The organism is Blautia sp. MSK20_18 (assembly GCF_020553125.1).
GTDB classification, from domain to species: domain Bacteria; phylum Bacillota; class Clostridia; order Lachnospirales; family Lachnospiraceae; genus Blautia_A; species Blautia_A fusiformis.
In genome coordinates this window covers 1-43,796 of sequence record NZ_JAJCGR010000029.1, presented here as the reverse complement: position 1 = coordinate 43,796, position 43,796 = coordinate 1, and the positions used below count along the sequence as shown (strand labels likewise).

At 40.8% G+C, this 43,796-nt stretch carries 33 protein-coding genes, 1 pseudogene and 1 other annotated feature; all 34 genes and pseudogenes read right to left on the bottom strand.

All coding sequences use genetic code 11. The features are described 5' to 3' along the window. On the bottom strand, positions 1-752 hold a 752-nt coding region (locus tag LI091_RS14165), incomplete at its 3' end, for a GTP-binding protein (protein ID WP_265191285.1). Positions 753-962: 210 nt separating this feature from the next. Next, positions 963-1,196, bottom strand: coding sequence for a hypothetical protein (locus LI091_RS14160; RefSeq protein ID WP_044962326.1), 234 nt, complete (start codon positions 1,194-1,196; stop codon positions 963-965). Positions 1,197-1,332: 136 nt separating this feature from the next. Further along, positions 1,333-2,445 (bottom strand): DUF3878 family protein, encoded by a 1,113-nt coding sequence (locus LI091_RS14155; RefSeq protein WP_173759417.1) that lies wholly within the window; start codon positions 2,443-2,445, stop codon positions 1,333-1,335. Further along, positions 2,429-3,361: a GTP-binding protein gene (locus LI091_RS14150; protein ID WP_265191284.1), complete on the bottom strand. Its 933-nt coding sequence runs from the start codon at positions 3,359-3,361 to the stop codon at positions 2,429-2,431. The genes LI091_RS14155 and LI091_RS14150 overlap by 17 nt, the downstream gene beginning before the upstream one ends. Before the next feature lie 225 nt (positions 3,362-3,586). Beyond that, positions 3,587-6,919: a TRAP transporter large permease subunit gene (locus LI091_RS14145; RefSeq protein WP_161215657.1), complete on the bottom strand. Its 3,333-nt coding sequence runs from the start codon at positions 6,917-6,919 to the stop codon at positions 3,587-3,589. Further along, a complete protein-coding gene (locus tag LI091_RS14140; RefSeq protein ID WP_015525504.1) occupies positions 6,920-7,423 on the bottom strand; it encodes a TRAP transporter small permease in 504 nt (167 codons plus the stop codon). A gap of 85 nt (positions 7,424-7,508) precedes the next feature. Continuing rightward, positions 7,509-7,755 (bottom strand) — a binding site (T-box leader). A gap of 85 nt (positions 7,756-7,840) precedes the next feature. Next, positions 7,841-9,238, bottom strand: a complete 1,398-nt coding sequence (locus LI091_RS14135; RefSeq protein WP_015525503.1) for an alanine/glycine:cation symporter family protein — start codon at positions 9,236-9,238, stop codon at positions 7,841-7,843. Positions 9,239-9,439: 201 nt separating this feature from the next. Then, positions 9,440-10,468 carry an alpha/beta fold hydrolase gene (locus LI091_RS14130; RefSeq protein ID WP_265191283.1) on the bottom strand — a complete coding sequence of 343 codons (1,029 nt, stop codon included), beginning with the start codon at positions 10,466-10,468 and terminating at the stop codon, positions 9,440-9,442. 212 nt (positions 10,469-10,680) lie between these two features. Further along, positions 10,681-11,217 (bottom strand): nitroreductase family protein, encoded by a 537-nt coding sequence (locus LI091_RS14125; RefSeq protein ID WP_161209224.1) that lies wholly within the window; start codon positions 11,215-11,217, stop codon positions 10,681-10,683. A gap of 231 nt (positions 11,218-11,448) precedes the next feature. After that, a complete protein-coding gene (locus LI091_RS14120; RefSeq protein WP_265191282.1) occupies positions 11,449-12,381 on the bottom strand; it encodes a DMT family transporter in 933 nt (310 codons plus the stop codon). Positions 12,382-12,385: 4 nt separating this feature from the next. Next, positions 12,386-13,477, bottom strand: a complete 1,092-nt coding sequence (locus LI091_RS14115) for a hypothetical protein (protein ID WP_244094776.1) — start codon at positions 13,475-13,477, stop codon at positions 12,386-12,388. After that, on the bottom strand, positions 13,458-14,192 hold the full coding sequence (locus LI091_RS14110; RefSeq protein WP_195634971.1) for a class I SAM-dependent methyltransferase: 735 nt from the start codon (positions 14,190-14,192) through the stop codon (positions 13,458-13,460). Before LI091_RS14110 ends, LI091_RS14115 begins: the two co-directional genes overlap by 20 nt. 145 nt (positions 14,193-14,337) lie before the next feature. Beyond that, positions 14,338-16,311, bottom strand: coding sequence for a bifunctional metallophosphatase/5'-nucleotidase (locus tag LI091_RS14105; RefSeq protein ID WP_265191281.1), 1,974 nt, complete (start codon positions 16,309-16,311; stop codon positions 14,338-14,340). 37 nt (positions 16,312-16,348) lie between these two features. Further along, positions 16,349-16,762, bottom strand: a complete 414-nt coding sequence (locus tag LI091_RS14100) for an EamA family transporter (RefSeq protein ID WP_173739379.1) — start codon at positions 16,760-16,762, stop codon at positions 16,349-16,351. 59 nt (positions 16,763-16,821) lie between these two features. Beyond that, positions 16,822-18,036, bottom strand: a complete 1,215-nt coding sequence (locus LI091_RS14095; protein WP_265191280.1) for an AI-2E family transporter — start codon at positions 18,034-18,036, stop codon at positions 16,822-16,824. Positions 18,037-18,038: 2 nt separating this feature from the next. Continuing rightward, the gene (locus LI091_RS14090; RefSeq protein ID WP_265191279.1) at positions 18,039-20,657 is read right to left on the bottom strand and encodes a cation-translocating P-type ATPase; all 2,619 of its coding nucleotides are present in this window, start codon (positions 20,655-20,657) and stop codon (positions 18,039-18,041) included. Positions 20,658-21,030: 373 nt separating this feature from the next. Beyond that, entirely contained in the window at positions 21,031-22,566 is a 1,536-nt protein-coding gene (locus LI091_RS14085; RefSeq protein WP_265191278.1) for an APC family permease, read from the bottom strand. A 27-nt stretch (positions 22,567-22,593) separates the two neighbouring features. Then, positions 22,594-22,926: a P-II family nitrogen regulator gene (locus LI091_RS14080; RefSeq protein ID WP_059086245.1), complete on the bottom strand. Its 333-nt coding sequence runs from the start codon at positions 22,924-22,926 to the stop codon at positions 22,594-22,596. A gap of 113 nt (positions 22,927-23,039) precedes the next feature. Beyond that, positions 23,040-24,167, bottom strand: coding sequence for an iron-containing alcohol dehydrogenase family protein (locus LI091_RS14075; protein WP_118368511.1), 1,128 nt, complete (start codon positions 24,165-24,167; stop codon positions 23,040-23,042). Between the two features lie 18 nt (positions 24,168-24,185). Beyond that, complete coding sequence (locus LI091_RS14070; protein WP_015525486.1) at positions 24,186-25,523, bottom strand: aminotransferase class III-fold pyridoxal phosphate-dependent enzyme; 1,338 nt, start codon at positions 25,521-25,523, stop codon at positions 24,186-24,188. Positions 25,524-25,764: 241 nt separating this feature from the next. Beyond that, positions 25,765-26,958 carry a PucR family transcriptional regulator gene (locus LI091_RS14065; protein ID WP_265191277.1) on the bottom strand — a complete coding sequence of 398 codons (1,194 nt, stop codon included), beginning with the start codon at positions 26,956-26,958 and terminating at the stop codon, positions 25,765-25,767. 44 nt (positions 26,959-27,002) lie between these two features. Then, positions 27,003-27,713, bottom strand: coding sequence for a sulfite exporter TauE/SafE family protein (locus LI091_RS14060; protein WP_021652660.1), 711 nt, complete (start codon positions 27,711-27,713; stop codon positions 27,003-27,005). 208 nt (positions 27,714-27,921) lie between these two features. Next, positions 27,922-28,065 (bottom strand): annotated as a pseudogene (locus LI091_RS14055) (DNA-binding protein); the annotation flags it as partial. A gap of 182 nt (positions 28,066-28,247) precedes the next feature. Next, the gene (locus tag LI091_RS14050; protein WP_021652662.1) at positions 28,248-29,084 is read right to left on the bottom strand and encodes a DUF5677 domain-containing protein; all 837 of its coding nucleotides are present in this window, start codon (positions 29,082-29,084) and stop codon (positions 28,248-28,250) included. 37 nt (positions 29,085-29,121) lie between these two features. Then, positions 29,122-30,150 (bottom strand): hypothetical protein, encoded by a 1,029-nt coding sequence (locus LI091_RS14045; protein ID WP_021652663.1) that lies wholly within the window; start codon positions 30,148-30,150, stop codon positions 29,122-29,124. A 78-nt stretch (positions 30,151-30,228) separates the two neighbouring features. After that, on the bottom strand, positions 30,229-31,752 hold the full coding sequence (locus LI091_RS14040) for an RNA-binding domain-containing protein (protein WP_243148599.1): 1,524 nt from the start codon (positions 31,750-31,752) through the stop codon (positions 30,229-30,231). A 284-nt stretch (positions 31,753-32,036) separates the two neighbouring features. Beyond that, on the bottom strand, positions 32,037-32,729 hold the full coding sequence (locus LI091_RS14035; protein ID WP_021652665.1) for a hypothetical protein: 693 nt from the start codon (positions 32,727-32,729) through the stop codon (positions 32,037-32,039). 69 nt (positions 32,730-32,798) lie between these two features. Further along, complete coding sequence (locus tag LI091_RS14030; protein WP_044962198.1) at positions 32,799-33,080, bottom strand: hypothetical protein; 282 nt, start codon at positions 33,078-33,080, stop codon at positions 32,799-32,801. Between the two features lie 37 nt (positions 33,081-33,117). Beyond that, on the bottom strand, positions 33,118-33,810 hold the full coding sequence (locus LI091_RS14025; protein ID WP_021652667.1) for a phospholipase D-like domain-containing protein: 693 nt from the start codon (positions 33,808-33,810) through the stop codon (positions 33,118-33,120). Next, positions 33,792-35,558: a DUF1998 domain-containing protein gene (gene drmB, locus LI091_RS14020; protein ID WP_021652668.1), complete on the bottom strand. Its 1,767-nt coding sequence runs from the start codon at positions 35,556-35,558 to the stop codon at positions 33,792-33,794. The genes LI091_RS14025 and drmB overlap by 19 nt, the downstream gene beginning before the upstream one ends. After that, a complete protein-coding gene (gene drmA, locus LI091_RS14015) occupies positions 35,558-39,025 on the bottom strand; it encodes a DISARM system helicase DrmA (protein WP_161209230.1) in 3,468 nt (1,155 codons plus the stop codon). Before drmA ends, drmB begins: the two co-directional genes overlap by 1 nt. A gap of 13 nt (positions 39,026-39,038) precedes the next feature. After that, on the bottom strand, positions 39,039-41,771 hold the full coding sequence (locus tag LI091_RS14010; protein ID WP_173758075.1) for a DEAD/DEAH box helicase: 2,733 nt from the start codon (positions 41,769-41,771) through the stop codon (positions 39,039-39,041). Then, positions 41,771-43,468, bottom strand: coding sequence for a site-specific DNA-methyltransferase (locus LI091_RS14005; RefSeq protein WP_161209234.1), 1,698 nt, complete (start codon positions 43,466-43,468; stop codon positions 41,771-41,773). The genes LI091_RS14010 and LI091_RS14005 overlap by 1 nt, the downstream gene beginning before the upstream one ends. A gap of 9 nt (positions 43,469-43,477) precedes the next feature. Then, on the bottom strand, positions 43,478-43,729 hold the full coding sequence (locus LI091_RS14000) for a hypothetical protein (protein ID WP_265191276.1): 252 nt from the start codon (positions 43,727-43,729) through the stop codon (positions 43,478-43,480). Positions 43,730-43,796: the final 67 nt, after the last annotated feature.

The following is a 43,796-nucleotide window of genomic DNA, read 5'->3' as shown; positions in this document are numbered from 1 at the left end:
TGATGCTCATGCTCTTCATGATCATGGCCACAGCCGCACTCTCCGTCGTGGTGATGGTGATGCTCATGCTCTTCATGATCATGGCCACAGCCACACTCTCCGTCGTGGTGATGATGATGCTCATGCTCCTCCTCAAGCATCTCCTGCTCCAGGGATACCGGATGCTCCATAACCTCTACCAGCTTCTTACCGTCAAGATTCTCGATCGGAGTTGTAATGATAGCAGCATCCTTATTCAGGCTGCGGAGAAGCTCCAGGGACTCCTGAACCTTTTTCTCACTTGCAATATCGGTACGGCTCATGATGATAGCACCTGCATACTGGATCTGATTATCAAAGAACTCACCGAAGTTCTTCATATACATTTTGCATTTTTTTGCATCAACAACAGTTGTATAGCTGTTCAGTTTAATGTCAACCTCGTCCTGAACACCCTGTACAGCCTTGATAACGTCAGAAAGCTTACCAACTCCTGACGGCTCGATCAGGATCCTGTCCGGATCATATTTGGTAACAACCTCTTTCAGAGAGGTTCCGAAATCTCCTACCAGAGAGCAGCAGATACATCCGGAGTTCATCTCACGGATCTGGATCCCTGCCTCTTTCAGGAAGCCGCCGTCAATACCGATCTCACCGAACTCGTTCTCGATCAGCACTACCTGCTCACCCTGAAATCCATCCTTCAGAAGTTTTTTGATCAGAGTTGTTTTTCCGGCGCCAAGGAAACCGGAGATAATATCAATTTTAACCATTTTGTATACACTCCTTTTAACGTAGTTTGACCAGGAAGTATTATACCCCCTGGTTGTATCCTGTTATGCTCATGATGACAGAGAAAAATACCTGTTTCTGTATCTGCTGTCATTATATCCATTTTACAAAACAGACATTCCTATTCTGCTTTATATTCAGATTAATAGAGGGATGTGAAAAGCTCACATCCCTGAAAATCGTTCTTCCTATCAGCCGTTGATCATAAAGCTCATAAGCTTGTCGATATCCTCTTTCTCTGCTGCAACGATCTCAAGCTCCGGGATCTCACCAGCGGAAAAGATGTTTGCAAGAGATACATACTGGGAAAGCTTGGATTTCAGGTTCAGTCTGTCTCCCTCTCCTGTTACAAGCTCTACTCTACCCTTGCAGCTGTCAATTACCTCAAAAAATTTATCAATATCTGTAATATGTGTTACTTTCATTTTAAAAATCTCCTTTCTTATTAAAGGGCTGTTCTTAACTCTTTCCGTTAGATTATACCCCAGTGTTTTTAAAAAAGCAATCCCTGCCGGGCAAAAACACTTCACAGATATTCTCTACGGATCTATATATATTTCGTCATATTTCTTCAATTTCAACGGTACAGTCTTTTCTTCCTTTGTTCCATTTCATGAGATAAACCTTAAATCCCAGAGAATCTCTGGCAATGGTAAACGGTTCTTCCCTGAGTACTTCGGATCCCATACCCTGCTCATTCAGCTCTGCCTGCTTTGTCCTGGCTTTTTCTGTAAGAACTCTAAGTTCTTCATCGGCTTCTTTTCCAAAAGAACGATTCCCATATCCGGATGAAGCTTCCCGCAGCTTTTCAGAAAGGCACATCGTTACCTGGATGTGTTTTGTGCGGTGAAGCATTCCTGCCAGTTTCCGTGCTACCCATTTAAACCGAAGTTTCCGGTAAATTTCAAGCCACCTGACAAAGGTACGGTCTCCTGCCTGCCTTGCGATCTCTCCCATTACCTCAAATGCCTTTTCCGAGGGAATCCACGGATTTTCCCTGGGAACAATATACTTTTCCGGAACAGCCGGATAACAGCAGTAATTCAATGGCGGAAATTCCACCAGTGCAGAAAGCTTCTCCTCCAGAGCGTTGCAGCTGTCCCCGCCTATATAATCATATTTGTCGCGGAGGATCGCCAACCGATATTCCAGCTGCCGTAAGTATTCATACCCTTCTACCCAGAAATGACCGATCCGGCTGTAATCGTAGAGATGTTTTTCCAGAGACAGGGTTTCAAAAAACAAAGTCACCACCGAATCATCCTGGTGAACCACAAGGATGTATTCTCTGCCCTGCCGGCTTAAATCTGCCAGGATCTCGCCCTCGTAATCCGGTTTGTATACACCTGTCATACGGGCATTTTCAAAAACAAGAAAGCTTTCTACCGCATCATTCATAAGATACACTAGACGGATTTCGCCGTTTTTTACATAAGAATCCACTCTGTACATATTGTCATCGGACTTTTCCGCAATTGCTTCCGAAAAAGCACTTTCTGAAGCTGCTTTCTGATCCTGCGGATCTTTCTCATCATTCACTGCCACCAGTTCAAACTGATCTTCTCCAAGCAGCTCTGCTAGCTTCTGAAAGGTATCTGGCAGCTCTTCAAAGGCCTTCTCTGAGACATATCTCTCCGGTGCTGTTTTTCCTGCAGTATTATTTCCAGTATCCATCAATTACCTCTTTATTCAGTTTCTCCCCAATAACGATCATGATCTCCTGTCCCAGCTTCGTTGGCCGGATGCAGATCTCATGGCGGGTAGCATTCAGCTCCAGCCACTGTCCATCTTCTTTTCTAAGAAAACCTTTTACGCGAAAAACATCTCCGCAGGATGGATCATTCAGGATCCTTTCTGCAGTTTCATGAAGTTCCTCCTCGCTTTTATGAACGTTCATAAAAAACAGAGAATCAAATCCGCCGCCTTCCGCATAAGATTCCTTCACATAAGCTTCTGACACATACCCACAATTCAGGATCTTTTCCAGGTCTGTGTCTGTGAGCTCATCCCAGTTTCCGGTGAGAATCTCACTGTCCAGACGGCGCCTGCACTGGATCTGGCCAAGTGCACGGTTGAGATGCTCTTTTGTGCTGCTGATCTCTTCCACCGTGGCTTCCTGGCTCCTGCTCAGTAATACATAGCCTGCATCTGCCACCTCGGAAGCCAGCAGATAATCCGCTTCCGCAGAAAGATCCTCTGCCAGCTTCGCATCCACAATGGCGATCACATTTCCGATCTCATACCATTTATCCAACGGTTCCTCATGGAGGGCGTCAAAGAACTCATCCACATCAAAGATTCCGGATGGTTCTACGATGACACGGTCGTAACCGCACATTCCCATGGCGATCAGCTTTGTCTTAAATCGCCGTCTGTGACAGTCCGCATCACAGCCCCCGGAAACCATCTCCAGCTCACAGTTGTCTCCCATCAGATCCTGAAGCAGCATCATATCCACATTCACTGCCCCGAAATCATTTTCCAGGATCCCGATGTTCATGCCTTTTTTCAGAAGATAGGAGGCATATTTTTTTATAAATGTTGTCTTTCCGGATCCGAGAAATCCGGTTATCAGATCGATCTTTATCATATTTCTTCCTTTACTTTATCAACTCTCCGGAGCATACAGTAAAATAAATGCGAATATATGCTTTACTTATGTTCCGGTCATATTTCAATAATCTCCTGCCCGACAAATGCCGGACTGCTATCAGTATATAATCTTTTTTCCGCAAAGAAAAGAGGCGGTCCTGAAAAATCCTCTCAGAACTGCCTCTTTCCGGCTATTTTATCTTTTTATAAACATATATGAAGATTACTTTGTAAACAGATCTACCAGATCCTGACCATCATTATAGCCCTGTTTTTTCAGTTCCTGAACAAACCAGTCATCTACACCGTCTACTGCTTTCTTAAAGGAATCGATATCCATGTCCTTTTTCTCTGTGAAGGTCACACCGTTTTTGTCTGCCCAGCGTGCTTTGATCTCATCATCACTGGAACGGTTGATGTAACGCTCATACTCAACAGCTTTCTGACCACACTCATCAACAACAGCCTGCTGCTCCGGTGTCAGCGCATCATAAATATCCTGGTTGATGCAGAAGAACAGGCAGTCATAGATTGCATCCCACATGGAGCAATATGGCTGTACCTCCTGTACACTGGCTGCATCGATGGCGGGCAACGGATTCTCCTCGCCCTCTACCGTATTCTGCTGAAGTGCTGTGTAGGTCTCGGACCAGTTCATATTTGTAGCATCTGCCCCCCATCTCTTATAACACTCCATAAGGAGATTAGAGCCGGCTACACGAACCTTCAGATTCTTCATATCATCTACAGATTTTACCTCATGCTTGCTGTTTGTCAACTCACGGAATCCGTTCTCTGCAATACCCATGCAGTGAAGTCCGTAGCCGTTAAGGATCTCCTTCAGCTTGTCTCCGGCCTCTCCGTCAAACTTCGCATCTGCATCATCATAGGAATCATAGATGAACGGCAGGGATACCACATTGAAGCGTGGATCAAATGCAGAATAGATCAGATTGGAATGCATGGAGATCTGTACCGGGTCTCCGTTCATCAATGCCTGGATTCCCTCGGACTGATTTCCGTTTGTCAGCTGATCCGCTGCGTAAATGTTAACCTTGACCTTTCCTCCGGTAGCCTTTTCCATGAGTTCACCGAACTTACGTCCTCCATCAGCCCAGGTACTTGTCTCCGTTGTGGAGCATGCAAAGTTCCAGGTTGTCTCAGGCCAGTTCAGATCACTGTAATCCTCCACGGTATCTACCGAATCCTCTGTAAACAGATCTACAAGATCCTGTGCATCGTCATAGCCTTCACTCTTAAGCTCCTTTACAAACCAGTCGTCGATTCCGTCTACTGCTTTCTTGAAGGAATCGATATCCATATCCTCTTTCTTTGTAAAGGTCACACCGTTGCTCTTCTCCCAGCGGCTCATGATCTCCTCGTCGCCGGAACGGTTGATATAACGCTCATACTCAACAGCCTTCTGGCCTGCCTCATCAACAACCTGCTGCTGTTCCGGTGTCAGGCTGTCATAGATATCCTGGTTGATACAGAAGAACAGACAATCATAGATTGCATCCCACATGGAGCAGTACGGCTGTACCTCCTGTACACTGGCTGCGTCGATCGCAGGCAACGGGTTCTCCTCACCCTCTACCGTATTCTGCTGAAGTGCTGTGTATGTCTCAGACCAGTTCATATTTGTGGCATCTGCCCCCCATCTCTTATAGCATTCCATAAGAAGGTTGGAACCGGCCACACGAACCTTCAGGTTCTTCATGTCGTCTACTGTTTTTACTTCATGCTTGCTGTTTGTCAGCTCACGGAAACCATTCTCTGCGATTCCCATACAATGAAGTCCGTACTCACCAAGGATCTCTTTCAGCTTTTCTCCGGCCTCACCGTCAAATTTTGCATCCGCGTCATCGTAGGAATCATAGATAAACGGCAGGGATACTACATTGAATCTCGGGTCAAATGCAGAGTAGATCAGATTGGAATGCATGGAGATCTGTACCGGGTCTCCGTTCATTAGTGCCTGGATTCCCTCGGACTGATTTCCGTTTGTCAGCTGATCTGCTGCGTAAATATTAACCTTGACTTTTCCGCCGGTTGCTTTTTCCATAAGCTCACCAAACTTACGTCCTCCGTCAGCCCAGGTACTTGTTTCAGTTGTAGAGCATGCAAAGTTCCATGTCATCTCCGGCCAGTCAAGATCACTGTAATCCGCGATGGTATTAAAGGAATCACTTCCGTCTCCGGAATCCTTGGAGCTCTGGCTTTCTGTGTCAGAAGACTGGTTTCCTGTATAGGAGCCCTCTTTTGCAAGAGCCTTCGGAAGAGCTGTGGAAACAGCCGGAATATAAGTGATGATCAGAAGAACTGCAACGGATGCAGCGATCATCGGCATAACTGCTCTGGAGATCTGCTGAAGAGTAACCTCCAGACCTTTTTTGATCTTGATACTAATGGCAACGAAAAGATTTACACCTACCGGAGGTGTTACCTGTCCGATCGCAAGGTTAACTGTTGCCATAACACCGAATGCTACCACATCATAGCCCAGAGCCTTACATACCGGAAGCATGATCGGTACAAAAATATACATTGCAGAGTTTGCATCAATGAAGCATCCTGCGATCAGGAAAATGATGTTTACGATCAGAAGGAAGGTAAACTGATTATGTGCAATGCCGGCAAGAAGCTCAGATGCCGCATTTGCAATACCAAACTTGGTACATACAAAAGAGAACAGGGAAGCACTCGCTACGATCAGCATGATTCCGCCAGTTGTCTTTGCAGAATCCACAAGAATGTCAAACAGATCTTTGAGCTTAACCTCACGGTAGATCACCATACCAACAAACAGACCGTAAACAACAGATACGGCTGCAGCCTCAGTTGGTGTAAAGATACCGCCGTAAATTCCTCCGAGGATGATAACCGGCATCAGGAATCCCCAGAATGCATCTTTAAATGTATCCCAGCGCTCTTTTGCGGAAGCTTTTTCACGGGATGGCTGAATGTTATGTTTCTTTGCCTCAATCATAACGATGATCACAAGAGCAACACCCATCAGAAGTCCCGGAACGATACCAGCCATAAACATATCTGCAATAGATACACCTGTGATGGAAGCGTATACAACGAATGCGATACTCGGCGGTATGACAATGGCGATGGAACTGGAGGTTGCCATCAATGCCGTGGAAAACGGTGCGGAAAAACCACCCTGCTCAACCATAGCCGGGATCAGAACTGCTCCAAGTGCCGCAACCGTTGCAGGACCGGAACCGGAGATTGCTCCGAAGAAGCAGGCTACGATAACACATACAATGGCGATACCGCCCTTTTTATGTCCTACGCAGGTATCTACGAAGTTGATCAGTCGTTTGGAAATACCGGCTTTTGCCATAATGTTTCCGGACAGAACAAAGAACGGGATAGCAAGAAGCAGGAATTTACTGATTCCGGAGTACATATTTGTAGCTACGATCGTCAGAGATGTACCGGAATAAAGGATGGCACATACAGATGACAGACCTAAGCAGATCGCAATGGGAAGTCCCAGGATCAGGAAAACAAAGAAGGAGATAAATAAGATTGCACTGATCATTTATTTGTCCTCCTTTTCATCATCTTTTTTCAGGCAGAAGTCCAGGCAGTACTCAATAAAATGAAGGATCATACAGCCTGCTCCGATCGGCACGAAGGACCAGAAGATCCACTCCGGCCAGTTCAATACGAAAGTTCTCTTGCCGTTTGCCAGCTGTGTAAGAACTTTGTCCATTCCATATTTAAATAAAATTGCGGAAAAAACAATGCTCAGGACCGTGATCAGGATCACAGATGGTTTTTCCAGTTTTTTCGGAAGACGGTCCGTAACCAGTGTCAGACTTACCAGTCCTCCTTTTTCACGGCAGGCAAGTGCTGCTGCCAAAAGTGTGATGAGAACAAACACCGCTACAACAAGCTCTTCTGTAAAAGACCATGAGCGATGGATGACCTTACGGGAAAATACATTTCCCACAGTCAGCACAAGGATCAGCAGTGTGGAAATGACCAGTACAATTTTTTCTACTGCTGCAAGTGCGTTCATGAGTTTTTTGTACACTTTCATACTCTTTCCCCTTTTGTATATTTTTCCGGTTTCAGATCCTTACCGCGTGGTTTAAAATGTTTTGGATAAAAAAAATCCGTCCCCTTTCAGGGACGGATATAAAATTCCGCAACCACCCTGTTTCTCCATTGAAACAAGCACGATTCTGCAACGTACCGGCATACGCGACTTCTGTAACGGGAAGCACCCGTGAAAACCTACTTACTTGTCTGAAACTTTCGGCTTTCCTTCTCAGGGATGATATTCAAGGCAGTTCCGACGCTGCATCACACCAGTCACAGCTCTCTGAAGACGGTTCCTCTGTCTTTACTGATTCCCTTCATGGAATTTACTTCTGTTATGTGTTAACTCTTTAATGAGTTAAACCAATTCTAACTCTGTTTGTTTTGATAGTCAAGCTTTTTTTCAAAAACTCCTTCAGGCGTTCTTTCCTTCTCCGGCGAAGTACTCCTTCACAAGCTTTACAACCACACCGGAAAGCAGGAACACTGCGATCAGGTTAGGGATCGCCATCAGACCGTTGAAGGTCTCTGCGATACTCCAGAGAAGTCCAAGGTCAACAGTTGCGCCGATGATCGCTACCAGAGAGTACAGTACCATAAAAGGTCTGATAGCTTTTTCCTTAAAAAGGAACTCCGCACATCTGGCTCCGTAAAGTCCCCATCCAATGATAGTGGAAAATGCGAAGCAGCACATGGCAACTGCTGTAAAGATGGAAACCCAGTTTCCGTATGTACTGGTAAAACCGCTGATGGTAAGCTCCGCTCCTGCTGCTGCGCCATAACCAACCGGCACCCCGCTGCAGAGGATGACAAGCGCTGTCAGCGTACAGATCACGATCGTGTCCGTGAATACCTCAAAGATCCCGAAAAATCCCTGTTTTACAGGTTTTCTGGTGTCTGCACAGGCATGTGCGATGGAACCGGTACCAAGACCTGCCTCGTTGGAAAAAATACCTCTGGAAACACCTTTTTTCATACTCATGAAAAAGCTTCCTACTACGCCGCCTGTCACAGATGCCGGATTAAATGCCCCTCTGATGATAGCGCTGAAAACACCTGGAACATTTTTCCAATTGATGATAACTACACCGACGGCAAGAATAATATAAAACAATGCCATAAACGGTACCAGCTTTTCTGTAACCTGGCCGATCCTTTTGATTCCGCCAAGCAGGATCATTGCCACAAGAATCGCAAGGATGATCCCCATAACAAGGTTTACCGTAGAAGTATTGTCTGCAGCGATCACATTGTAATTGATCAGTGCAGAATCAATAGCTGTTGTAATGGTATTAACCTGGGTTGCATTTCCGGTTCCGAAAACAGTAAGCACACCGAAAGCGGAAAACAGATACGCCAGCCAGTGCCAGTGTTTCTTAAGACCATTCTTAATGTAATACATTGGTCCTCCAACCAGATCTCCGTTGGCATTGGTTTCGCGGAAATGTACAGCGAGTGTAACCTCGGAAAACTTCGTACACATTCCAAGAAGTGCGGAAATCCACATCCAGAATACGGCTCCCGGTCCTCCGATGGCAATAGCACCTGCCACACCTGCAATATTTCCCGTTCCCACGGTAGCAGCTAACGCCGTACAAACAGCCTGAAACGGTGTCAGACTTCCATCGGAAGCTTCTCTTTTCCGAAGCATACGTCCGATAGTGACCCTGATGGCATAGGGAAATTTCCGAATCTGGAGAAAATTCGTGCGGATACTTAAATAAAGACCTACACCAATAATACAGATCATCGCAGGAACGCCCCAGATAAAATTGTTTACAGCAGCATTCACTGATTCAATAACAGATAACATTCTATAATCCTTCCCTTATTTAATTTTGTCTTTTTGGATTGTACGTTTGTCTGTACAAAAAGACGATTCGTTAGATTATATCACATTTTTTGTCGAATGTATAAGAGAAAAGCTTTATAATTTTACTATGATAAAGAAAGAAAGTGAATAAAAGCTGCCAATCCTGTTGTTAAATATGTGATATACCTGTAGTAAAAATACTTATCTGTGATCAATATCATTTTCCGTGTCGTCCAGGAATGTAAATATATATCCCCAGTATTTCTCCAGGATCTTACCTCTGCTTCCATAGATCTCATGCTTTGTTCCGATCATATGGATATAATCACAGCTTGTTTTTCCCTGGCGATTGATCTTTCCAGCAAAATTTTTCAGGGCACGGACAGACACCAGATCTTCAGTCTGGGCCTGGATGAGCAGCATTGGTGCCGTATATTTTTTCCATCCGTAGAGACGCAGATACCAGCTCATTTCCGCAGAAGCCCAGAGCCAGCCGTAGGATGGAGACCAGGTCTGGAGCTCCTTATGTTCTGCACGGAGATTTTTGTATCGCTCGTATCTTGGTTTTGATGTTGCGGAGCTTGTCTCAAAAGAACCGCTGCCATCGTAAGGCTTTCGGCCAGCTACATATTCCTCATCTTTTCCGAAAATGCATTTCTCCAGAGCTATGCCGGTGGCTGCCGGCCACGGAACATAATCTGTAAGAGGACGGATCATCGGAGAAGAAAGGATCACCTTGTGAAACCAGTCCGGCTCCCAGGCTGCAGCAATACCACCGATGGCACCACCCATGGAATGTGCATACAAGTTAAGTGACAGATCCGGATGTGCTTTCTTTATATAGCGGCATGCTTTCAGAAAATCGCGGATATATCTTCTCCATGTATCGATGTGGACCAGAGACGGGTCTGCGGTAAGACGATAGCTGCGGCCATGGCCGCAATGCTCCGGAATATATACATGATAGCCTTCCTTAAGAAAATAATAGGCCACTTCATCATATTTTACTGCTGATTCTGTGAATCCGTGGCTGATGACTACCACACCTTTAGGCATATCAATATCAGACAGATACTGCAGCATATGGATTTTACCTGTGATCCGTTTGCTTTCGTTACGAAACGGATAATCCGCACCCGGTACATAAAGTTCCCTTCTGTGAGACAGAAGATATGGCGTTACGATATTTTTCATGGTTTCTTCGTATTCATTTTCATGTATGATCTGCATATTGGTTAAAAACCTCCCTTGCTTTTACTGTATTGCTTTTTTGCTTCTCCCAAACTCTGCTTTTCAAAACCCTTCCATGTTGTCACAGCTGTTTTCTTACAGGATAACAGAATTCACTCCTCCAGACAATCCTTTTCAGACCATTTTGCTCTTTAATTTCCATTAAAAAATGCCCGAACATTTTGATATGTACCGGGCATTTCTTATATTATTTAATAAAATCTCACAATATCTTCCACATCTTTACGTTTCGGTCTTGCAGGCTCTTCGGCTGCTTTTCCGATGGCGATCACTGCCATTACCGTTTCTGTTTCCGGAATGGAAAGGATCTCACGGAGCTTGTCTCCGGCACGAAGTCCCATGATCAGGGTTCCATATCCAAGCTCCTTTGCCTTCAGGATCAGATTCTCGTTCTGAAGTCCCAGATCATAGCAGCCCCAGCCGTTTCCGAGTTCATTATCTGGTGTTCCGTCTTTCTGAAATCCGGCATGGTTATGTACAAAGGTTGTAACGATCAGGGAGGCATTCTCTGCTTTTGCCTGGTTCATTTCCGGCAGACATTCTCTGCTGACCTTCTCCACCATCTCTTCGGACATTACACAATAATATCTTCCGGTCTGGGAGTTTTTCCAGCTGGGTGCTTCCTGAGCGGCCCGGATCACTGCAAGAAGATCTTCTTTTGTGATCTTGCTCTCCGGGCTGTATTTACGGATGGTCCTTCTCTCTTCGATCAGTTTCTGAAATTCCATATTTTTCCTCCTTACTGTCCGGTGCCGGATCTGCTTCCGGATCCTGCAGTTATTCCGGCATGGATTTTTATGTTCACACTTTTTATGGAGCTATTTTAACACAATGCCGTATTGAAATCAATTTCAAAACTCCGGCATCGTTACTGTTCATTCTGCGACCATTACTGTTCACTCCGTTCTCAGCAACACGCTTCAAAAAATATTGCCTGGGAACAATAACTGCAATACCACTTATGAAGATTTTTTTTGATTTACCACATAAATTCCCACACAGACAAGAAACAGTGCGATGAGACTTCCCATATTAAATGCCTGACGTACCTCTCCCAGAACCAGTGCAGACAGGATCACACTGAACAAAGGATTTACAAAGCCAAAGATCGCTACCCTGGATACATCATTCCAGGCAAGCAGCACTGACCACAGTGTATAGGCCACTGCAGACACCATTGCCAGATAAAAGATGATCCCGATACCGGCGGCATTTACCACTCCGAAATGTCCTCCCATCCCTTTTCCGATCAGGAACAGAATGATCCCGCCCATGGTAAACTGCGTTCCGCTGAGTACCACCGGAGATACCTTTCTGGAAAAAATATTGATCAGCACCGTGGACATTCCGTAAGAAAACTGCGCGATCAGAATAAATCCTTCTCCTGTAAGCCTAAAACCTGCATCCAGAGAATTTCCCATGAGATTGATCACGACCACGCCGCCAAAACCGAGGATACAGCCGAGCATCTTTCGCCCGGTCATTTTTTCCTTGTGAAAAACAAGGCAGGACAGCAGGATCGCAATAAAATTCCCAAGACCTGTGATAATAGCGCCTTTTACACCGGAGGTATGTGCCACACCTATATAAAAGAAGAAATACTGACATACCGTCTGAGCCATACATACCGGCGCCGCATATTTCAGAACAGTTCGATCCGGAAGCAGAACCTTGCGCTCACGCAAAGATGCAAAGATCAGTACAAGGATTCCTGCCAGTGCAAAACGCACACCTGCAAAAACGATCTGACTTGCCGTATCTGCAGAATCCATCTGCATCAGACGGTATCCTGTCTTGATCAGCGGGATCGCACTCCCCCAGAGAAGACAGCAGACGCAGGCAAGCGCTGCCACCACCCAGGTTTTTTTTAATATTGTTTTTGTTTGTTCCATTTGTTTATTCTCTCTTTCTCAAAACTTCTTCCATCTGACTGATCACAGCTTTTATTTCATTTATTGCACTGATACTTACGTCCCGGAAATCAAGCTTTTTCACCTTTCCGTATAATTCCGCCTCATAAGCGCTGGCTTTCTCTTCATCTTTATCCTTGTATCGGGCTTTTCCGATCAGCCAGGCACTGGAATCCGCACAGTCCGGATATTCCGTATTTCCCCGGATCAGAAAATCCTCTGAAGCTTCCGTCAATGCTGTTTTCAGTTTTTCTGCTTTATCCAGAAATTCTTCCGTTGTCTGCGGATAATGTTCTTTTATATAGAGGAGATTTTTATGAATACAGGTGGCACTTTTTTCCATTAGTTTCCGTTCTTCCGGATCTTTGAAATTATCATATTCCCCAGGCCGGACTTCCCATCCGCGGATGGATTTGCTTAATTCCATCAGCCAGTATACATGACGGGAAATATCGTCCGGAAACATAAAATACGTAGAAAATTCATGATCGATCATAGGTGCAAGACTTATGATCCCGCCATCTTTATCACAGAGAAATGCTACATTTTCATAATGATAATTCTGGTCTCCCTTCAGGACAGAGATCAGTACCTGCATGGCAAGCTGTTCCGCCATTTCCCGATGCTCCTGCAAAAAATCAGCTTCAAAAATGTCTCTATAATCATAAAACATCTGGCAATAGTTTACATAATTATCTATATCTACCTTTTCATCCGGATATTTCCTGAAAAACTCCAGAAGATTCAAAAGGGATTCCCCTTCTTTATAGGCCATGGGAACTGCCGTTCCGTAGTCAAGATATTTTTCATTTACTGCCTCATACCCTTCACAGATGGCCAGTTCATACCTGGGCGCAGGCATGAAATATTCATTAATGATCGTTGACCAGAACACCTCTGCATAAGCATACAGTGGCGTGGAAAATGGTTTGGATTTCGTCAATGGCTTAAAAATCATATTTCCAGGAAATATGGGGAAATGTTTTTCCCCGCTTACCACGCCTACAGCTTCAGACTTAAGATTTCCGATTCGATTTTTGTATTGATAGTGTCTGACTTTATAATACATAGCAGTCATATCGTATTGCCTTCCCCTTCAATGTATAAGACGGCTCCCGGCCGGCAAGACATTCACTTTTCAGCGGACGCTTGACGATGATCTTATCCGGATTTGCTCTGATAGCTGCATCAAAAAGATCCTTTTCCCCGGAACACGGTGGTTCCAGCTTCTGGATCAATTGAAGTTTCTTGTTGATCAGGCTGGATTTCTGTCTTGCCGGAAACATGGGATCCAGATAGATCACGTCTACAGGATCAAGAAGCTTTGACATACCTTCTACACTGTTTCCCTCGATCACCTTCATACGACCGGCAATATCTTTCAGCTCCATATTTTTCTTGGCACGGCGAATGGCATCTTTAAGAAGGGCTGCGATCACTGGATTCTGCTCGTACAGCGTCACCTCATAGCCCTGGGCTGCCAGAAGAAAGGCATCCTCACCCATTCCTGCCGTAGCATCGATGGCCTTCCTTCCCTCCTTATCTGACTTCACCGCCTTCACCAGCATCTCATGCTGAAGTCTGCCTCTGGTAACTCTGTGAAGCATCGTCTCCACAAAATCCCCCTGATAGGTCAGCCCGAAACCGGACAGCGAAACGCCCCTGGAATCAAACCGCACCGTCAGAAAATCTCCCGGCTTATCCTGAAGCTGCGCTCCGGTCCTCCTGCAAAAGGCTTCCGCCATATCTCTCTGTCCGCCCTTTCCAAGACAGACTGCGATTTTATCATTCATTTCCCGATTCTCTCTTTCATGACTCTTTTTCATAAGCTCTTTCATTCTACAATTTTACAAAAGAAATTGCAATTCATCTCAATAAAAGCTGCCGCTTTGCGATCTATCAATCGCTAAAGCGACAGCTTTCTTCTCAGCCGTATATTTATTTTGAATTTCTCTTTCCTTTTCTGACTTTGATCCTGCGGATCATCCTTCGGATCAGAAATACCACAAGCACAATGATCACAATAAAGATCAGACAAATACCTGCGATCATTGCCGAAAACTTATTCGGCTGCTTCACCAGATCAATGATATTTCTGCTGTCCTCCACAACCTTACGTCCATGTGTCGTCTCATAATATTCCGGCACATTGGCAATTCCGTCGCCGTCTGTATCCTCAAAGGACTGCATATATCTTGCGATCGCATCCCAGGCCTTCAATTCTCTGTCACCCTCCATGATCGCCTGATCTTCCAGATTTTCAATGGGATTCCCATCCCTGTCCTTCGGTTCAAGAGACAACAGTCCATAGGACATTTTCATCACAGAACCAAGCATCTGGCCGGTATACAGATCTGTCACAACATGATACAGCTTGTCATCCTGGATCTCGATCCGCTCTCCGTCTGCCCTGGTGAGATAACAATCTGTCACCTTATTCAGGATCATCCGATGTGGATTGTATGCAAAATTCAATCCACTGCAATATAACCTTGCCGTTGTCATAAAATCCGATACAGAAGCGTCCACCTCCGCTGCCAGCTTCAGCTCTTTTCCGGTCAGGTATGCACTGATCAGCGGATATCCGGCAACACCGTCCTTTCCGATCCCTAGTGAAAAGGAATTAAAAACATCCTCTACTGTGATATCGCCCTTTGTGTATGTGTCCCGCACGGTTCCGCTTGGAACAACGGCAACATCAACCGGATCACCATCATAATACTCGGAATTTTCCACTGCATATATGTATGCATCGGACATGATATCACCAAGATTCAACTCTTCGTGCTTCGTGCCCATTTCTTCCAGACTGTTGAATTCAACATCATTTTCAGCAAGAACCTCTTCCCTTGTATAGCCGAAATCGGCAAGATAATTCTTATCCACCGTATCCATCAGGGCATCGATCTGTTCCTGTGTCGCCTGGTCCGGTTTTACATCCTCAGAAACAGGGATCAGCTCATAGGATGTCAGCTCCCACCGTCCGTCCTGCTTCTGTGTCATGGAAAGTGATCCCAGATTTCTTCCGTATTCGCCGCAGGATACGATATATGTGTTCCCATGCTGAATTGCCTCTTTCAGCTCTGAGTGCGTATGTCCGCTGATGATCAGATCGATATCCGGCACCTCTTTTGCAAGGATCTCATCCTCCGATTTGTTCTCATCCTCCCAGGTTCCTCCATGGGACACACAAGCGATCATATCCACTTTTTCATTTTTTCGGATCTCTTCTACCGTCTGTTTTACGGCCTCAACCGGATCCTTGAACTTTAATTCACAGGTCGGTGCACATTCCAGGGCATCCTTACCGAACACACCGACTACCGCAACCTTTACATCTCCTTTTTGAACTACTACATAATCCTTCACACCGTAGGCTTCAAATGCCGACCGGATCTGCTTCTGACCATCGCTTAATCCATCCTGCTCCATGCTGTCCCAGTCCACGTTGCACACTACCAGTGCCGGCACTGTCTCACCGGAAGCCTTCGCAGCCTCCAGCATATTTGCCAGTCCCTTTGAACGATAATCATATTCATGATTCCCCAGAGTCGTCACATCATACCCCAGATATCCCAGCATCCGAAGCTCTGCCGCCTCCGTTTCGTATACGGTCTGAATCAGGGTTCCCATGGAAAAATCGCCGCCATCCAGCACCAGGGTGTCCGGATCTTCCTGCTTCTTTTCATCGATCAGGGTTTTGATCCTTGCAAATCCGCCAACTTCTTTTTGCTCTCCATCTACGATGGTTGAAAAGCTGTTCAAATGCGAATGTGTATCATGGCTGAACAAAACATCGATCTGTTTTGCCTCGGCTGCTTCCACCGGGACATTCCATGCAAGAGGAAGCAGCAATGCAGCAATAAGCATGATCGCCAGCAGCTTTGCTGAAATTTTCTTTCGTGTTTTCATAACACTCTCCTTTTGTATATAGTTTTCTTATGCATTTTTACAAAACCATCAATAATGTTCCCACACCGATCAAAATACATCCCATCATCGATTTTGCTGTGAATTTCTCATGCAAAAAAACAAATGCCAGTACCAGTGTGATCACAACACTCAGCTTGTCTATCGGCACAACCTTCGATGCATTGCCTATCTGCAGAGCACGATAATAGCATAACCACGAAGCACCCGTTGCCAGACCTGAAAGGGTCAGAAACAGCCAGCTTTTTTTGCTGATCGCTGCGATCCCGCCCTGGGTATTTGTGAGGAAAACCATTCCCCACGCCATAACCAACACCACCATCGTTCGAATCGCTGTTGCAAGATTCGAATTAACACCGGCAATACCTATCTTGGCCAGTATGGAGGTCAACGCCGCAAATACAGCAGACAGCAAGGCAAACACAAACCACACAGTAACTCCCCCCTTAAATATAAGATTTTTCTTAACTATCCCAATACAAGTCCATCATATCATTTCCCCTCTGATATGTCACTATTTACAATTTCCTCCGCCGTATATTCCTCTATTTCTGTCTTTGTCACCTGTTTGATATGCTTTTTCTTCAGGCGCAGATATACGAATTCCCGAAAGATAGTATAGAACACGGAAAGCAGCGGAATGAAAACAAGCATACCTACAATTCCCATAAGGTTTCCGCCGATCGTAACTGCTGCAAGAACCCAGATCGACGGAAGTCCTACGGATTCACCCACAACATGAGGATAGATCAGATTTCCCTCGATCTGCTGCAGCACCAGAAATACTATAATAAATAAAATTGCCTGTTTCGGATTTACCATAAAGATCAGAAAGCTTCCCACCGCACACCCGATGAAGGCCCCGAAAATCGGAATCAATGCGGTAAACGCAATCAAAACTCCGATCAAAAGTGCATATGGCATCCTCAAAATACTCAGTATCACAACAAACATACAACCGAGGATCACAGCTTCCAAACACTGACCTGCAAGAAAATTTGCAAATGTCCGATAAGTCAGAGAACAGACTTTAAGAAAAGCATCTGCCTTTTTCTTTGGGAGAAAGGCAAAAAATACTTTTCGGATCTGCACATGCAGCTTCTCCTTCTGAAAAAGGACATAGCAGGCAAATGAAAAAGCAATAAAAAAGGTTGCCAATCCACTGACTATGGAACCCACTGCTGACATTGTAGTATTCATCATATTTCCTGCACCGTTTCCAAGAAGGCTTATCCCCCACTTGATCGCCTGATCCGGATTAAACTGTACCTGATCTACCAGCTTCATGATTTCCTGATTATTATGAGAAAATTCCCGGATCCAGCTTTGCATCTGCGGAATAAAATCAGTGATACTCATCATCAGAGTTCCCATTGTCCGCGTAAGCTGCGGGATCACACCAAACATCACCAGTACGATCACGCCAACCGCAAATACGATCGTAAGGAACAGACTTATCGGTCTTGCCAGTTTTGCACCTATCTTATTTTCTTTTTTTACCCTTCCAAAAATTTTCTTTTCCAAAAAGCTCATCGGCACGTTGGTCACAAATGCGATCGCTCCGCCAAGTACAAAAGGAAATGCGATCCCCCATATTTCTTTCAGCACATCGAGCACCACATCAAACTTCCACAGGGCGACCACAAGAAATGCTGTAAACACAATAAGCTCTCGGATTTTTTTTACAGATATTTTACTTATATCCACTATCATTCTCCTCTTTTTCTTAATTTCATGCGTATCCATTTAAGCAGCTGAATGATCGGAAGACTTGCAAACGCATACAGATATACACAGCCAAGCTGCATCAGATCCAACGTCTCTACTTTAAACAGGAGATGAAATCCTGGAACCGTCAGTACAACGGTAATGAGTACTGCCCCAAGTACAAATGCTCCCTGAAGCCATTTATTATTAAAGAAACGTTTTGTAAAGATAACCGGATGATCCGATTTGCAGTTGAATCCATGGAACAGACGTGCCAGACAAAGTGTTCCGAAGGCATAAGTACTGCCAAGCAGTGCACCATTCTGATGATATCCTGTCAAAAATCCGATCATCGTCATCATACCGATCACCAGTCCTTCCAGACCGATTTTACCAAGAAAATCCTTTGTCAGTATTGACTCGTCTGCTGATCTTGGTTTCTCATTCATCACCTCACTGCTGTGCGGCTCCACGCCTAATGCGATCGCCGGAAGGCTGTCTGTCAAAAGATTGATAAACAGCAGATGTACCGGTGCAAAAGGAACCGGAAGTCCTGCAAGGGATGCACAAAGAACTGCCAGGATCGCACCAAAGTTTCCTGACAGAAGAAACTGGATCGCATACTTGATATTCTGATATAAATTTCGTCCGTTTTCCACTGCTTTTACAATTGTTGCAAAATTATCATCTGTAAGCACCATTGCTGCGGCATCCTTTGCGACCTCGGTTCCGGTCACTCCCATTGCAACACCAATATCTGCCTGCTTCAATGCCGGAGCATCATTCACACCGTCTCCGGTCATTGCCACGATCATCCCCTTCTCCTGCCATGCACGGACAATACGGATCTTGTGCTCTGGTGACACTCTTGCATACACAGAAATATTCGGGACAAACTCCTTCAGCTGCTCATCACTCATATTTTCAATATCAGCACCCTCACAGGCCTCCGACAGATCGTGTAAAATTCCGATTCTCTTTGCAATTGCCGCTGCTGTGATCTTATGATCTCCCGTGATCATGACCGGCCGAATCCCCGCTTTTATACATTCTGCCACTGCAGCCTTTGATTCTTCCCTCGGCGGATCCATCATAGCGATCAGGCCAAGAAATACCAGATGTTTCTCATCTTCTGTCGTCAATACATGCTTCTCCGGAATTTCACGATAGGTAAATGCCAGTACCCGTAACCCTTCCATTGAAAATTCCTGATTCTGGCGCCGGATCTTTTCTTTATCTGCTTCTGTGATTTCCCGAACTCCGTCCTTTGTCCAGATCCTGTCTGTCAGCTCCAGAAGCCGGTCAACCGCACCTTTTACGATCATCCGGTTCTCATCATCAATTCTGTGAAGTGTTGACATCATCTTACGGTCACTGTCAAAGGGAAGCTCTCCTTCCCTTGGATAAAGCTTTCTTACACCAGCAGCCTCGATTCCGTACCGGCTGCCCAGATTGATCAATGCCGTTTCCGTCGGATCTCCGATCTCCACTCCATTTTCATTTGTTGAATCATTACATAAAATGCTGTAGTCCAAAAGACATCTCTGCGCCGGATCTGCTACATCAATTGCATCTGCTGTGATTCTTTTTCCATCAATATAATAATCTTCTACTGTCATTTTGTTCTGTGTGAGTGTTCCGGTCTTATCCGAACAGATAACAGATACGCTTCCAAGACCTTCTACAGCCTGAAGCTTACGAATGATCGCGTGCTCCTTTGCCATCTTCTGTGTTCCGAAAGAAAGGACGATCGTCACGATGGAGCTTAAAGCTTCCGGAATCGCTGCGACTGCAAGTGCTACTGCAAACATAAATGCACTGCTGATCTTCTCACCGCGGAATACACTGATCGCAAACAGAATTCCGCAAAATATCAGGATCAGAATGGAAAGCTTCTTTCCAAAATCATCCAGATTCACCTGAAGTGGCGTCTGTTTTTCCGAAGTCGATTTCAGAAGTCCCGCAATCTTTCCAACCTCTGTCTGCATTCCTACATTCGTTACAACCGCTCTGCCACGCCCATATGTGACAAAACTTCCGGAAAACAGCATATTTGTCCGATCACCAAGCGGTGCTTCTTCCAAAATAGTGTCCATACTCTTTTCAACCGCAAGGCTTTCCCCGGTAAGGGCACTTTCATCGACCTTAAGGCTTGCATTTTCAATCAATCTTCCATCGGCCGGGATCATATCACCTGCTTCAAGAAGGATCACATCTCCTACAACCAGTTCTCTTGCCGGGAGCTGTACCGCCACACCATCACGTAATACCTTTGCCTCCGGTCCGGAAAGCTTCTTTAAGCTCTGCAGGGACTGCTCAGCCTTTACTGTCTGCACAGTTCCCAAAATCGCATTGATCGTAATAACGATCACGATAACTGCTGCACTTTCCACATCTCCAAGCATACCGGATATCACTGCCGATGCGATCAGGATCAGCACCAGAAAATCCTTATACTGTTCAAAGAAGATCTGCAAAATACTTTTTTTCTTTCCTTCTGCAAGCTCATTCCATCCGCACTTCTCTCTGGACCGTCTGACCTGTTCATCGGTAAGCCCTGATTCCCTGCTTTCCACACGCTCGAGAACTTCTTCTGCTGTCTGCTGATAAATTTCTTTCATTACCTTTGCCTCCTTTTTTGCAAATATTCACCAACTGTAATTTTTTTATGCAATAAAGGATTTTTTTGATAAAAGGATATAAAAAAAGAAACCCTTATTGCACAACAAAAAATGCAATAAAAGTCTCACCATTTCCCTGCAGCGCCGGATGTTTCCACCGTACTGACGACACTGCAAACGCAGATTTCCAAACGTAGGTTACTCCCCTTTATCAGTTTTAATAGTATAACAGGATCGGTACCTCTGTCAAGATACTTTATAAATCACACCTTGCAAATATGATACTCCGGCAACAGAAAAACTCCCATTTTTTGAATGGAAGTTTTTCTGTTACCCTGAAAGTATTATAGGCCTGCAGCCGTTTTATTACCTTTTAAGATTTATTACTCTGATCAGCCACAATATTTCCCTGTACAACTCTTCCCTGATTTTTTCCTTTTCTCAGTCCTCGAACTACCTGCACATTTCCAAGAATCAGATAATCCATTTCCCTCTTAGTGATTTTCGCAAAATTTTTCTTTGAAACAAAATAGAAGGTAACTCCCATCAACACCCACACGATCAGTGCTGCAAAGGACTGTGGAGCCATGAATGCTGGAGAACCGGGCACGATCAGGAGCAGCAATATTACAACAGAGATCACACAGCCGCCCATTGCTACTGCCGGATGGATTTTATTTGTATCTGTATCATCGCCATATTTTTTCAGAAGAATATAAGCACCTGCACAGGTAAAGAAATATCCGAACGCAGTACCTACGGAACACATATCTACAACCCAGCCGATCACTTCTCTGCCGAAAAATGGGCAGATACAGCAGATGATCATGGTAAACCCAACACATATGGACGGAGTTTTATGCTCCGGATGAACCTTTTCAAAAGCTGACGGAAGCATTTTTGCTCTTGCCATACCAAATAAAAGACGGCTGGATGTCATAAAGAATCCGTTCATACCGGTAAAAATCCCCATACACACTGCCAGTGCCACAAAGCACACACCAACTTTTCCCATTGCAAGATCAAGAACTGCACCTGTATGCCATTTTACAAGAGTTCCATTCGCATCTGTCATAGTCAGAACCTGCTGCCAGGGAACAACACAATCTGTCACCAGTGCCATTGCACCATAGATCAAAGCACCTACGATCAATGCTGAAATGATCAGCATTTTGCACTTCTGTGGTGGAAAATCATATTCTTCTGCCGCCTGTGGAATACAGTCAAATCCTACATAAAGGAACGGAGCCAATGCCAGGATAGATACAAAACCGCTTCCAAGAGACTTGCCTTCGGCTCCGTATGCCGGCTGCAAGTTTGAAGCATCAAAATGTCCTGTTGCGATCACACCAATGACTGATACAACAACCGCTGCACACATGATAAGGACCATCGCAAGCTGAAGATTTCCTACAGATTTCGCACCTTTGTAATTCATGATCCCGAAAAGTATGATAAAGAACAGGGATAATCCGACTTCACCCATATATACATCATATCCTGCAATTGTATACAGGTAACCTCTGTTAAAGACTCCAGGAAAAATATAGGATGCCAATACCGGAAGTGCCGTTGCATTCAAAGCTACAATAGACAGATATCCAAGCGACAGCATCCATCCGCATATGTACGAAGCAGTTCTTCCAAAGCCTTTATATGCATAGGCAAATTCACCACCCGCTACCGGGAATTTTGCGATCATATAAGAATAGCTGTAGCCTACCACGATCATTAAAAGACCGCCTGCCAGAAATCCCAGATACAGCGGAAGCGGTCCACCTGCACGTTCTGTCCAGAGACCACCCTGTATAAAACATCCCCATCCAATGATGGAACCGACTGCAACTGCCCAGATCGAACCAGGTCCCATGGATTTTTTTAATTTTGTTCTTTTATTTCTTTCACCCATATATATCCTCCTGCTTCATCAATCATATCATTCATCATCTTCTCTGGTTTCTTCACTGATCGTATATGCCTCACTGATATCGGAAACAAAAATTTTTCCATCACCATAATGTCCATACTGCCCACTCTTTGCACTGTTAATGATAATATCTACAACCTCATCTTTCTCTTTGTCCCCAACAGTAATATACAGCATGTTTTTTGCCATTTCCTGATAAAGGACATCCCCTACCTGAATTCCTTTTTCCTTACCTCTTCCTGAAATTGCCCATTTTGAAAAAGCAAAATATCCTTCCTGCTCCAGTGCTTTGATAACGTCCATCACTTTCTCAGGTCTTACGATTGCTGTGATCAGTTTCATAATCCTTCATCTCCCATCCATAAATACAAAAAGAGCCCAGATACAAAAGTATCCGGACTCCATCGTCTCTCTCTATATTATCATTATTTTTTTCAATATTCAATCAAAATCTTTCACTTTCCGGCCAGATATCGATACATCTCATCCAGCATCTCGTCTGTGATCTCTACCGGATTGTTATAAAGGTTCGGGTGTCTGCTGATGCGAACCAGCTCCGCAATCTGATCATCATCAAGCTCCAGATCCTTCAGATCACACCGCAATCCCATTTTTTTCTTTAATTCAAGAACTGCATCCGCCATCTCTTCTGCATCTTTGAATCCAATCCTTCTGGCAAATTCCTCTACACGTTCACCACCTTCGCCTTTTGCATTGATTCTTATAAAATAATCCAGGGTCAGGCCACACGCCTCGCCATGCGGGATGTGATAAATATTGGTCAATGGAAATGAACACGCATGGGACGAAGTAGTTTTCGGTAAAGTAAACGCCAATCCTGCGATCAAAGATGCTTCGCACATTTTCTCCCTTGCTTCCTCATCATCGGGCTTCCTGTATGCTCTGTAAACATATTTAAATACCAGTTCTGCTGCATGCATCGCAAGTACATCACAGATCGGCTGATGACCTTTGCTCCAATAGCCTTCGATCGCATGGGAAAGAACATCAATTCCTGTTCCTGCCGTAACCTGCGGTGGCATTGTATAAGTAAGTTCCGGATCAATGATAGCTGCTGCCGGATAAAATCCCTCTGATACGATCGGCGCTTTTTTTCCATTTGCATGATCCGAAAGAACTGATACACAGGTCACTTCACTTCCTGTTCCTGCAGTCGTAGGAACTGCGATCAGTGGAAGATGTTTCTCCGGCATTGCTACTCCGGTTCCATGATACTTACGGATGGAATCCGAAGTCAGAGCTACACTGGCAGCTGCTTTGGCACAATCCATGGGACTGCCTCCACCCAGTGCTACCACAAATCCGATATTTTTCTGCCGGATCACTTCCGCACAGGCATCTACCTCTACAACGTCCGGGTTTGGAGAAACATCTCCAAAAGAAGCAACGATCATTCCTTCTGACTCTTTTATGACCTTTTCGGCAAGACCGCTTTTAAAGAAAAACGGTCCTGCCACCAGAAGGCCTCTTTCGCAGCCAAGCTCTCTGGCTATTTCTTTGATTTCTTTTACTCTGCCTTTGCCGAAATGAATTTTTACCGGCTGTAGATAATCCCAGTTCATAGGCTACCTCCTGCTTTATCAGTCACAAAATTTTTCATCGACCATTGTAAGCACTTCATCAAGGATCGGGAGATACTCTTCCAGCTCCTCTTTCGTGATGATCAGTGGCGGACAGATTTCAATAAAGTTCTCACGTCCGAAGGTTGCAAAGCCACGTTTCTTTAATTCTGCAAATATCCACGGCATTACCGGTCCGGGTACGCCGTATTCCTGCATCGGTTCTCTGGTTTCTTTATTCTTGACTACTTCAAGTGCACCGAACAAACCGATACATCTTGCTTCACCAATACATTTATGCTTCTTTACCATCTCATCCATAAACGGAGCAACGATCTCGTGCATCTCAGCTACATGGCCCTCGATGTCGTGTTCTTTATAATATTTCATTGCTGCTACACCAGCCGCACATGCAAGTGTATGTCCACTGTAAGTAAGTCCGCACTGAAGAACATTTTCCTCAAAATACTCCGCAACCTTTTTACTTACAATACATCCGCCCAGCTGTACATAACCACAGGTAACACCTTTTGCAAATGTAATGATATCCGGTTTCATGTCGAAATTCATAAATGCAAACATTTTTCCTGTACGGTAAAATCCTGCCATAACCTCATCACAGATCAGAAGGATTCCATATTTGTCACAAAGTGCACGAACACCTTCCATATATCCGTCTGGAGGAAGAATGACACCGTTTGCACCTACTATAGACTCCATCAGGATCGCTGCCACATTTCCGGGGCCTTCATATCTGAGCTGCAGATCCAGCGCATCCAGATATTTCTTCGTTACCTCTGCATCATCAACTCCTTTTGTATATCCGTCACGATACATCTGAGGGTTCATAAAGTGTACGAATCCATTTGCACCACCGATCTCTGCTGCATATCTTCTCCAGTCACCGGAAGCATTGGATGCTCCAAGTGTAGCTCCATGATAGCTTCTGTAGCAGGAAAAGATCTTGGTTCTTCCGGTTACCATACGTGCCATTTTTATAGCATTCTCATTGGATTCTGCTCCACCATTTGTGAAGAAAACTCTCTTGTATGTATCTGCTCCTGCTGCTTCTACAAGCATTTTTGCCAGCATGCTCTTAGGCTCGGATGCATATGCCGGTGCCATGAAGCACATCTTATCAGCCTGTTCCTTGATCGCTTCAACGATCTCCGGAAGCTCATGTCCGAGGTTGGAACACACCAGAAGTGAAGCCATATCTGCATATTTTTTTCCATCATAATCGTAAAAATAAATTCCCTCGGCTCTTTCTACCGGTAAAGTATCTGCTCCTGATCTTGCCCATGACTGCATCACATAATCTTTGTGCATCTGTGCTACTTCTTTTCCTGTTAAACTCATAATAACTTCCTCCTCTTTATCTGTAATTCAGTTTTAAATATTGTTCATTTTTGCGGTAAACAAACTTATTATTTGTTGTAGAATAAGAAAAGCGCCCGGCCCACATTCATTTGTGAACCAGACGCCTTTGTCTTATCTGAGTCATATATTACTCTCGACACTGGCTGTCTGCAATAGACATCTATCCAATTATTTTTGTGCTGCAGCACAATCGTTATTATTCTGCTGCCGCATTTTCCTTTTACATTTCATTCATCTGATATAACAGGAAACCCAGCCTCAGCTGAAAACGCACATCAAAATCAGAAAGATTTTTTCCAAGTATCTCAGCAACCTTTCCAAGCTTATAATTAATTGTATTTCGATGTACGATCAATTCCTGTGACGCACTTTTGACACTGCAGTCGTTAGCCAGGTAGCACTGAAGTACTCTGACCAGATCTGAGTGGTTCATCTCATCATATTCATACAATGGAGCTACTGTATCTGCCAGATATTCTTTTATTGCTTCCTTATCTGTAAGTGTGAGCAGTACCCTGTAAATCCCAAGATCTTTGTAAAAAATAATCTTTCCGCCATCTGTGCTTTGCTCGCCCGGAACCTGACAGACACATAATAGATCAGACATTTTTTCCGCAAACTGATAGCTCTTATAAATCTGCCTGATCCCGGAAATCCGCTTACTTACACTTACAAAAATCTGTTCCTTCTGACATACCATCCTGCATAGTATCTGAAAAATCCTCTCTGTAGTTTTTCTGCATGCTTCATCAGAATAATCACACAAAACCAGAAGAATCTGCTTATCCTGGGCACAACACAAAATCCCATTATAATTACAGCGGATATGACTGCTCAGTTTAGATAAAATCTGCTCTAGCCTTGTTCCTGTTACACGATCATTGTCTTCCAGAACACACACATTCACAACCGTATATGCACTGTCTGTAAAATACCCTTTTCTCATCAGTGCCGAAACATACAGTTCTTCCTGGGACGGACATAAAAAGGCATTGTTCAGTGCCGTCGCAACCTCAATTGCGTTCTGCTGCTCTTTTGTTATTGCAAAACATATGATCCGCATGATTTCAGCCATTCGAACCCTCCACGGTACTTCAAATACCGGGAATCCCTTTTCATTTGCAAAATCAATAACATCCTGTCCGATCTCACTGATATAAGGCCCTGTATTGATCACGATTCCACTGGCTTTGTTTCGCCATACTTCCTTTACCAGACGAAGAAGAGTTAGATTTTCATTCAATCCTAATCCAGTTGTAAAAGTAAGCTCCTGTCCCTGCAGAAATGCAGAAATCGTGTCGCTGTCTACCATATGCGTCCATGACACTTCATGATCCAGTCCTGTCTCACCTGCTACCAGCTTCATCTCCAGATGCTGTACCTGTTTTATGATCTCACGCAATGTTACTGCCATATTTATACACCTTTCTACACCGCAGCTTCCTATGATCAACTGCATCAGACGATCAAAGATACTCCAGATATCAGAAGCAGTATATAAGTCAAATTCAGAAATACCTTCTGAGATACTTTACATACCAGCTTTTTACCTAACCATGTAGCTATAAGTAATGGCAGGATACTGATACAGATCAGTCGAATATCTGCCGTTCCAACCAGGCCGCTCCTGAACTGGGTAACCATCAGAAAAAAATTCAGCACCACCCATACAGGGGCCACTGTCGCACGAAATTCTTCTTTTTCTTTCAGTACCTGTGTTGCATAGATCACAAGTAAAGCCCCTCCTGATACAAACATACCATGAATTATCCCTGCCAGGATCAGAACTATCCACAAAATGAGATCCGGAAGTTTTTTCTCTGTATGGATGCACAGATTCTTTAATGCAACTACGACGATTATGATTCCATATATTGTCAGAAGAATATTTTCAGATTTCACGATCCGGCAGATCTGTATCCCTGCAAACATTCCAACCAACATGACCGCAGACATCTTAAGCAATTCTTTCCAGTTTATATGTCGATATCCGGTCACTGCGATCATCAGTCCGGACAGCCAGGCCATAACATTCAGGACCACCTTTGCATGATCCAGCCCAAGCAAATAAACGGAAGGCGGCATCGCCAATACCGTGCCGGCAAACCCTGTGATAGCCTGAATAACATTAGAAACAAACAATACAAGCAAAAATAACAATTCTTTCATAGAGCATTCTTCCTTTTCTATATTATCTGTTTACCGCACACTCTTTATCACTGCTGATAAAATAAAAAGACGCTTTGCAATAATGACTGCAAAACGTCTTTGTTTTTCTACACTCTCGATTTTAGCACGCTAAAAAGCAAAAGTCAACAGTTGCCTTTCTCCATTACCTTGACACATTCTTTTGTATTATTATTTTTTGCTATTTTTCTTAATGACAGCTATGGCTTCCACATCCATGTTCGCCACATGTATGTCCTTCCCCGTGGCTGTGCTCGTGATGAGAACATTTCACATCCGGATTATACTCCAGTGTTTCATTGATAAAAGCTTCTACTGCTTCATCCGCATCTCCGTCTCTCCTCTTGTTTAAATCTTCTATAATATTTGTCACGGCTTAACAGCAGATTTTGTGGTTAAGTCGTTGTTTATTTAATAACAAGAATACGCTAGTATGTCAAGCGTGCCTGTCTCTGCTTTGTTCTTAATGAAATTCTCAAGTAAACACTTAACTATTCTTTATAATAAATATCTTTCTTACAAAAAATCCTTTTTTATACTTCCTACTTCTTCTTTAAGTGAACTTCTCATATTCTTAAACATATTTCGCATATGCCTATTAAGTTCATCACTCGCTGTTTTACAGTTATACTTTGAAAACTCTTCCAGTCTATCATATATAAACTTTGTAGATTCTCTAACCAATTTATAACATTCTTTTTCTTCTCTTGAATTCAAAAAATCTTCTCCTTCAACAGTTACAATACTTTCAAACAACTTTATATACACAAATAGAGTCATAACTTTTGCCATATAAATATTATCTGATTTATCACAAGAAAACTGTCCATCATCAATAAATTCATTTATTATTGAAAAATTGCAATGTGCATAATTACACAGAAAAGCATAAAAATCATAAAAATACCTTTTATCTCTTCCAAGTTTCATGTCAGATGGATTCCTTTGTATATATTCAATAATTTCCTGAGTTCCTCTTTCTACTGCTTTTCCATTTTGATAAATAATTTTTCTTGCCGCAATCAATTGAGGAATGAAAATAAAATCATTCAATATATCAGTATTATATTCTTCATCTATATATCTACTTGCTATATATCCTTCAAATGATGTTCTAAGAATAATAAATACATCTTCAACATGTCCAAGCCTTAGTAATTCTCTTATTGAGCCTAAACTCTTAATACTCTTTGTAAAAACAAAATATTGAAAATCATCAACAAATCCATTTCCAATTTTGCCACTTATTTGAGCATTATAATATCCATATCTAAAGCAAGCATATTCTACAAACTTTCTGCCTCGTAACAAGTATTGATTTATAAGCTTATTGCATATAAGTTCATTATCCATTTGTATACCTCTCTATTTCAATAATTAATCTTCTCTATTATCCCTGCCATAAAACAAAGTCTATCATATACTCATTATCATTAACCCAATATGTTATTACCTGTAATAAGGTATGAACTTTTTGTTTTTCAAAAACTACAGGTAACAGTTTTTCAGATGGTATCTGCTCCGTTGCTGTAAATACTATAGCATATTCTTTCTGTACATTACGTAATGTACCTACCAAATTGAACTTCTTGGTTTTTGCAATTAAAAGTGCTTTTTCTGTTCTTTCAACAAAACATTTAATTTCGTCACGAAACAAATGTGCCAAAAATTTTATTACCTCATAACATCCATTAATTTCCGATTCAATTTCCTTATGCTCATATAAAACTAATACATATTGCCTAAAAAGTTCATAATACAATCTGTCTTCGTATATCGCATTTTCTCCATACTTTTCATATAAATATTGCTGTACCAAATTTTCATTCTTCTGTGGTTTACTTAAAACAAATCCGTTATTAGTTTCTGTAATCAGCAAATTAATCGGTCCATTATTCTTATAAAACACTTCCCTCCACTTGAGATATTCAATGATTTCAATTGGGGACAGCAACTGCTTGCACATAAGTTTGAAATCATATATCGACATACAATTAACTGCCAAGCCGTCATTAGTGTGGTTTCGAAGTAAATGTTCATATTCAGAAATACTATCATTCTCAAAAACCACTAGTGGAACAACCTCTGCATTCGGATTAATTATTGTTTTCTTTCCCCTGGCATTTATAAAAGAGACTTTTTCACTAGTAATATATGAAATCGTATCCTTTATCTGTTCTTTAGCTTTTTTGCATTTCTTTTTCAGCCACTTCTCTTCTATATTTTTGTCCTGCGTCCTATCCTTTTCATTCCGCTCCTTTAGTTGAATCGCAAGAATAATATCTTCGAGATTTATTATCAAATCTGCTAACTCTATTTCTGTTCCACCTATAGGAGTAAATTTTAAATCTGCATACACAAGTTCTTTATAAAAATAATTTTCCGAAAAAGAACTCAACAGCTTTTCTGAATTTGTCACTTATCCACCACCTATCTATTATCGGCAAGCCATCATCTATCAGCATTTCATATTTAGCAATAATAAGACTGAAATTTTTTAATCCACAGGCTTAATATATCTTCTTCTTTTAGTTGTTCCAATACAAGCCAATAACTCCTTATTCACTAATTCGTTTAATAATTGTCTTGTCCTTGGACCTTTTAAACCTATCTTTTCTGCCACCTGTTCCGTACTATATTCAATACCAGCCTCCATAATGGCTAAAATCTGCTGATGCCTTTCTGATAACGCCATTCCTTCCCTGTTTTTTAAATCTGCTGAATTTTCTGCTGAATTTTCTGCTGATTTTTCTGCTGATTTATCATCAGATTCCTTTTCCATCTTCATCACAAGTGTCACCTGATCAAGATTGGTATCTTCTATCAATTCTGGTTTTATCCATCCTTCTGACTTCCACACAGCAAGAATTGTCGGGAATCCTGAGCCAGCATTATCGCCAAATCCAACCAATCTAAGCATAGTTTGCATATGAGGATTTCTTGACTTTGAATTGCCTCCACGATAAATATCCTCAAGCGGAAGTTTCAAAATTCCCGGATTTGTAAATTCAAATGAGTCTGACCTCTTAATTACCTTTAGCACACCTGCATCCATTAAGTAATCCGCGTGAATAATCATATTTACAAAACCTTCACGAACTGCTTTGTGAACCGGAGTATCATCTATACGCTGAACGCCACCTTCCAATTTAAATGGCTTTTTTAAGTCCTCCGTTAATTTAGGTGTTACTTTGGTAAAGAAATTAAACAGGTTATTTTCCCATGTGCCATCATAGGTAATTCTGTCATTCCAGCGAATATCTGCTGTCACTTGACTCTCATTACGATAGTCCATAAAAACATTATCAAAGCGTTCTCTGATAGCCTGTCCTGTACCAAACATCAAAAGTCCTGCTAATGTCAAGCCTTCTACTCCAGTTTTTCTATCTTTCCTATAGCCACCCAACTTTTCAAGAAAAGACTTGTCATCTAAAGCATTCCATACATGACCATCATTTCTGATTTCAAAAATCTGACGATATTTTCTTAATGTTTCTTTATCAATATCATCCATTGTATAATACTCAATTATTTGATTATCATTGCCCTCTGGATTTTGATCTCTTATCATTCCTCTAATCTCATGCTCTGTCGCATGATAATCGCCTTCATGATTTCTTTTATATGTTCCCTTATATGGATTTTCACCAACATATACCGGACGCATATTAAAATCAGCTCTAGGAACATGAATCACAATTAGACTTATACTGCCATCTTCGACAATCTTTACATCATCATCTGTTAATAGATTTATATTCACCTTATTCCCATTAATTGTATTCCAAAAATCTTCTTTCTGCTTAGGCGCATCCTCTATTCCTTGTATTATAAATCGTTCCTTCGGATCAGTCTTTGTTTTATCTTCTCTTACTCCAAGTATGATATATCCACCTTTTGTATTGGCAAATGCAGAATATGACTCATACGCAGATTTTGGTACATTTTTTTCTGCTTTTTTGCACTCTATATCAACTTTTTCGCCTTGGTAAATGAGTTCCTTTAACTCTTGCATATTCATGTGTTGCACCTGCTTTCTTTTTTATTTAAATTATAACAATAAGTGTATTTCTATCAATTGAACTTAAAATTTTCTTTCCTAAACATATTTTTATCCAATATCATTTTGAATATTAATAATTCAAGGTGTCAGGTACTTATGAACATACTTACTCATCATACGTTCATTTACAACTAACACTAAAAATCTATATAATCGCTTTAATAATTCCAATAAGTCCTGTTATGGTCCAACATCAAAAAATTTTCTATTTCACAGCCCAAATTATCTTCCATAGTTATCCCTTATTTCTTTACTGCATACATTTCTCTTAATAGATTAGTAACTTCACTCGGTTTTATCTCATCCTTATGAAACAGAAAATCCATCGTTGTAACATAACCAAGATTAGGCATTCCATTGTTTTCCCTACTCAGTTCTTTTAATTTATCATCTTTATCTATCACAATCTGTATTTCGGGTGATATATAATAATTCTCTGTATATTTAAAAATCCAGTAATTAATAAGCTCTAGTTTCTTCGCAAGAGACATGCAATTCATCTGATGATGCAGTCTTCGATATAACCTATCTCGTCTATGATAAAAAGCATAAACAATCGAATAGTCATTCATCGGAAACACACCTATATGAATGTTTTGCATCCTTACCTCTGGTCTCATATCATAAATATTATTTATCTCAATACCTTCTGTATCTTTTGGTAATGCTACTAATGTTTGTGTTGCAATCGGAACTACATATGGAATTTTTTTCCACATGATAATCTTAAAATTATTGCAAGAATTCTTATACAAAACATCCTTATATAAATTCAATTCATCCATATAATCTTTATTATCAAGTTGCTGTATTTCTTCCATTACTTCAACATTTTGCAAAATACCTTTCTGTTTTCCTTTTTGATATATTCTTTTTTCCTGATTTCGTTTAGAAAGCATTAGCAAAATATCCTTTAATGCTATTTCTGCCAGCATTTTTTCTGTCGGTATTTCTTGTAAGGCATCTACATTTTCATACTCTTGAAACAGCTTACTATCGCAATCTCAGCAAATAAAATAAAAAGTTCCCGAATTACTTATACCTTTTTCCTTGTCTACAACAGGTATTTCAATCAACTTATTTGCATGATATAGTTTACCTGCTTTGGCAATATTCTTGAGCACCATTTTAGGTACAGAATGAGAATTACAAAAACTAGTCTGTTCTTTTCCACAAAGAATACATTTTTCTGGTTTTGTCTCTTCTTGGATTTTTCTCATAAAATCATTTATATCTTTTTTTATTTTTATTTCATCTATTTCTTCCGGTATATCAAACATAGGCATACTTTCTCTTCCTCGCATTACTCAAAATGTATAAAATTCATTGATATTTTCCACACACCTTCATTCTTACCATTTCTTTCATAACTTCCTCTATCTGCTTTGCCTTATCATGGGATTCAATCAAGAATCCCATTTCAATATTTCCTTGCATTCCGTGATATGAAAGATTAGCTGACGACACCAGTGATTTCTTTACATCTGATACAATAAGTTTCGCATGCAATGCTGCCATCTTGTCATCTTCTTGCTTTTGATATTCATATATCTGTAAGAATCTCGAACGATATGACATCAGCCTGTCAAGTGCTTCTTTCTGCTTTTCTATATCATTTACATATATACGAACATATACTCCTTGCTGGCTTTTTTTAATAATAACATCGAGCATTTCGGCAAAATAATCTGAGATTGAATAACCAGTTATAGTAAGACTCTTTTCCGTATTCTCTATCATATTACGCATTGTATCTTTGGTTCTTAATGTTTTCACACGGAATGAATCTGGTGCAGTAAGAACAAGTTCTGCGTGTTCAATTTTCTTTGACGAATACATCTTCATACAAAGGCTGATTATATCTGTTATCTCTTGTTCAGAACAATTAGTAAAATGATTTCTAAGTTCTTCAATCACAAGACGAAACTGTGCATTCTCTCTATTAACAGAATAATTTTCAAGTGCATCTACAATCAGACCTGCGATATATTCGATTTTTACACTTGTATTCCACATAAATCTCTCACCAATTCTCTGAAATATCCCATTTCCTCATGCTCCGGTACCGGTACAACTAATGCTCTATCAAGTAGGCGGTTACCATTTTCACATGCAGTTTCTGATATCATAGTACAAGAATGACAGGCAGCCCCATTTAATCTCTCACTCGTCGGATTCTTCATAAAGCATTCTGGGTCTGTTGTACATGTTAAACCATTCTCCAATGCCCCTTTTAAAAGTGGCAAAAACTTATTCATTTCGCCAAGTTCAACAAGTCCACCTAGTGAACCTTCCTTATCCGCCGCACCTGTGTAAATTAAAATTCCACACATATTTTCACTACTATAAATACGTTCATGTAATGCAGATGATGAATATCCTGACTGCATAGACATTTCCTTAATCAACATATGTGAAAGTGTATGTAACAACACATACTCTGCATTTCTTGGTTTAAAATTCTCCCATCCTTTTTTCTGACAATATGCTGCATAACATTCCTCATATTTATCAGAACGAGATTTCACAGTCTCTATCTGCATCCACTGGTTTATTTTTTTTTCCTTATTTAATTCAATAAATACACCTTCACCATTGATTTCGACTGCCGGAAGCCATTTTTCTCCCGAAGAGCACTTCAATTTTACGATATGTGACTGCTCATCCACTTCTGGTTCTGGTGCTTCCAATCTTGTAAAACCTGTCAAAACTCGTACTTCACGTAATCTATGTATTTTAATAATCCTAGAAATATACTCTTTTAAACTTTCACTCAAAGCAACTTCTTCTGCTTTGAAGTACTTAACATCATGTTGATACTCGACATCCTCATGATGCGTAATAGCTGCATACTCCATTTCTTTAAGTTCAGTAAACTCTTTGATATTTTGGCTTAATCTATCATAGGCCGCTTTAAAGTCTTCATAAGAATATTTATCTCCAAAATACTTCTGATAAGCAAATGAAAGACCTGCCTCTTCTCCCATAGCCTCTACCAATGTTTCAATAGTTGCTCTTTGTGCACCCATGATATCATTAATAGGATTTGTCCAAGGTGGAATTGATATTGCATTTCTTGTGACTGTAAAATACACATTAGATGCACCACGCTGGCTAGGTATTACACTCTTCTTACAAATTTTCGCCTTTGCTCCTGGTCTATGCGGATGGTTTCCTGAACAGCATAGACCAGCAAATTTTTCCTTCTGCATTGCTCCAGACATAACTCTCCTTGCACCGCAATTACACTCAACACGGAGTTCTGCAAGTGATGAAGTATTGCCCATTGATTTTAGGTACATATCTTCTTTACAACTTGTTTCTCCATGATGTACCCACCATCTCCAAGGGAAATCGTCCATATGCCCATCTTCGCATACTGTTATAAATCTCGAAGGGTATGCTGGAAATCCACACTTAGGGCATTTCACTTCACCTTGATTCTTTTTGTACTGGTCCATATCAAAATAATCTCTCATATCAAATAAAAATTTACATGTTCCCTTTGAACACACATGGTAGTATGGAAATGACACAACTGGAATATCCTCTTTTCCACCTGTCTTTGGCATAAAGAATCGTCGAACATTCATATAACTAGCCAATCTTGCATCTCTAATTTCTTTACCAATATTGTTAGTATCCCAGTACTCTATATCTAAAACTGTCAATGAATCATTTACAGCATCCATTATCGAGCCTGGTCCATATGTAGTTATTAACTGATTCGGACGAATCTCGCCCAATTTTTTATAAAAATTCATCAGACACCCTCCCAATAAAAAACTGTTGATGATTGCTCAACATCACGCATAGAATTTAGTGTTGGTTTTTCTTTGTCTCCATAATATTCGCCATAGTATGTAAGCAGCCTCTTCTTATCATCAGCTACTGCTGGAACAAAATAATATAGCTTTTCGTCTTTTGCAATGTTCTTCCAAGTATTGATAAACTCATCCATTTCTTTCTCTGTATCTACATAAGACGATGGTGCAGTTATCTTGACTCGCTCAAGAATTTTGTCTTTTATATCTTTGATTTGTTCATCAGAAATATCATTAATGTTTGATGCTCCACCATTATCAGCCATCGTCTCTACCTGTAATCTTAGTAAAGAAACTACCAATGCATGTAATACTCTGTCTCTAGCTCTAGCCGCAAATGGCGTTGCTGTAGTTCCTTCTACATATCTATACATCTGTGAGTGGAAACCAACAAAATTCTCATAATTAGACAAATCCCTTGGTCTGTAAGGATTATAAACAGTAAAAATAATTCCAGGATGCTGTCGACCCACACGGCTTGTTGCCTGAATATATTCAGAGTTCTGCTTTGGCTGACCTACAACTGACATAAGTCCTAAACGGTCAACATCCATACCTACCGCTATCATATTAGTTGCAATAACAACATCATAACAGCCTTGCTTCTCCTTGTTTTTATCATAAGAAATTGCTAACTTTTCAAGAATCTGCGCAATATCCCATGAAGGTATGCGAGATGTAATTTCCTTCTTTCCCTCAAAACTGAGATACCTCTGTTCTGAGCTATTATATTTATTCTTTACAACACGAATACGGCTTGCTATATCGTCGTCAAGAAGGCGCACTGCACCACCCAATTCTCGAATACTATTAAAGTACCCAATCAATGTGTAATATGGATCAATATAATCCTCATATTCCGGTTCCTTTGCTATATCTAGTGCTGTTTGCAAAATAATCGAATACAAACGAATAAGAGTTGTTTTTACAGATTGTCCGCTCGCACATATACCAGCATATTGACGAAATGGCTTTTTTCCATCACTAATCATTCTACTGATTTTTTCTTCTGAAGCATCAACTAAATTTTCAGTTGGAAGCGGTACTTCCTTAATAAAAAATGAATCTCTTGTATCAAAGCCACTTGGCGGAAATTGTGCAAATTCATTTCTCCCATAAAGGAACTTAATCTGTTCCCCAGCATTTCTAATAGTTGCTGTTGAAACAATATACTTAGGTCGAATCTTCTTTCCATTCTTCTCAATACAACACATCTCTTCTACAACAGTTTCATATCCACCATAAATCGTTCCAAGAGGACCAGTAATTAAATGAAGCTCATCCTGTATAATTAGCTCAGGAGGATAGAATGGTTTACATGCAACCGTTTCAGCCCTTTCCAATCCCGCTGCGACATCTGCATTATGTCTTCCTGCATGCTTTTCTCCAATAGCAATATGTCCACATCTACTACAATATCTATCTGTTCTGCCAAATAGCAAACCAACTCGTTCAGACCATGGAAGTCTCGCAAATTTATCTACAGTCGAAATAATCACAGTAGGACACTTTGCATAAATTTCCTCATCAACAAGATAAACCGGTATGGTTCTTCCTGTTTTTAACGAAAACATACAATTCTTATCTGCACAGTGAATTTTAACATACTTTCCCTTTTCATTGATGTCATATTCATCCCGTGTGATTTCCTTACCACAATAAGGGCATTTAATAATCTGCTTTGTAAGCTTCCTTATAAATTCTTTCTTCTTAAATTGATCAGAATCGCTGTATTCGCTAAATTTATTTGGGGTAACATTACCTCCAACCCAGAATCCAATTGAAATTCTTTCCTTACCATATAATTTTTCATTCTTCTCACGCAATTGTTCCATTGCAACAATAAGACGCATCAGTCTGTCTCTCTGCTGAGTTGTAAGTAAACGAAGCGTGTACCTTAAAAATACTGTTACTCCACCATCTTTCTCATAATCAGTTTCATCTGAAGCTGTCAGTCTCCTATATGCTATAGTAAAAGCAATCAGCCCTAAATATGCCTCTGTCTTACCACCACCAGTAGGGAAGTATAATAAATCAACAATATTTCGTTCCGGAGACTCACCATCCATAATCCCATACAAATTCAAAAGAACAAATGCAATCTGGAATGGTCTCCACTCACTGTGATCTTTCTTTCTTCCTTTTTCTGGCATATCAGTCATATAATCTCTTAAGCTGCAAGGAATGCCATTACCATAATCTTTTGAAAAAGCTGTAATACTTCTCTGTAAATACATTGCTTGATTCATAAATACAAACGCTTGATATACCTTATCATTGTTTTCAATCAAATCAATTCCAGCATTCATCCTACGATTTGCATCATTGCATTTATCAATAATAGTCTGACCTGTTGCCTTAAATTTATCATCATGCATAGCTTCGTCGTTTGTCAATGCATCTGTAATCCAACTTCCATACATTTCTGTCAATGTACGAAGATTCTGAATAACTTCTGACTTTTTCTTTGGTGAGCCCATCTGAAGCATCGAAAAGGCATGCTCCGGCATATCATCTATCTGTGCACTTACACTTGGAATTTCATAATCTGGAATAAATGATGATTTTATAGCAGTTGCATTTATCTCTTCTGCTTTCTTTTCCCAAGTAGCAGCACAACCTCTTCCTCTTGCATAAACTGGTCTGCCTTTATAATAATATTCATCCTCTAATTCAACTTTTCTACAGAGATATTCTGGTACAAAAATAGGACTCATTAAATCATCTGCTATGAGCATCTCCACCTGGAACATTACCTTTGCATATTCTTTTTCATCGCCATCTGACTTATCATTATTATGCAAATAAACCGATACCATCTTGTATCCATTGTCTAACTGCATCTTCATAACATAAATATAGATGTTTCCATTAGACTCAAGTGGAATCTGCTTCGAACGCCCCATCAGATTAAAATCGATTTCCACAACATCATTCATCTGCTCACGAATATATATGGTATGTTTCTTCTTTTTCTTATTCTCTGCATCTTCTTCTAAGGTTTCATCTATCACTTCACCCTGCACCTGTTCTGCATAATACTTTCCCCAATTAATATAAGCATTAACCTTTTGAACATCATCAGAGACATAGAAAGACACACCTATAGAAGACGGCTTCTGAAAACCACCTTTTACTCTATCCTCTGCTTCCTCTTCTTCAAAAATTCCTGCCTCCAAAGTTTCTCCATCAGCATCGAAATTCTTTTCTGTAAACTCTACATCATTGTAATTTTCATCTTCCGTTACATCTGTATCAGCAGGATATAATAATCCCGTAATATAACTACTCGTTGGTACTTCATTCAATTGTTCACAATCTGATGTTGGTCCTATTAAGTCTTTTCGTACTGCATCTAAAATCTTCTGTCGAACAATAGCATGTTTAAAATCCTTTATATCAGCCATCTACAACCTCCGTTTATTCTCCATCTACTACAACAGGATTTGCCATACCAATTACATATTTGAATGTATTACCTACTATAATCTTATCCCCTGGCACTAGGCGGTACTCCCAAGTCTTTCCGTCCGCATCCACCTGCGATGCACATTCGCACCACTTAATTGCAGCCTTTGCTTTTTCCTGTACATCTTCATTATCTGTTTGATTTACAGCCTTCACTTCAATCATATATTTCTTGTCAGCCGTCTCTACTAAGAAATCAGGATTATACTGTTTTGCCGCCTTATAAAATAGTCCTAACTGATTCAAAGGTGGCTTTATAAATCTAATAACTTCTGAATCCTCTTCTAATACCACAGACAACCTTCTCTCATCATCACTATCAAATGCATTCTCTGCATAGTATGATTTCTTATATCCTTCAAACAAATATTGCTTAATATTTTTCTTATCTGGCACTTCCTTCTTAAAATTCAATCGTCCATTTTCCTTCATATTCTTCGCAAATGATTTGAATACAATAAGGTCTTTCTGAACGTTAAATACAAACTCAGTGCTTTCTTCCTTTGACGCATATATCTGTTTTCTTAAGTCCTCTACTATAACAGTTGCGTATCTACGGACAATCTTCTTTTTTTCTTCATCCGTACCTTCGATTAATGCGAGATACTGATCAACCACCTCAAGAATAAATTCTGCATCATCAGAACTAAACTCCGGAATACTCTCCAATAAAGAAACTGCAAGCATATTCTCAGGATTTTCTACAATAAGTGCATCTGCATCCAGCACTTGCAGCAACTTACCATTTACAGCGTCATATCTCTCGATTCTCGATGCCGCAACATCAAAATCCATAATATTTCGTTTAACAGTAAAAGACTTAAATGTAATTGTCGAACTATAGCTAATTCCAATCTTTGGAACAGAGATAGCAACTTTCTTTAACTCTTCAACTTTCTTGATAAACTCTTGTTTTGCATAGGGCAATACATTCTTACTGCCAGATGACTTCTGTAAATCAATCTGTAATGAAACATCCCCCTGATGTACAGTAAATGATGTATCAACTGCATCAGTGCTCATGCCCGTCTGTGTCATTTTGTGATCTGATGCTGTGCCATCATTTGTTTCTTTTTCAGCATCGTTAGCAAAATAATCAAAAATAGACATCTGTCTACTATCACTTTCGGACTTCTTGGGTGCTACTTTCTTTACAAATGCTTTCTGATACTCAGCAAACAGATTCTCCACCACATTTTCATTATTCAAATCTTGGTATGATTTCACTTTACTTTCGCATAACGCTTCATCAAATAATGAAATCTGCTGGTTCTCAACTGCTGGCTCTACCATAACTGTTTTTGTGTTCGGTATATCTTCCTCATCAAGATTTCTCTTCTTAAATACAGGGTTATTCTTGATATCATCCACAATCTCTCGATAATGATCGTGAGCAACAATATCCAAGGTATCTAATTCCTCAATACCCGTTATCTCACCAAAAGGAAGCCTCAATCCTCTACCAATAGTTTGAAGTGCCAATATATCACTCTTTGCAGCATTAAGTGGGATAATCGTAAACAGATTATTTACATCCCAACCTTCTTTCAGCTTATATACATGCAGCACAATCTCAATTGGATTGGTATTTTTCTCAATGGTTAGTAATTTCTGAATGTTTTCTTCTGTCTCTGCACCACTTGTGCTGGAGTCAATTTCAATAACCTTACCAACATAACGACCTCCAAAAAAAGCATCGGAATCTATTTTTTCTTTTATTTTTCTAGCATGTGTTGTATCTTTACAAGCTATCAAAACAATTGGCTTTACTTGTTCTAATTGATTATCTATACAATATTTATATACGATGGACTTTCTTCTCTCATGAAGCTTGATTCCATCTTTCAACTTCATTTCCTCTATATCATCATCTGAATATCCTGCTGTATTTGTTCTTCCCATAACAACCGGAATCTTCAAAAACTTCCCAGCTCCATCCTCTAATCCGTAGTGATAAATAATATTCTTATTTGTACTCTTAGGTGTAGCAGTATATTCCAACCCCAACACTGGATTCAGATAATTAATCGCTTTCTTTGATGCTGGGGCATAGTAACGATGCGCTTCATCCATACAAATAACCAAGTCATCAAACGAACGTAACACATCCGCAAAAGAGCCACCCAAATTTTCATTAAACTTGTGAAATTTAAATTCAATATCTCCCCTAGTAAAAATCTTTGAAATATTAAAGATAAATATCTGAATATCAGATGTTTTTTCTACCACCATTTCCTCTTGGATATATCTTACCGGGTATGATAAATAATTTTCCCCATCATAAACTTTGGGTCTTCCCATCTCTGCTTCAAGTCCCTTAAACATGTATTTTGGATGTCCCGGGACCGCCTCTCGACGCATCTTGTCGTAAATCGTATTTCCTGGTGCCAGAATAAAGAAATGTTTGTACCCTTTTGTTTTGTATAAATAATAAATACATGCACCCATTAAACGGGACTTACCAATACCGGTTGTCATATCAAAGCAGAATGATGGAAAATCAAATTCCTTATCTACAGATATTGTATGTGGAGCTTGGCAATTCTCTGATGCTATTTTCTCTGCTTCAGCTTTTGAACTAGTTCTATACTCAATCTTGGAACTGATTGCATCAAAGTATTGTAGCGCTTCATACTGAGGCTCACGCAGGCTCATAGCCCATTTGATTTTATCTACTGAACTCATTATTCCTGCACCTCACTTTCAAAATTACATTTATCCAATAAATCCTTTGGTATTTTTTTCACTTCCACATTCTCTGGAAGAATCATGTCAGCTTGATTTTTCTTACAATAGATAAGTAAACTCTGCTTATCCCCTAAGTTCTTCATTATCGACATCACATACTTTGTATTAACAAATTCTTCTGTGATATGTATGAATCGATTCTCTGATGAATGTCCTTGAAACTCCCCAGATGGTTCATAGGTAAATCCTTCTATCTTGCAAATAGCTTCACATACCATATCCCATGTATAAGATGGATTTATTTGATAAACAGGAAGAACTTTGTTCTTTACAAGTAATGGTTCTGCAAGTTCGTAGAATTTATATCCCCCGCCACCTTGCCAACCTACCTCTTTAGAAATTCCTCCCTGTTCACCATCAATTACGTTATCAAGTCTAACTTTACAATGCGAGTAAGCTTGATTGCCCATCTCAATTCCTATCCATCTTCTATTGAGTTTATGTGCTGTAGCTGCCGTAGTTCCTGACCCCAAAAAACTATCTAAGATCAAATCGTTTTCTGATGTTGTCATTTCCAATATTTGCCTAATTAGTACCTCGGGCTTTTTACCATTAGGGAATTCAACATCTCCCTCTTTAGTCAGATTTTTCATCCAAGCATTCATATCCCAATAGGTTCCCTGCAAATCTTTTTTAAATAGTTTTCCATCTATTACTTCCGATGTATCCCTTAACCATACAAACAATCTACACTTATCCCCTTTGTAGAACTGTTCATATACTTTCCCACGATTTTTGCCTGTTTTGGGAACATACTCAATTGATATCAAATCTTCTTCAATTCCCATTTCTGAACGATAATCCATAATTCTTGTTCGAATTGACGATTGTGCATTTGTTGTCTGGAAAATATCTATTCCATATTTACTATAAGCATCATCAACAGTAATACCATCTCTCTGTGCGATCTGTTTAATCGACATCATTTCAGGATTTTTTCTCAGATATACCTTTATCTCATTTCCATCACCATCAACTGTAGACCCTAAATATTCTTTATCCCCTGGATTCACTAGAACTGTGGTATATTTCCAACTTTTTCCTTCATTCTGATACTGATTGACTAACTCAGATATTTCAGTATAAATATAAGGTCCATTAAATAATGGAAGTAGAGAATAATCTTTTGCGTATACTAGAATATATTCACAATTCTTTTTTAAACGCTTATCTTCACCTCCACCTGATACACCTGCAACATTCTTCATATTTACAGAAATCATATTTACAAAATTATTTCTTCCAAAAATTTCATCACACAATACCTTTAAATATGCCTGTTCTTCATCATCTATCTGAATCCAAATAGTTCCATCTTCGGCAAGTAAATTACGAAGGATTTCTAATCTTTTTTTCATTATTCCTAACCAAATGGAATGCTCTAAATTATCATCATAATGTTCAAACGCTACTCCAGTATTATATGGTGGATCAATATAAATACACTTTATCATCCCCGTATACTTATTTTCCAAAGCCTTGAGTGCCAACAGATTATCCCCATGAATCAGCATATTTTCTGTATTCGAATCACCATATGATTTTGATTTATCTTCAATTAATATTCTTGGTTCAAGTTTCTCTTCCTCATATTTACCAACCCATGTCAATTCTAACTTACCTTTTTTCTCCATGGTAGCCTCCTAAAACTTAATCACTATCTTTGTTACCAGTTGTGTTTTTACCAATATATCTTCTGCAAACTGCTTCTGCATATTTACAGCCTCTTCTTCCAATGTCGACATTTCATTATGAAATGCTCGTACCATTTTTTGTTTCTGTTCTTCTAAAATTTCTATTTGTTTTTTTAATGCAATCTTCTGTCTAAAATCGCCTTCAATTGCATATTTTTCTTTAAGCTCATCTAATTCTGAGGTATCCTTGACTGTGAGCAAATATTCCTCTTTTCTACTACAATATATTTATGGTTAATATCCCTTACAGCCAGTAAGGATTTATCCA

What these genes read in the sequence shown, in the direction of transcription:
- LI091_RS14135 (WP_015525503.1), bottom strand. Translation starts at nt 9,238, where the DNA reads ATGTTATCTGTTATTGAATCAGTGAATGCTGCTGTAAACAATTTTATC.
- LI091_RS14065 (WP_265191277.1), bottom strand. Translation starts at nt 26,958, where the DNA reads ATGGCAGTAACATTGCGTGAGATCATAAAACAGGTACAGCATCTGGAG.
- LI091_RS14005 (WP_161209234.1), bottom strand. Translation starts at nt 43,468, where the DNA reads ATGGAGAAAAAAGGTAAGTTAGAATTGACATGGGTTGGTAAATATGAG.
- LI091_RS14035 (WP_021652665.1), bottom strand. Translation starts at nt 32,729, where the DNA reads ATGCTGGCAGAAATAGCATTAAAGGATATTTTGCTAATGCTTTCTAAA.
- LI091_RS14145 (WP_161215657.1), bottom strand. Translation starts at nt 6,919, where the DNA reads ATGATCAGTGCAATCTTATTTATCTCCTTCTTTGTTTTCCTGATCCTG.
- LI091_RS14150 (WP_265191284.1), bottom strand. Translation starts at nt 3,361, where the DNA reads ATGATAAAGATCGATCTGATAACCGGATTTCTCGGATCCGGAAAGACA.
- LI091_RS14125 (WP_161209224.1), bottom strand. Translation starts at nt 11,217, where the DNA reads ATGGAATTTCAGAAACTGATCGAAGAGAGAAGGACCATCCGTAAATAC.
- LI091_RS14140 (WP_015525504.1), bottom strand. Translation starts at nt 7,423, where the DNA reads ATGAAAGTGTACAAAAAACTCATGAACGCACTTGCAGCAGTAGAAAAA.
- LI091_RS14105 (WP_265191281.1), bottom strand. Translation starts at nt 16,311, where the DNA reads ATGAAAACACGAAAGAAAATTTCAGCAAAGCTGCTGGCGATCATGCTT.
- LI091_RS14080 (WP_059086245.1), bottom strand. Translation starts at nt 22,926, where the DNA reads ATGAAACTGATCACAGCAATCGTAAGACCTGAGAAAGTGATGGACGTT.
- LI091_RS14110 (WP_195634971.1), bottom strand. Translation starts at nt 14,192, where the DNA reads ATGAATGATAAAATCGCAGTCTGTCTTGGAAAGGGCGGACAGAGAGAT.
- LI091_RS14130 (WP_265191283.1), bottom strand. Translation starts at nt 10,468, where the DNA reads ATGCAGATCATACATGAAAATGAATACGAAGAAACCATGAAAAATATC.
- LI091_RS14075 (WP_118368511.1), bottom strand. Translation starts at nt 24,167, where the DNA reads ATGAACTGGGATTATCTACAGCCGGTAAAAATTCATTTCGGCAAAGGC.
- LI091_RS14120 (WP_265191282.1), bottom strand. Translation starts at nt 12,381, where the DNA reads ATGGAACAAACAAAAACAATATTAAAAAAAACCTGGGTGGTGGCAGCG.
- LI091_RS14155 (WP_173759417.1), bottom strand. Translation starts at nt 2,445, where the DNA reads ATGGATACTGGAAATAATACTGCAGGAAAAACAGCACCGGAGAGATAT.
- LI091_RS14085 (WP_265191278.1), bottom strand. Translation starts at nt 22,566, where the DNA reads ATGGGTGAAAGAAATAAAAGAACAAAATTAAAAAAATCCATGGGACCT.
- LI091_RS14050 (WP_021652662.1), bottom strand. Translation starts at nt 29,084, where the DNA reads ATGGATAATGAACTTATATGCAATAAGCTTATAAATCAATACTTGTTA.
- LI091_RS14060 (WP_021652660.1), bottom strand. Translation starts at nt 27,713, where the DNA reads ATGAAAGAATTGTTATTTTTGCTTGTATTGTTTGTTTCTAATGTTATT.
- LI091_RS14160 (WP_044962326.1), bottom strand. Translation starts at nt 1,196, where the DNA reads ATGAAAGTAACACATATTACAGATATTGATAAATTTTTTGAGGTAATT.
- LI091_RS14115 (WP_244094776.1), bottom strand. Translation starts at nt 13,477, where the DNA reads ATGACTGCTATGTATTATAAAGTCAGACACTATCAATACAAAAATCGA.
- drmA (WP_161209230.1), bottom strand. Translation starts at nt 39,025, where the DNA reads ATGGCTGATATAAAGGATTTTAAACATGCTATTGTTCGACAGAAGATT.
- LI091_RS14025 (WP_021652667.1), bottom strand. Translation starts at nt 33,810, where the DNA reads ATGTGGAATACAAGTGTAAAAATCGAATATATCGCAGGTCTGATTGTA.
- LI091_RS14090 (WP_265191279.1), bottom strand. Translation starts at nt 20,657, where the DNA reads ATGAAAGAAATTTATCAGCAGACAGCAGAAGAAGTTCTCGAGCGTGTG.
- LI091_RS14070 (WP_015525486.1), bottom strand. Translation starts at nt 25,523, where the DNA reads ATGAGTTTAACAGGAAAAGAAGTAGCACAGATGCACAAAGATTATGTG.
- LI091_RS14010 (WP_173758075.1), bottom strand. Translation starts at nt 41,771, where the DNA reads ATGAGTTCAGTAGATAAAATCAAATGGGCTATGAGCCTGCGTGAGCCT.
- drmB (WP_021652668.1), bottom strand. Translation starts at nt 35,558, where the DNA reads ATGAATTTTTATAAAAAATTGGGCGAGATTCGTCCGAATCAGTTAATA.
- LI091_RS14040 (WP_243148599.1), bottom strand. Translation starts at nt 31,752, where the DNA reads ATGAATATGCAAGAGTTAAAGGAACTCATTTACCAAGGCGAAAAAGTT.
- LI091_RS14030 (WP_044962198.1), bottom strand. Translation starts at nt 33,080, where the DNA reads ATGCCTATGTTTGATATACCGGAAGAAATAGATGAAATAAAAATAAAA.